43 protein-coding genes and 1 tRNA gene (1 of these 44 running past the window's edge) are annotated in these 57,671 nt (G+C 33.1%); 18 read left to right on the top strand and 26 right to left on the bottom strand.

What is annotated here, in order from left to right:
• The 3 genes from alr to PQF96_RS06860 all read left to right on the top strand — a co-directional run.
• Window positions 1-785, top strand: the 3' portion of a protein-coding gene (gene alr, locus PQF96_RS06870) for an alanine racemase (RefSeq protein ID WP_271765520.1). 328 nt of this gene lie to the left of the window's left edge; the window shows 785 of its 1,113 coding nt (coding positions 329-1,113); its start codon lies beyond the left edge, outside the window; its stop codon occupies window positions 783-785.
• A gap of 101 nt (window positions 786-886) precedes the next feature.
• A complete protein-coding gene (gene mscL / locus PQF96_RS06865; protein WP_271765519.1) occupies window positions 887-1,300 on the top strand; it encodes a large-conductance mechanosensitive channel protein MscL in 414 nt (137 codons plus the stop codon).
• A gap of 233 nt (window positions 1,301-1,533) precedes the next feature.
• The gene (locus PQF96_RS06860; RefSeq protein WP_109436393.1) at window positions 1,534-2,526 is read left to right on the top strand and encodes an aspartate-semialdehyde dehydrogenase; all 993 of its coding nucleotides are present in this window, start codon (window positions 1,534-1,536) and stop codon (window positions 2,524-2,526) included.
• An 83-nt stretch (window positions 2,527-2,609) separates the two neighbouring features.
• Here the strand turns inward: PQF96_RS06860 and PQF96_RS06855 are convergent, their stop codons facing one another.
• Complete coding sequence (locus tag PQF96_RS06855; RefSeq protein ID WP_271765518.1) at window positions 2,610-5,156, bottom strand: M14 family zinc carboxypeptidase; 2,547 nt, start codon at window positions 5,154-5,156, stop codon at window positions 2,610-2,612.
• A gap of 193 nt (window positions 5,157-5,349) precedes the next feature.
• On the opposite strand from PQF96_RS06855, the gene PQF96_RS06850 reads away from it, so the two are divergent.
• From PQF96_RS06850 to PQF96_RS06835, 4 genes are all read left to right on the top strand, one after another.
• Complete coding sequence (locus PQF96_RS06850; RefSeq protein ID WP_109436468.1) at window positions 5,350-5,718, top strand: DoxX family membrane protein; 369 nt, start codon at window positions 5,350-5,352, stop codon at window positions 5,716-5,718.
• A gap of 199 nt (window positions 5,719-5,917) precedes the next feature.
• On the top strand, window positions 5,918-8,086 hold the full coding sequence (locus tag PQF96_RS06845) for a prolyl oligopeptidase family serine peptidase (RefSeq protein ID WP_271765517.1): 2,169 nt from the start codon (window positions 5,918-5,920) through the stop codon (window positions 8,084-8,086).
• Between the two features lie 144 nt (window positions 8,087-8,230).
• Window positions 8,231-9,181, top strand: coding sequence for an ABC transporter ATP-binding protein (locus tag PQF96_RS06840; RefSeq protein ID WP_271765516.1), 951 nt, complete (start codon window positions 8,231-8,233; stop codon window positions 9,179-9,181).
• A 158-nt stretch (window positions 9,182-9,339) separates the two neighbouring features.
• A complete protein-coding gene (locus tag PQF96_RS06835) occupies window positions 9,340-10,512 on the top strand; it encodes a T9SS type A sorting domain-containing protein (RefSeq protein WP_271765515.1) in 1,173 nt (390 codons plus the stop codon).
• Between the two features lie 58 nt (window positions 10,513-10,570).
• Here PQF96_RS06835 and PQF96_RS06830 read toward each other — a convergent pair whose 3' ends face one another.
• The 5 genes from PQF96_RS06830 to PQF96_RS06810 all read right to left on the bottom strand — a co-directional run bounded on the left by PQF96_RS06830 (window position 10,571) and on the right by PQF96_RS06810 (window position 14,778).
• The gene (locus PQF96_RS06830; protein ID WP_109436389.1) at window positions 10,571-11,326 is read right to left on the bottom strand and encodes a UDP-2,3-diacylglucosamine diphosphatase; all 756 of its coding nucleotides are present in this window, start codon (window positions 11,324-11,326) and stop codon (window positions 10,571-10,573) included.
• A 49-nt stretch (window positions 11,327-11,375) separates the two neighbouring features.
• Window positions 11,376-11,828: a 6-pyruvoyl trahydropterin synthase family protein gene (locus PQF96_RS06825; RefSeq protein WP_143917652.1), complete on the bottom strand. Its 453-nt coding sequence runs from the start codon at window positions 11,826-11,828 to the stop codon at window positions 11,376-11,378.
• Between the two features lie 138 nt (window positions 11,829-11,966).
• Complete coding sequence (locus tag PQF96_RS06820) at window positions 11,967-12,731, bottom strand: enoyl-CoA hydratase/isomerase family protein (RefSeq protein ID WP_109436387.1); 765 nt, start codon at window positions 12,729-12,731, stop codon at window positions 11,967-11,969.
• Window positions 12,732-12,943: 212 nt separating this feature from the next.
• The gene (locus PQF96_RS06815) at window positions 12,944-14,284 is read right to left on the bottom strand and encodes an MATE family efflux transporter (RefSeq protein WP_109436386.1); all 1,341 of its coding nucleotides are present in this window, start codon (window positions 14,282-14,284) and stop codon (window positions 12,944-12,946) included.
• A complete protein-coding gene (locus tag PQF96_RS06810) occupies window positions 14,281-14,778 on the bottom strand; it encodes a GNAT family N-acetyltransferase (protein WP_271765514.1) in 498 nt (165 codons plus the stop codon). Before PQF96_RS06810 ends, PQF96_RS06815 begins: the two co-directional genes overlap by 4 nt.
• A gap of 214 nt (window positions 14,779-14,992) precedes the next feature.
• On the opposite strand from PQF96_RS06810, the gene PQF96_RS06805 reads away from it, so the two are divergent.
• Entirely contained in the window at window positions 14,993-15,793 is an 801-nt protein-coding gene (locus tag PQF96_RS06805; protein WP_271765513.1) for a universal stress protein, read from the top strand.
• A 7-nt stretch (window positions 15,794-15,800) separates the two neighbouring features.
• A tRNA-Ala gene (locus tag PQF96_RS06800) sits at window positions 15,801-15,874 on the top strand.
• A gap of 292 nt (window positions 15,875-16,166) precedes the next feature.
• Here the strand turns inward: PQF96_RS06800 and PQF96_RS06795 are convergent.
• From PQF96_RS06795 to PQF96_RS06730, 14 genes are all read right to left on the bottom strand, one after another.
• Entirely contained in the window at window positions 16,167-16,565 is a 399-nt protein-coding gene (locus PQF96_RS06795) for a DUF2452 domain-containing protein (protein ID WP_109436383.1), read from the bottom strand.
• Between the two features lie 83 nt (window positions 16,566-16,648).
• A complete protein-coding gene (locus tag PQF96_RS06790; RefSeq protein WP_109436382.1) occupies window positions 16,649-16,927 on the bottom strand; it encodes a TIGR03643 family protein in 279 nt (92 codons plus the stop codon).
• Window position 16,928: 1 nt separating this feature from the next.
• Window positions 16,929-18,419, bottom strand: a complete 1,491-nt coding sequence (locus PQF96_RS06785) for a cryptochrome/deoxyribodipyrimidine photo-lyase family protein (protein ID WP_271765512.1) — start codon at window positions 18,417-18,419, stop codon at window positions 16,929-16,931.
• On the bottom strand, window positions 18,409-19,941 hold the full coding sequence (locus PQF96_RS06780; RefSeq protein ID WP_109436380.1) for a cryptochrome/photolyase family protein: 1,533 nt from the start codon (window positions 19,939-19,941) through the stop codon (window positions 18,409-18,411). The genes PQF96_RS06785 and PQF96_RS06780 overlap by 11 nt, the downstream gene beginning before the upstream one ends.
• Window positions 19,942-19,944: 3 nt before the next feature.
• Entirely contained in the window at window positions 19,945-21,246 is a 1,302-nt protein-coding gene (locus tag PQF96_RS06775) for a DASH family cryptochrome (protein WP_271765511.1), read from the bottom strand.
• Complete coding sequence (locus PQF96_RS06770) at window positions 21,247-21,381, bottom strand: DUF2256 domain-containing protein (RefSeq protein WP_109436378.1); 135 nt, start codon at window positions 21,379-21,381, stop codon at window positions 21,247-21,249.
• 207 nt (window positions 21,382-21,588) lie between these two features.
• Window positions 21,589-22,383, bottom strand: a complete 795-nt coding sequence (locus PQF96_RS06765; RefSeq protein ID WP_109436377.1) for an SGNH/GDSL hydrolase family protein — start codon at window positions 22,381-22,383, stop codon at window positions 21,589-21,591.
• Between the two features lie 210 nt (window positions 22,384-22,593).
• Window positions 22,594-22,821, bottom strand: coding sequence for a hypothetical protein (locus PQF96_RS06760; RefSeq protein WP_109436376.1), 228 nt, complete (start codon window positions 22,819-22,821; stop codon window positions 22,594-22,596).
• A 385-nt stretch (window positions 22,822-23,206) separates the two neighbouring features.
• Window positions 23,207-23,644 carry an RDD family protein gene (locus PQF96_RS06755; protein ID WP_109436375.1) on the bottom strand — a complete coding sequence of 146 codons (438 nt, stop codon included), beginning with the start codon at window positions 23,642-23,644 and terminating at the stop codon, window positions 23,207-23,209.
• Between the two features lie 87 nt (window positions 23,645-23,731).
• Entirely contained in the window at window positions 23,732-24,256 is a 525-nt protein-coding gene (locus PQF96_RS06750; protein ID WP_109436374.1) for an outer membrane beta-barrel protein, read from the bottom strand.
• 121 nt (window positions 24,257-24,377) lie between these two features.
• A complete protein-coding gene (locus PQF96_RS06745; RefSeq protein WP_271765510.1) occupies window positions 24,378-25,424 on the bottom strand; it encodes a TolB family protein in 1,047 nt (348 codons plus the stop codon).
• A gap of 208 nt (window positions 25,425-25,632) precedes the next feature.
• Complete coding sequence (locus PQF96_RS06740; RefSeq protein ID WP_271765509.1) at window positions 25,633-26,469, bottom strand: hypothetical protein; 837 nt, start codon at window positions 26,467-26,469, stop codon at window positions 25,633-25,635.
• Window positions 26,470-26,535: 66 nt separating this feature from the next.
• Window positions 26,536-27,171, bottom strand: a complete 636-nt coding sequence (locus tag PQF96_RS06735; RefSeq protein WP_271765508.1) for a response regulator — start codon at window positions 27,169-27,171, stop codon at window positions 26,536-26,538.
• Between the two features lies 1 nt (window position 27,172).
• On the bottom strand, window positions 27,173-29,128 hold the full coding sequence (locus tag PQF96_RS06730) for a tetratricopeptide repeat-containing sensor histidine kinase (protein ID WP_271765507.1): 1,956 nt from the start codon (window positions 29,126-29,128) through the stop codon (window positions 27,173-27,175).
• A 313-nt stretch (window positions 29,129-29,441) separates the two neighbouring features.
• Between PQF96_RS06730 and PQF96_RS06725 the strand changes: the two genes are divergently transcribed.
• Entirely contained in the window at window positions 29,442-29,663 is a 222-nt protein-coding gene (locus PQF96_RS06725; RefSeq protein WP_271765506.1) for a hypothetical protein, read from the top strand.
• Window positions 29,664-29,772: 109 nt separating this feature from the next.
• On the opposite strand, the gene PQF96_RS06720 is transcribed toward PQF96_RS06725, so the two are convergent.
• Together PQF96_RS06720 and galK are read right to left on the bottom strand one after the other, a co-directional pair.
• Window positions 29,773-30,816 carry a UDP-glucose--hexose-1-phosphate uridylyltransferase gene (locus tag PQF96_RS06720; protein ID WP_143917861.1) on the bottom strand — a complete coding sequence of 348 codons (1,044 nt, stop codon included), beginning with the start codon at window positions 30,814-30,816 and terminating at the stop codon, window positions 29,773-29,775.
• A complete protein-coding gene (gene galK / locus PQF96_RS06715) occupies window positions 30,816-31,961 on the bottom strand; it encodes a galactokinase (RefSeq protein WP_271765505.1) in 1,146 nt (381 codons plus the stop codon). Before galK ends, PQF96_RS06720 begins: the two co-directional genes overlap by 1 nt.
• A 158-nt stretch (window positions 31,962-32,119) precedes the next feature.
• Here galK and PQF96_RS06710 point away from each other — a divergent pair, with 158 nt between their 5' ends.
• The 8 genes from PQF96_RS06710 to PQF96_RS06675 all read left to right on the top strand — a co-directional run bounded on the left by PQF96_RS06710 (window position 32,120) and on the right by PQF96_RS06675 (window position 46,748).
• Window positions 32,120-32,806 (top strand): NUDIX hydrolase, encoded by a 687-nt coding sequence (locus PQF96_RS06710; protein ID WP_143917859.1) that lies wholly within the window; start codon window positions 32,120-32,122, stop codon window positions 32,804-32,806.
• Window positions 32,807-32,843: 37 nt separating this feature from the next.
• Entirely contained in the window at window positions 32,844-33,860 is a 1,017-nt protein-coding gene (locus PQF96_RS06705; RefSeq protein ID WP_109436365.1) for a GntR family transcriptional regulator, read from the top strand.
• Between the two features lie 301 nt (window positions 33,861-34,161).
• Window positions 34,162-37,230, top strand: coding sequence for a SusC/RagA family TonB-linked outer membrane protein (locus PQF96_RS06700; protein ID WP_109436364.1), 3,069 nt, complete (start codon window positions 34,162-34,164; stop codon window positions 37,228-37,230).
• Between the two features lie 19 nt (window positions 37,231-37,249).
• Complete coding sequence (locus PQF96_RS06695; RefSeq protein WP_271765504.1) at window positions 37,250-38,839, top strand: RagB/SusD family nutrient uptake outer membrane protein; 1,590 nt, start codon at window positions 37,250-37,252, stop codon at window positions 38,837-38,839.
• A 114-nt stretch (window positions 38,840-38,953) separates the two neighbouring features.
• Window positions 38,954-42,316: a VCBS repeat-containing protein gene (locus PQF96_RS06690; RefSeq protein WP_271765503.1), complete on the top strand. Its 3,363-nt coding sequence runs from the start codon at window positions 38,954-38,956 to the stop codon at window positions 42,314-42,316.
• Between the two features lie 34 nt (window positions 42,317-42,350).
• A complete protein-coding gene (locus tag PQF96_RS06685) occupies window positions 42,351-44,117 on the top strand; it encodes a glycoside hydrolase family 36 protein (protein WP_271765502.1) in 1,767 nt (588 codons plus the stop codon).
• 105 nt (window positions 44,118-44,222) lie between these two features.
• Window positions 44,223-45,869, top strand: coding sequence for a solute:sodium symporter family transporter (locus PQF96_RS06680; RefSeq protein WP_109436361.1), 1,647 nt, complete (start codon window positions 44,223-44,225; stop codon window positions 45,867-45,869).
• Between the two features lie 93 nt (window positions 45,870-45,962).
• A complete protein-coding gene (locus PQF96_RS06675) occupies window positions 45,963-46,748 on the top strand; it encodes an HAD-IIA family hydrolase (protein ID WP_109436360.1) in 786 nt (261 codons plus the stop codon).
• Window positions 46,749-46,836: 88 nt separating this feature from the next.
• On the opposite strand, the gene PQF96_RS06670 is transcribed toward PQF96_RS06675, so the two are convergent.
• The 4 genes from PQF96_RS06670 to PQF96_RS06655 form a co-directional block, all read right to left on the bottom strand.
• Window positions 46,837-47,679, bottom strand: a complete 843-nt coding sequence (locus PQF96_RS06670; RefSeq protein ID WP_271765501.1) for a DUF4249 domain-containing protein — start codon at window positions 47,677-47,679, stop codon at window positions 46,837-46,839.
• An 85-nt stretch (window positions 47,680-47,764) separates the two neighbouring features.
• Window positions 47,765-50,131: a TonB-dependent receptor gene (locus PQF96_RS06665; protein WP_271765798.1), complete on the bottom strand. Its 2,367-nt coding sequence runs from the start codon at window positions 50,129-50,131 to the stop codon at window positions 47,765-47,767.
• A 372-nt stretch (window positions 50,132-50,503) separates the two neighbouring features.
• Window positions 50,504-55,363 carry a CBM96 family carbohydrate-binding protein gene (locus PQF96_RS06660; protein WP_271765500.1) on the bottom strand — a complete coding sequence of 1,620 codons (4,860 nt, stop codon included), beginning with the start codon at window positions 55,361-55,363 and terminating at the stop codon, window positions 50,504-50,506.
• A 471-nt stretch (window positions 55,364-55,834) separates the two neighbouring features.
• Window positions 55,835-57,671: PKD domain-containing protein (locus PQF96_RS06655; RefSeq protein ID WP_271765499.1), on the bottom strand; the 1,837-nt coding region annotated here is incomplete at its 5' end.

Raw genomic sequence — 57,671 nt, 5'->3', positions numbered from 1 at the left:
AGACTTTTACAGCAACAGCAAACTCATTAGGTAAAAAAGAATATCCTGTTCATATCAAATTTAATACTGGATTAAATAGAATTGGTTTCTCTGAAGATGATGTTGATCATATTCTTGAAACTATTAACAATACTACTGCGATTAAAGTAGTTGCTCTTCTTTCTCATCTGGCTGCCAGCGAAGATCTCTCAGAAAAGGAATTTACTTTAAAACAAATTAATTCTTTTAAAAAAATTACTACAGAAATGAATGATAGATTAGGGTATAAACCTATTCTTCATCAATCTAACACTTCTGGAATTCTTAACTACCCTGAAGCACATTTTGATATGGTCAGAGCCGGAATAGGGTTGTATGGTTATGGGAATGATGCAAAATATGACCCTGAATTAAAACCTGTGGCTAGTCTAAAATCTGTAATTTCGCAAATCCATAATTTAGAATCTGGAGAATCACTAGGGTATAATAGAGCATTTATAGCTACAAAACATACAAAAACTGCCACCATCCCCATTGGACATGCTGATGGCATCAGCAGACAATATGGTAATAAAAAAGGATTCGTTACCATTAACAATACCCAAGCCTATATTATTGGCAATGTCTGTATGGATATGATTATGGTAGATGTAACTGATATCGACTGCAGAGAAGGAGATGAAGTTATTATTTTTGATACTAAGTATAGCGCATCAAAAGTAGCTGAAAACTCGGGAACAATTTCCTATGAGTTACTTACCGCTATTTCCCCAAGAGTAAAACGTATTGTTATCGATGATAATTGATTTTCATCGAAAACCTCATAGGAATAACACTTGTAATCTTAATCGATCTCTTATTTTTTTGTTAAATTAGACATCTACTAACTATCTAAATCTAATTAAACATGGGGTTTTTAAAAGATTTTAAATCTTTCTTATTAAAAGGTGACATTATAAATCTAGCTACCGCAGTAATCGTAGGTGGAGCATTTGGGAAAATAGTAACTTCCTTTACTAATGATGTATTAATGCCTCCTATTGGTTTACTATTAGGCAAAGTGAACTTTACCGATCTTAAATTTCAACTTACAGAAGCTACTGTAAATGAAGCTGGAGAGGCAATTGCTCCTGTAACCATAAATTATGGTTCTTTTGTACAAACAGTAATCGATTTTATCATTATTGGATTTTGTATTTTTATGGTATTAAAAGCTTACGAAAGAAGTCAGAAAAAAGAAGAAGAGGCAGCTCCTGCACCACCAGCGGGTCCAACACAAGAAGAGCTACTTGCAGAAATTAGAGATTTACTTAAAAAATAATTTCTAAAAGAACATGATTTTTCTATAGCTACCGCTATACTACATATTCTAACTAAACCACCCGATCAAGGGTGGTTCTTTTTTACAAAATGTTATATATTTAACAAATAATACAAATTTTAGTATTTTTATATATAAACACTTGCCATATTAGAAATATTACGCACATTTGCCAGAGTTTAAAAGAGTTTATACGATTTTTGCATAAGCAAAAGCCAAAAATCAATCGAATTATGAAAGTAGCCGTTGTAGGTGCTACCGGACTGGTAGGAACCGTAATGTTAAAAGTATTAGAGGAACGTAATTTCCCAGTAACAGAATTAATTCCTGTAGCATCAGAACGATCTATCGGAAAACAAATTTCTTATAAAGACAAAACATTTTCTGTAGTAGGTCTTACTACTGCTATCGAAATGAAACCTGATGTAGCATTATTCTCTGCAGGAGGAGACACCTCTCTAGAATGGGCACCAAAATTTGCAGAAGCTGGAATAACGGTTATTGATAATTCATCTGCTTGGAGAATGGATCCTACAAAAAAATTGGTAGTTCCAGAAATTAATGCCAAAACACTTACAAAAGAAGATAAGATTATTGCTAACCCTAATTGTTCGACCATACAGTTAGTTATGGCTTTGGGACCATTACACAATAAATATAAAATAAAACGTGCCATTATTTCTACGTACCAATCTATCACAGGTACCGGAGTAAAAGCGGTACAGCAATTAGAAAACGAATATGCTGGTGAAAAAGGAGAAATGGCATATCCTTATCCTATTCACCGTAATGCGATTCCGCACTGTGATGTATTTCAGGAGAATGGATACACCAAAGAGGAAATGAAATTGGTTAATGAGACTCAGAAAATCCTTGATGATCGTACAATTGCAGTTACTGCAACTGCGATACGTATTCCTGTAGTAGGAGGACATAGTGAAAGTGTCAATCTAGAATTTGATAGTGACTTTAATGAAAACGATGTTAGAAAGGTTCTTAATGAAACCTCTGGGGTTACTGTACAAGATAATCCAGATACTAATACGTATCCGATGCCAATTTATGCAGAAGGTAAAAATGATGTTTTCGTAGGTAGAATTCGAAGAGATCACTCTAGAGAAAATGCGTTAAACATGTGGATTGTTGCAGATAATCTTCGCAAAGGTGCTGCTACCAACGCAGTTCAAATAGGAGAGCATCTTGTTGAACATAATCTTATAGGTTAATTAAGCATTATAATGATATAGTAAACCTCCTTGTTTCAATAAAGCAAGGAGGTTTTATTTTTAATTCATCCTAATAATTCTAATTACTCTTTTATTTTAGGAACAAATATATGATTCCCTAAAAACAACGCATTCAAAAACAATCTATTGGTTCCATACCATGACCCTCTAAAATTAGGGTTATCGGCAAACATAATTACACGTCCTCTTCCTAATTTGCTTACAATTAATGATGCAGAAGGTTTTAGATAGTTTTCATAGTTATCAGTAGAAATATATCCATCAATATGTGGATCATCGGTATATTTTGCTACCGTAGCATATGGGTTTTTACTAGGAGCAAGAAATACCTCATTATTTTTATATACAGGAACCGAAGAATCTCGATATCCAAAACCCAGAGGATGTGTAATATCCAAATCAACCTCAAAAATAGCACCTCCTAACTCTTCTCGCCCTATATTTTCTTGAGCATCAGCATATCGCAGCCTTTTTACTGCTTTAGTATTGGATGTGTCTTTCTCTTTTTTGGTAAATTTCTCTTTTACCAGTTTTTTATCAATTACCCATTTTGATGCTCCTGCTATAGTTATCAAAGTATTTCCCTGGGAGACCCAGTCCTTTATTTTTTTCCGTTTAAGAGAATCCAATTGACTATACCTACCCGACACCATAACCAAAGTATTGTATTTTTTTAAGGGAACAGCTCCAAATCTATTCATTCTTAATTTGGTAATAGGCATATGCATTCTTGTATCTAATAAGTGCCAAACTTCGCCAGCCTCATAAGAATTTACTCCTTCTCCTACCAGTAATAGAGCTTTGGGAGTATTCAACTTTCTAAAATTTTGACTTCCTAAATCAATCCCTGACGTACTAAAACCTGAATTAGCAAAATATATAGGTACATCAAACTTAGCTTGCGTCTTTTTAATAATAGCATATACCTCATCACTCGTTTTCTTTTGTTTACTTACAGGTATCATGACACTACCATAATTAAAACTTCTATTTCCTTCTGAAGTTATACTACTAAAAGGTTTAAAAGCCGATGCAACCTTTAATCCTTTTGATTGCATAAAATATAAAGCTGCAGGAGCATTATAATCATCCCAATCCATAACATATGCATAATTAGACCTCGGGACCGTAGAAACATTTACCAATCCATTTGTTGAAGTGATTTCCTCACCAAAGTCACTAGATTTTGTAGCTTGATATTTTATATTATAAAAATTCGCCAAACTCCAAGCCGAAGCATCATAAAATACACTATCCCGATACTTATTATACGTTTCGAAAACAGTTTGTACCATACGTTGTTGAGGCTGTTTTACAGGAACTACAAATCGATTTCCTTTTTTATACACCTTAATCTTATGAAGCAATAATTTATCAATAAACACTTTATTTCTATTTTGATCATAAGCATCTCCAAACTCATAGGCTTCACTTCCTTTTTTTAAAGTATTCTCAACAGCAGATTTGAAAAAATCCTGTTGATATTTACGTAATCGTCCTTTATTTTCTACAGCTGCTTTAACCGTAGCAATGCTAGAGATATACTGATTTCTAATCGTAAAAGGAAACGATATGGTTCCGTAATCAGTATCTTGTAAATGCCCTCGAGAACTTGCCTGTTCAAACAATAATGCCAATCCTCCTTGTAAGTCGGGATAAGAAGAACCATACCCCGGATATGTTCCATCAAAGGCTTCTTTAGTAAAATAAAATGAGCCTATATTATCTAATGCTTTAGAAAAGTATGGAGCGAATAAATCGTTTAAACCTTCATAATTTTCCTTAGGCATAATAGGATCCTGAGAACCAATCGGTTTCATAGGTTCAAAGAAATAGTTGCTATTTGTTCCCATCTCGTGAAAATCAGTTACCACGTTAGGATACCACTCGTGATACCATTTTAATTTTCCCCGACTTTCTGGATTAATTCCTAATAACCAATCTCGATTAAGATCAAACCAATAATGATTGGTGCGCCCACGAGGCCAAGCTTCGTTATGCTCAGCATCATATCCGTCACTCACCAAAGGGTTTCCTTTATACTGATTTGCCCATTGCGTATGTCGATCACGACCATCAGGATTAATGGTAGGGTCAATAAATAATACAGCATTCTCTATATAGTTTTTAATTTCAGCACTATTGGAGGCCATAAGGGTATATGCCATTAGCATAGAAGCTTCAGAACCAGATGGTTCATTACCATGAACATTATATCCAAGCTGAACAAAAATGGGCACTTCATCATAATTCGTAGGTGATTCAGATGGTTTTGTAAATGCCAAATGTTGTTGTTTAAGTTCTGAAAGTTTATTAAGGTTTTCCGGCGAAGAAACCGTAAGAATTACTAGTTTTCTATTTTCATGGGTTTTTCCATAACTGGTAATAGTAGCTCTATCAGAAACTTCAGAGAGTTTAGTTAAATACGCTACGATTTGATCATGACGTGTATGTTGTTCTCCAATAGCATATCCAAGAAATTCTTCTGGGGAAGGGATTTCTGGGTTAAAAGGTGCTTTGTCTTTAAAAAAATAGTCTTGTGCTTTGATAGAAGGAACACATAAAATACAAGCAAAAAAAGTAAGTCTTAAAAGATGTAATAGTTTCATTAGTTTTAAAATAATTAATAAGGTTAGCCCCATAAAAATTCTTGACATCGTTTCTCGATATAGAAACAAATCAACTTTATGTATTTACAGATACGAAAGGTATTTTTTTAACTCTGGTTTTCCTTGACATTTGTAAGGTTTTTAACATTTCTTCCTCTAATACAGCAATTTAATCCCAAAAAAAACAGAACAAATGAATACATTAATTTTAGTGTTAAGAATAGTATTAGGAGCGATGCTTGTCGTTTTTGGAAGTAATAAATTTATTGGATTTATTCCCGGTTTTGAATTTGCTAATCCTGATGCTGGTATTTTCTTTGGTGCTCTCGCTGATAGCTATGTACTTAAAACTGTAGGAATTATAGAAGTACTTGTCGGACTTTTGTTGCTTACAAAAAAGGCTGTACCTTTTGCTTTAATTCTACTTGCACCAATTTCAGTAAATATTATTTTATTTCATGCTACTTTGGATCCTGCAAACATAGGACCAGGAGCATTTGTCTTTGTCGCTAACGCCTTCTTAATTTTTAAATCCTGGAGCACTTATAAAACTCTTTTCTAAAAGCAAAATTTTTCGTTTCTTACAGAAAATTCTGACTGCTCTTGTATAGTTATCCTACGTGTCGCTAAACCCCAAAGCAATGCGGAAGAAAACCCTTAGTTTCTTCACAGGTTGTACAGAGCAGTCTTTTTTATATTTTATTTAGCATTTATAGCATCTTCTTTTGATAGATTTGTGAATTATTATAACACAACACATCATGAAAAAAACACTCTTTGCATTATCTATCGTAGTTCTAATGATAGCATGTAAAAATGAAACTAAAGAAGAAATCACAAAAACTACCATTGCATTGAATTATCCTGAAACTAAAAAAGTGGATACCGTTGATACTTATTTTGGTACCGAAGTACAAGATCCTTACCGTTGGCTGGAAGATGATCGAAGTGAAGAGACCGAGAATTGGGTCGCTAATCAAAATAAAACCACTTTTGGGTATTTAGAAAATATTCCTTTTAGATCAGATTTGAAAAAACGTCTATCTGACCTATGGAATTATGAAAAAGTAGGCTCACCATTTAAAGAAGGTGAGTATACCTATTTTTACAAAAACGACGGCCTTCAAAATCAATATGTGATCTATCGTTTTAAGAATGAAGGTGATGAACCAGAAGTATTTCTAGACCCAAATACGTTTAGCAAAGATGGGACCACTTCTCTCGGAGGTGTAAATTTTTCTAAAAATGGAAAATTAGTAGCCTATTCTATTTCTGAAGGAGGAAGCGACTGGCGTAAAATAATAGTTAAAAATACTGAGACCAAAGAAGTTGTTGAAGATACTATTATCGATGTTAAGTTTTCTGGAATGTCATGGAAAGGAAATGAAGGATTCTATTATTCTAGTTATGATAAGCCAGAAGGAAGTGAACTTTCTGCCAAAACAGATCAGCATAAAGTATACTATCATAAATTAGGAACTACTCAAAAAGAAGATGCTTTAATTTTTGGAGGTACTCCAGAAGAAAAACACAGATATGTTGGAGCCAGTGTAACAGAAGATGATGCCTATCTTATCATTTCTGCAAGTGTATCTACATCAGGAAATAAACTATTCATTAAGGACCTAACAAAACCAGATAGTAAGTTAATTACCATTTTAGATCACACTGATAGTGACACTTATGTTATAGAAAATGTTGGATCTAAGCTCTATCTTGTTACAAACCTAAACGCTCCTAATCAAAAAATAGTAGCAGTAGATGCTGCCAATCCTACTCCAGAAAACTGGGTGGATTTTATTCCTGAAACCGAAAATGTACTTAGCCCCAATACAGGAGGTGGATATTTCTTCGCAGAATATATGGTGGATGCAGTATCTAAAGTATTACAATATGATTATGAAGGTAAATTAATCAGAGAAGTAAAATTGCCAGGGGTAGGAAGTGCTAATGGATTTGGCACGAAGAAAAAAGAAAAGGAATTATACTATTCTTTTACTAATTATAAAACACCAAGTAGCATCTATAAATATAACATTGCAGAGGGTACTTCAACATTATATCGAAAACCAAAAATAGATTTTAATCCAGATCATTACGAAAGTAAGCAAGTGTTTTACACTTCCAAAGACGGTACAAAGGTACCTATGATTATTACCTATAAAAAAGGTATTGAACTCAACGGAAAAAATCCAACAATACTATATGGTTATGGAGGGTTTAATATAAGTCTAACACCTGCCTTTAGTATTGCAAATGCTGTATGGATGGAGCAAGGAGGAGTCTATGCTGTCCCGAATCTAAGAGGTGGTGGCGAATATGGCAAAAAATGGCATGTTGCAGGTACAAAACTGCAAAAGCAAAATGTTTTTAATGATTTTATTGCGGCAGCAGAATATTTAATAGAAAACAACTATACCTCGAGTGACTACCTTGCAATTCGCGGAGGATCTAATGGAGGGTTATTAGTTGGTGCAACAATGACACAACGCCCTGATTTGATGAGAGTAGCTTTACCTGCGGTTGGTGTATTAGACATGCTACGTTATCATACCTTTACAGCAGGAGCAGGATGGGCATACGATTATGGTACAGCTGAGGATAATAAAGAGATGTTCGAATATATAAAAGGGTACTCTCCTATACATAATGTAAAAGAAGGGACACACTATCCTGCCACATTGGTAACAACAGGAGATCATGATGATCGTGTTGTACCTGCTCATTCTTTTAAGTTCGCAGCAGAACTTCAGGAAAAACAATCTGGCGATAATCCAACACTAATTAGAATTGAGACGAATGCTGGTCATGGTGCAGGAACACCTGTAAGTAAAACCATCGAGCAATATGCTGATATTTTTGGCTTTACTTTATACAATATGGGATATGAAGTGTTACCTGAAAAAATTAATAAAAAAGTAAAAGGATAAATTTTATCAAAATACAATTGTTTTTAATATTAAATCCTCAGAAGTAATTGACTGAGTCTTATTACAACAAATATTTTTTTATCTACCCACTTTTATAAACTAAAAGTGGGTTTTTTATTTGGTCAAGAGTCAATATATTTGAATATGCTTAAAGTCCAGAATATTTCCTTTGCTTATGACGAATTACCTGTCTTAAAAAATGTTAGTTTTACTATCAAAAAAGGGCAGCATATTGCTTTGATTGGAGCAAGTGGCTGTGGTAAAAGTACCTTATTAAAAATCATTTATGGACTTTTGGACGTCCAAGAAGGAGAATTATCCTGGAATGACAAAAAAATATTAGGGCCTCTTTTCAATTTAGTTCCGGGAGAAGAAAATATGAAATATCTCTCTCAAGGTTTTGAATTATCACCCTATCGAAGCGTTGCAGAAAATATTGGTCAATATCTTTCTAATTTTGAACCAGAACTCAAACAAGGTCGGGTAAATGAATTACTTGAAATTGTAGAGATGACTCATTTTGCTGACATTAAAGTTGAAAATTTAAGCGGAGGGCAAAAACAAAGAGTTGCTTTGGCAAAAGCTCTGGCAAAAAGACCAGAATTATTATTGCTTGATGAACCTTTTGGTAATATCGATAACTTTAGACGAAGTTCTTTACGAAGAAACCTTTTTAGATATCTAAAACGTAACAAAATTACCAGTATTACTGCGACTCATGATAAAACAGATATTCTATCTTTTGCAGATGAAACTATCGTGATTCATCAAGGTGAAATCTTGACCAAAGAAAATACGATCTCTTTATATAAAAACCCTTCTAACTATTACATCGCCTCTCTTTTTGGAGAAGTAAACCAAATACAAACCTCTTGGTTTACAAATTCAGAGAATCAAGATATCATTCTCGTTTATCCACATCAACTATTAGTTGATACCAATGCTAAATTAAAAGCACGGGTAAAAAATTCGTATTTTAAAGGAAACCATTATCTGATTGAAGCAGTTTTGCGTGATACCATCATATTTTTTGAACATCATTCTGAACTTAAAGCAACAGAAATGATCGGTATTCGGCTTTCTGATGCACTATAACCCGAAGTAAATGGTTAAATTATCGTTTATCTTTTTTAAGGCAAAGTATGCTTTATGTATTCCCTTTTATTGTTTTGTACTCCTAATGTACCCCTTACAAACCTTAAAACCTGCTTTTATAATATGACCTTTAAAGTTACTAACTTAAAGATATTATTATGAAACGTAAACTATGTATTCTAACATTTCTAATTGCTTGTCTTACGACACATCTTGCAATATCCCAATCAACTCAGCAAGAAAATAATTCAAAAATGCAATGGAATCCCCGACATCCTAGTTGGACAGACAGTTATGCTGCAAATGGCTTTTGCTGGTGTGATACTACTTTTGATCACAATCTAGATGATATTAATGTTGCTTCTGTAACTATAAACGGGGTTAAGAGAAACCTTCGTGCTGTATGTGACGAGCTAAAGAAACATCCTCAATACAGAGCTTATAGAAATGGCGATGCCCCATATAATGACATCCAATGTGGAAATGGTCCGGCAAATGATGCTCCAGACGAAGCAGGATGTCCAGGACGTACTGATTTAGGACCTAATGGATGTAACCAAAAAGGACCAAGATTTGACCTCAATTGGTTATCATCCAGACCAAGGTTTGGCGGTGGTGGAAACCCTCCAAATCCGCCAACAGGAGGTAGTAATGTTACTTTTAATGGGCAGAGTATTAATAAATTTATAAGCTCTGAAGGAGGTTCTAGGTCAATGCGAGCAAATCGTAATTCTGCCGGTGCAGGTGAAAAATTTACTGTACAATCCTCTGGGAATGGTACCGTAAGTATAAAAGGTAACAATGGTAAATATGTAAGTTCTGAAAATGGAAACAAAGCTATGAACTGTAATCGTAATGCTGTAGGAGCTTGGGAAAAATTTACATTAGAATCGCTAGGAGGAGATCTATATGCAATAAAAGGTAATAACGGTAAATATGTAAGTCATGAGAATGGAAGAGATATGGGAATTTTCTGTAATCGAAATGCTATTGGTTCATGGGAAAAATTCATTATCAAAGGTCTTAATAACAAAACCAATAGCCTACAAATAGCTAGTGACACTAAGCAAAGTATCAGTCTATATCCCAACCCTGTAATTGCTGATAACTTAAGTCTACAAATAGATGTTCCAGCAGACGTTCATGGCTCCATAGAAATTATAAGTCTAAATGGGAAAAGCATCCAAAAAAAGGATTTAGGAATGCTAAAAAAAGGATCTACATCTATCTTAATCAACGAACTACGAAATTCTATTAATGTAAGAGGCTTGTATTTAGTTAATGTTAAATTAGGCGAAAACTCTATTGTAAAACAAATAATGATAGAATAAACGTATGTTATTATAATACAAAAAAGGGAAGTAATTTTTAAGATACTTCCCTTTTTTATTATTTAAACGTACTTAATTTCAATTCTTTTCCGTCAAAAACGGCATAAGTATAATGGATAATCCAATCTCCCAAATTGGTATATCTTGAGTTTTCTTCTAATTGTATTTCCATAGGAAGGTGTCTATGCCCAAATATAAAATGATCCCTATGTTTGTTCTCTAATTTTCTTTTACAATATTGCACTAGCCATTCATTATCCTCACCCAAAAAGGTAACATCTTCATCACCAGAAATCAATTTGTTTTTAACTGATAAATATTGTGCTAGTTTTACTCCCAAATCAGGATGCAACCATCTAAAGAACCATTTAGCCACAGGATTAGTAAATACTTTTTTCATGCGTTTATATCCCTTATCTCCAGGCCCTAAACCGTCACCATGCCCTATAAAAAAAGTTGTTTCATTAAATGTAAATTCCTGGGGTTTATGATACACCGGGATACTTAACTCCTCTTCAAAATATCCATTCATCCATAAGTCATGATTACCAACAAAATAATATACAGGTATTCCAGAATCTGTAATTTCTGCCAGTTTCCCTAATGTTCTGGTAAAACCTTTAGGAACCACTGTTTTATATTCGAACCAGAAATCGAATAGATCTCCTAATAAAAAAATAGCTGCAGCATCTTCTTTAACCTCGTCTAGCCATTTTACAAACTTTTGTTCTCTGGGAAAACTCTTTTCTGTTGTTGGAGCTCCCAAATGATTATCACTGGCAAAATATATTTTTTTCCCTTCTGGAAGGTTCATAATTTTAATTTAAAGGTAAAAATAAGAAAAGCATCACAAGACATATTATCTATTGATTGTCTGAGGCATACCATTCTGCATACGAAGTCTCTGTTTCCTGAAGCTTGAGAGAATGTAGTTTGATGTTTTCTGGTAATCGAGCCTTTATTTTTTTAGAAAAATCAATTACCATATTCTCACTGGTAGGCTGATAATCTACTAAAATAACATTGTGCCCTCTATCCTGAAGTTCTTTTGCTAATTCTACATGCGGAGTATTCTTATTAAACACTGTAGCATGATCAAAAACATCTTCTATATCCTCTTTTACGATTTTTTTTAGATCCCCAAAATCAATTACCATGCCTAGCTTAACATGTGATGTATCAGAGATAGGTGTTCCAATCACGGTAACACTTAACTTATAACTATGTCCGTGAACATTTCTACATTTGCCATCATATCCATATAAGGCATGACCTGTTTCAAAAGAAAATTGTTTGGTGATACGAATTTTACTCATCACTTACTTTGTAATTTTTGGCAAAGTTACGGAAGATTACCTTCTCTTTCTCTTATTTATAAAGTAAACCACTACTAATATGATTCCCAAAATAAGAAACAATCCATTTCCTCCTAAAAAATTTAATATCTCCATTATTTATTTTTTGAATTTTTCTAATGCTTTCTTTGTGAATTCAGATAGTACAAGTTCACCTGAGATTTCTGCACGCTTTATTAACAATTCACTCCAATGGTCTGTTCCCTTCCATAACGTTTCTTTCATTTGCTGTATTGCTTTGGGATTATACTTTGCAAGTCTCTCTGCAAATATCTGTACTTCTTTATCCAATTCTGCTACGGTTTCAAAAACTCTGGAATATAATCCTTTTTCTTTAGCCCAATATGCATTTTTCCATTGTGAAGCATCCCATGCAAGTGCTTCAAAAGCTGCAAGTCCAATTTTTCTTGATACTGCAGGCTCTATTACAAATGGACCAATCCCAATAGTTAGTTCACTTAATTTAATCGATGCAGATTCTGAGGCCAAGCAATAATCACAAGCAGCGGCTAATCCTACTCCTCCTCCAACGGTTTTTCCTTGTATTCTACCAATGATAGGTTTTTTGCATGTTCGCATAGCATTAATTACATTCGCAAAGCCAGAAAAGAATTTTTTTCCTTCCTTAAGATTATCAATAGTAATTAATTCATCAAACGAGGCCCCTGCACAAAAAGCTCGGTCTCCTTCTGATTTAAGAATAATCACATGAGCCGATTCATCATTAGATAATTCATCAAAAGCCTTTTCTAATCTTACTAATAATTCTGACGGAAAAGAGTTACTGGCAGGGTGACCAAATTCTATTGTTGCAACAGTATTTTCGATATGTGTATAGAGACTTCCTCTGGATTCTGGTATCATTTTTGTTACTACTTTTCTATAAAAGTAGATAATATTTTATTACAGATACATAATCAATCGCAACTATCTGTAATAGAATTCGTCTTTTATTTTAAAATGGGGATCGTACTAAAAACTGATGATGATGGAACAATTTTTTGAAAAAAACAGATTACGAATTGGAATTTTTTTAATTCTTATATATGCTCCTTTACTATTGTATATGCTTCTTTTTAATTTCTATTAGAAGCAATTAAAGGCAGGAACTTATTTCTGAATTTTATGACGAGTGCTACCCCTCTAAAAAGAGCCCATACAGTAAATGCAATCCAAATTCCGTACAATTTTAAATCAAAATAGTCACATAGATATAGGGTAGGAATAAACCCTAAAAATGTTGCTCCCAGTAACACATTTCTTAAATACCCCATCTCACCCAGGCCTTTAAAAACTCCATCAAAAACGAAAGCCAAACCATTAATCGGCTGTACGATTAAAACAATAAAAAAGACACTATAAAATGTATCCAGTACAATAACCTCGCTAGTAAATACTTCTCCTATTTTATAATAAAATATAAATCCAAATATTGCTAAAATTAGACTAACGCCAATCCCATAAGAACTTACACGTTTTCCTAATTTCCATAACGAATTATAATCTTTTGCTCCTAATAATTTTCCACTTAAAATATTACCTGCACCACCATATCCATCAATAAAAAAGGCTGTAAACATCCATATATTCATCGCTATCGTATATGCAGCTATATACTCATCTCCATAATCGGTAGCATGAGATGTTGCAAAATACAATGCTGTGTTTAAGGCTATTGAACGTACAAAAAGATTAAGACTCATGGTTACCAATCTACCTAATTCTTTATTTAGCGGAAAACGTAGCCTAAGACTAACATCTGTTTTAACTAGTAATAATACAAAAACTATAACGGCCATTATAAACTGAGAAACTAAACTTGCCCAAGCAGCACCACTAATTCCCATTGGAGTAATAAAATCATCAATTCCATATACCAAAATAAAGTCTAAAACAATATTTGCTACTGCGCCAATAACAGCTACAATCATTGGCCAAAATGTATTTTGCAGACCTCTAAAAATACCAAAAACGGCAAACGTAAATAATGTTAGTGGAAATCCCCAGACTCTAATATCATAGTATACCACGCAATACTCCAAAATCAATCCTGAGGCATTGTATAATTTAAAAATTTCTTCAACAAAAAACACAGTAGACACTAATACCAAAATACTTAAAGACACATTAAAGAAAATAGCTTGTGCCGGTAGTGTTTTTACCTCTTCTATTTTACCTGCTCCTAAATATTGTGAAATAATAGCAGATATAGCACTTCGGGTTTGTCCCAAGATCCATATTAGTGCTGACAAAAAAGACCCCACAATACCAACTGCCGCCAGAGATTCTGTTCCATATTCGGGAATATTTCCTACTATCGCTGTATCTGTTATGGATAAGAGAGGTTCTGCAATACCAGCGATAATAGCCGGGACAGCTAAGCGATTAATATTTTTAAAACCGATTACTTTACTCATATAATGAGCTCATAACAATGAAACGGATACGTACTTTGTTTTGGAAAGTATATATCTCCCAAACGCTTATAGCCTCTAGTTTCATAAAACTTCTGATTTCTTTTATTTTGGCTAAATGTATCTAACCGCAAAGATTGATAGTCATAGTCTCTTGCATATCCTTCTGCAAAATCCATCAATTGTTGTGCATATCCTTGTCCCCAAAATTGTGGATGGATTGCCAAGCGATGAACATATAGATTATTCTTGCTTTCGGTTAACCACTTAACAGGAACATACTCTTCATCAATCAACTCGGTAAGTACAATAATCCCTTTAATATCTTTTTCTTCTAAAACATATAACTCATGGAGCTCTATATCTTTTTTAAAACGCTCTAGAGTAGGGTACTCCTCGTTCCATTGATAGATACCATTTGCTATCATCTCTCTAGCACATGCTTGGGATAGTTGATAAATAATATCCAGATCAGAAAGAAATGCTTTACGAATCATCAGTCAAAAGTACTAACTTTATATTTCAGTTAGCACCTTTCGATTCTATTCAAATAAACATTTAAATAAACTTTAAGAAATAGATTTATTTTATCTTTTTAAAATGCTCTCTAAATCCTTAGAATATTTAGTTTTTATTTTTTATCAAAAAACCTACTTGGTAAAAGCACTAAAGTCGTAATTTTATAGGCTAAATCACAAATCAAAATAGTATATGAAGAATATATTAGTTCCTCTAGGCTTATCTGAACATTCTGTAAGTATCGCAAGGTTACAATATGCTATTGATTTTGCAAAGGAACTTAATGCGACAGTATATGTTGTAGAGGTTTTTAAGGAACTACCAAGATCAGGCAGTTTGCCTTCTGTAAATAAAGCATTAAAAGAAATTAAGGCATCTACGATTGAAGAAGAAATTGCAAAAATTGATAAAAAAGGTGTTGATATTATTGCATTGCCGTTAGAAGAAGAAATTCTAGAAGCTATCCCAAAGTTTAATTTACAACACGCTATTGATTTAATTATTCTGGGGGCTGAAATAAGTGATATTAAGGTTCCTTATTTTCTGGGTGAAATTACAGGAAGTTTAGTAAAAAAGACTGAAATACCTGTACTTATCATTCCTGAAATGTATACTTTTCAACCGATTAACAATGTCCTTATGGCCATTAAATCAGGTATCATAAACAAGAACAATGCCTTGATTCCTATAAAAGAAGTATTAGATACGTTCAATGCTAAAATGAAATTACTTCAAGTAAAAACTGCCGGATTTTTACCTGAAGATTCTGAGTTTCATAATGATTTAGGTGAAATTGTTTCATCGTATAAATCTTCAGAAAATGCAACATTGTTTCAAGGGGTTCTGGAGCATCTTAATGAAAATTATCCCGACCTCCTTTGTGTTTTCAGACGCAAAAGAGGCTTCTTTTCTAAGCTTTGGGAAGAAAATACGGTGCTAAAGAAAGATTTTGATAGTAGAATCCCTCTTCTGGTGTTGCGAGGTGCTGACTAAAACAATTGGGGATGTAGCTCAGCTGGCTAGAGCGCTTGACTGGCAGTCAAGAGGTCGTGGGTTCGAGTCCCATCTTCTCCACTTTAATAATCTTATTAGATAGTTATAAAAAATAACTCTTCTTTTTGGGCTCTATACGCCTATAGAGAGGTTTGAAAATGATGATTAAATCAACAAAAAAGAGTGATTTGTGCATAAGGACAAGACAACTTTATAGTGACACATATAGTAAAACTACTTTGTATATGTAAGCTGTATACACTAAACCGTTAATTCAAAGCAATTTGAAATTAGCCATAAAATGGTTGAAAACATCTTGAAAATGATATAATTTTTATAATATCCATCAATATTTATCCAGAGAATCTTATATCTATATACTTTCCCACATTTTATCAGCATTAAGCCGGAAACTTCCTAAATGTTCAAAACTACATTCCTCTGGGGCAATAATAGACAAAAAGGATTCTTCTTTATGGTTTTTATATAAATGATATACTTCTCCTACCACAGGTTCAAAATTAAACTTAGCTCCATAAACCAAATTATTGTATTCAAATTTGGCAATTAACTCATCATACTGTGCTTTTAGTTCATCATATTGTGCTTTAACCTGCTTATTAACTTTATAAATATTTGCATTTTTCCAGGCAACTGTATCTGTAGTTGTAATTACAGGAGCTCCTGTATCAGTAGCATAAGGTTTTAGGGCTGCGTCATAACGTTCTTCTTCTTCGTTATACACTACATGATCAGGTTTTTTCTTTTTCATATGTGTTTATGTAATATTTATTTTTAAAATAATCAATTTTTCTTTAGTAATAAAGATCATTTCAAATTGATTAATTCAATCTCTTAACGTTTCGAGATTTTATTATGTGTTATTTGCCGTTGTCTTGTACATTTAAATCTTCCTTCTTCAAAAATACGCTTCTTTACATGTTTTGTCTTTCTTCCTTGTACTCGTTTTCGCCACATTTTAAAACTCGAAAGCTTCATCTCTCTTCGCATCAAATCAATAACATCTTGTTCTTTTAAATTAAACTGCATCAAAATAGCTTCGAATGGGGTTCTGTCCTCCCATGCCATTTCAATAATTCGGTCAATATCTCTAACGGATAAATTTTTCTTCATATTAATCAAGATTATTTCTATCAGGTCGTGTATGTTTTTTTAGAATACGCTGACTTTCTTTTTTTACCAGAGCATCATCTTTCATACTCCAAAGTGTATCGCTTGCTTTTTTACGAGTGCTATGAATATCTACAATAGGCAGAGGGTAATCCTCTCCAATTGTAATATCGTTAAACTTTTGATCCAATACTGTCATTTTATAAGGTTCATGGATAAACTCTACAGGAACATTTTGTAGTTCTGATACCCATTTTTTGATAAATATACCCTCTGGGTCATGCTCTTTGCTATTTTTGATAGGGTTATAGATTCTAAGTATATTAATTCCTGTCTCCCCTGCTTGCATTTGTAATTGTGGAAAATGAATTCCGGGTTCAAAATCCAAAAACATACTCGATAAATGTGCACTTGCTGCCTGCCATGGCTGCCAAAGATTATGAGTAAAAAAAGATACTACCATAGCACGCATTCTAAAATTAATGTATCCTGTCTCCTTCAAGCAGCGCATACATGCATCTATAATTGGATATCCTGTTTTTCCTTCCTTCCATGCAATTTGATATGATTTTGAAAGGTTCTTTTTAAGTCTTCGGTATCCTTTATTAATACTTTCGAACTCCATAATGTCTTCCATTTCAAATTTTTGAACAAAATGAACTTGCCAATGTAATCTTGATGCAAAGGCATCAACTTGTTTTTTATGATCTGATATTTGCCTAAATTGCATTGCATATTGCCATACTTGCCGAATAGAAAGATTACCCCACGCCAGATAGGGGGATAATCGACTACAGCTTTTACGTGCAAGTTCTGGTTTGGAAATATCAAAACTGTAATTTTTATATCTTCCATTATAAAAGAAAGATTGTAAATATTTCATAGCATTTGAAGTCCCTCCTTTTTGAAAACTTTTATTTTTTGGAGTATCTAGATTTTCCAGAACAAAAACTTTTTCAATTTCATGAAGTGTTTCAAGCGGAATAAAATTTGTGTTATCTAAGTGTAACTCAAATTGTGATTGTTGCATATACTGTTCACAGTCCTCTTGCCATGTTTTTCTATTTTTTAATCCCCGAAAAATTCCATTATTTCCATTTTCTATCCAGGTAATTAGATTGTTTTTACAAAAAGTTCTAAAATTTTTATCCCTGTCGTATGTTATTTTAATTCCTGTCTCCTGATGTGAAAAAACAGTGTCAATCTTCCAGAACTGCTGTAATGTTCCAAAAGTTTTAAGTATTTCTGATGATACCGTTAACACTTTAGTCTTAAAAGGCAAAAGTTGTTTGTTGAGATCTTGTAAAGATTGTTTAATAAAGTTCCAATGCCGCTCACTATAATGATTATCTTCTTTAAGCGAATTTTCAAAAACATAAAGCAATAAAGTAGGTTTACCTGCCAAAATAGCATTATTAATAGCTTCATTATCCTGTAATCTAAGATCTCGTTTAAACCAAACGACATTGATATGTTCTTGTTTATTAATATTCATTGGGTGCGTTAATAATATGGTTAGCTCTTTTTTTAAGTGCCTCAAGCTTTTTTTTATCCATTTTATGCAATAAATTAAGCATCATACTCATCCTCTGATTATTCTTAAAATACTCTTGTTTATCATCTAAGAAATTCCAATATAAAGCATTAAACGGGCATGCATCATCTTCTGTTTTTTTGGCAACTTTATAATGACATCCTTTACAATAATTACTCATCTTATTAATATAACTACCACTAGATACATAAGGTTTGGTCGCGACAATTCCTCCGTCAGCAAACTGACTCATTCCTCTCGTATTGGTGATCTCTACCCATTCGATAGCATCGATATATATTCCCAGATACCATTGATCAACTTCATCTGGATGTGTTTGTGTAAGTAATGCATAATTACCTGTAATCATAAGTCTTTGAATATGATGCGCATATGCATGATCTAGACTCTGTTGTATCGCATGATGAAGGCAATTCATTTTGGTTTTTCCTGTCCAGTAAAAATCAGGGAGTGAGTTTTGATTTTCTAAAACATTTATATTTTGATATTCTGGCATTTTCATCCAGTATATTCCTCTCATATATTCTCTCCAACCCAAAATCTGACGAACAAAACCTTCTACTTGAGAAATCTGAATATCCTCTTGATGTGCTCTCCAATATTGAATTACGGTTTCTATTACTTCCAAAGGATGTAGCATTTTGCTATTCATCGCAAAAGATAATCTACTATGGAAAAGGTATTTCTCATCAGAATGCATTGCATCTTGATAATCTCCAAAATGAATCAATAAGTGTTCACAAAAATAGGTTAAGATCGATAAACTTTCTTGTCGCGATGTGGGCCAATTAAAGTGTCTTACATCAATATTCCCTATAGTTTTAACCTCACATTTTTTGATATAATCAACTATTCCGTTAATATCATTTTTTATGGTTTCTTCTATTGGAATAGGAGGATCACCTTTCCATTTTTTGCGATTACTTTGGTCAAAATTCCATTTACCTCCTTCTGGGTCTTTTTTTGTGATCATCATAATGTCATATTGCTTTCGCATATTGCGATAGAAATACTCCATGGTATATTGTTTTTTCCCCTTAAAAAATATGGCAAGATCTGTTCTAGTTGTCAAAAAGTGCTCAGTATCAAATGCCTCAAATTCTATGGATAATGTACTACAAAACTCTGCTAATTGTTTATCTAATCGATATTCATCTGGTAACTGATATTCAAATTTGGTAATGTTTTTTTCTTTGATGATCTTTTTTAGATTTAGTATTAAGTCTTGTTGATTTTCAGGATCATCTAATTTATAATATGTGATTTGATACTTTTGATTTTGCAACCAATCCGCAAAATTCTGCATACTTTTAAAAAAAGCTACTATTTTTTGTATATGATGCTTTGTATAATCAGTTTCTTGACGCATTTCTGCCATAAAATAACAAACATCCTCAGTTCCATCAGTATACCACGAGTGTTTTTGATTAAGTTGATCACCAAGTAATAGTCTTAATATCATATATTAAAATAAAGTAGTTTGAAGCCATTGGTTTTGATAATTTTGTTGACCATCGTATCGTTCTGCCTGTGTTTTTATATTAAATTTTCTGTCTCTCGGATCATTTCCAACACCTGAGACATATAACCAATTTCCATAATTACTATGTACATCGTAGTCTATCAAAAGAGACTCAAAATATGATGCTCCAATTCTCCAATCCAATTCTTGTTCTTTTGAAAAAAAAGATGCCACATTTTGTCTACCTCGGTTACTCATCCATCCTGTATTCTTAAGTTCTATCATATTAGCATTTACAAAAGGTTCCAAAGTTTTTCCATGGATCCAGTTATCGATAGATTCTTTATTATTTTTCCATTGATAATCTTTGCAAAGAATGCCTCCCATCTTAAATATGTTGTTACCATGTTTTAGAGAGAGATATTTAAAAAAGTCTCGCCAAATTAATTCGAAAATCAACCAATAGGTAGAATCATTTTTGGTAATTTGTTTTTCATATTTTTTAACTTCGTGATATATTATTCTAGGAGAAATACTTCCATTTGCTAACCAGGCTGAAAGTTTGGAGCTATACTCTTTTCCTAATAGTCCATTACGGGTCTTCTTGTAACGAGAGAGTTGTTGGGTCTTCCAAAAATACTCATCAACACGATCTAACGCCTGATCTTCTCCTCCCTTAAAAGGAAATGCCGTTCTGGAATCTATTTCAAAATTCTCAAATCCTAAATCTGAAAGAGAAGGAATATTAGTCTCATTTTTGACTTTATTGTTCATAGATAACGGAGACACCGTAGTTGTGGATCTAACCGAAGTGTATCTCTCACATTTCTTCCTAAAATCTGTGAATACCTGGGGAACGCTATTTGTAGTAAAAGGTATATCTTCTGGATGAAAAAGAAACTGATCATAAGTTTCTACCCATTCTAAGTCATAACGTTGTGTGCTTTTTTTTACCGTATTGAGGATCTTAGATTCTTCGTAGGTCCATTCTTTCTGAAGATAAATTTTCTTTATATTCTGTCCTTCTAAAAATTGAGGAATAACATCTTCTGGATACTGACGATATACAAACAAAGAAATATTAAGTTTTTTTAAATTTTCTTTTAAAACGGCTATCGTTTCTAATAAGAAAAGAGCTCTATACTTTTCTGTTTTTTTAAATCCGTAAGTTCCTAATTCGAAATGCCTGGGATCAAAAAAAAATATTGCAATTACATTTTCGTTATCAGTCACAGCTTTAAGTAAAGAACTATTATCATTAATTCTTAAATCATTTCTAAACCAAACTAAACCTGTACTGCTCATCTACTTATTTTTATTTCTTCGACATCGTTCACTACAATATTGAACATCATCCCAAACACGTTCCCATTTTTTCCTCCAACTAAATGACAACTTACATACTTTACAAATTTTTGTTGGAAGTTGTGTTTTTTTCATTTTCTAAAATTGTTTAACAAATTTACAAAATACTTAAACAAAAATATGTTAATTCATTATAGTTTAACAATAAGTGTTTTTTAAAAATACATGAACCCCTCTAAATACGAGGTATCTAATTGATGTACAGAAGATTATTAAAACTTAGGATTTATCTCAACTAATTATAGCGATTCAATAGATATAAAAAGAAATATTAAAATATTGTTAGCTCAGCTTATGTTTTATACTACTTTTAATTTCTTTTTCTCCTAATATGAAGTTTACCATATCCTTGGCCCAGGTTTGATAAGTAAGCTTGGAGGGATGAACTCCATCACTAAAAAATTCTGAAGGTTTTGCTTTTATATTTAGCCTTTTGGTCCAATTATTCAAAGTTATTTTTCGGGAATAATAGTATACATTTTCCTGATCATTGACTATGTCGTCTAACTCATCACCCAATATTTCAACTAAGTTTCCAATTGTTGCTTTTATGAGAGGTGTAAATGCAGGAAATTCCTTTATAGGAGGCATATTTGCAAAAATAATTATTGCATTTTTAAATTTTAATCGTAATTGATAAATTAATTCTTGTATTTGACTCCTCCATTTTTTTGGACTATTTAGGGTAAATGCATCATTTCCTCCAAGTCCAATGACTATAATATCTGTGTCAATTTCATTAATTTTGGGAATAATTCGTTCTGTTACTTTTTCTGCAGTATACCCACTTTTTGCATATACTTTCCAGTGGATATTGGATTCTAATTTTAATGCGAGTTCATTTGCAAACGAACCCGTAAAACCTTCTTGATGGGTTTTAACACCAACTCCAGCGATTGTACTTTCTCCAATGGCAAGTACCCGAAGTCTTTTTTCAGAGGTCCCAAAACTTATACCTTGATTTCCTTTAGCCTCTGGTAGGGTGGGTACTTTTGATCTTATTGATTTACCTTGAATATACATCAATGGTAAAAGGGGAATGATTAGTATTGATCCAAGAAAATACCTTATGTTCATTCCCTATATTATATATTTTCCTTTAGAAACTATTTTCTCTGAAGTTCTTCTATTTTCTTGAGAATTTCTTCGGTCATTGTATATTTTTTATCACTTTCTGCATAATTTAATGCTAGATAATTCATATCATTGACTCATTAACTTCTCATATTTCTTTTGCAAAACTTCTACTTCAGATTATTTTTAAATAATCTAAACATATATCAATATTTAAATTGTCTCAGGAGGAAGTCCTTTTAATCTTTTTTCTATTTTTTGTTTTTTAGCGGTAAGTCGCTTCATAATATCCATAAGTTCAGGATCTTTAGTTTCTTTATAGACCTGATTAATACTTAAAATAAGAGCTTTAGCCTCTCTAGAAGCTTCAACTCTATCACTTGTAGTCATATTACTCATCGTTCTACTTTCAAACTCCAAAGCTTTTTCGATTAGTTCCATTCTTTTATCTTATATTTTTAAAATCGGTAATATACAATTCGCCATCGAATATTTCAATTGATATCACTTTAATTCTATAGCTCTTATCAGAATTACTTTTTATTAAAGTTACATAATGCTTATCTATTTTGTCAAAACTTCAACAAAAATTAACTGATATTCAGAATTACTTATTGAATAGTATTTAAAACTTTGTCCTTATTTTACTAGACATATATAATGTAAAGTAATTCTACAGGTGAGTAATAGCATCTATTGTGGTATCAATATAGGCTACAAATATAGTAACGGTTATAAAATAATCCAAATCGATAAATAATCCTTATAAATTAAAGGAAGTTTTTTTCTCTAATGATTTATAAAACAAAAAAACAGGTAGTCTCTTTTACCTTTTCACCACATAAGTTTTTGATATAATGTCATGAAGTGTCTGTTGTTCTTTGGTAAAAAATACCATCAAATATCCAATCATGAAGAAAGAAGATAATACCCTGGAAGCGTTACGTAGTATACAAAACCAAAATGAGGCTTTATCGCCATTGTAATTCACAACTTTGATATTAGAAATCACTTTACCTGGAGTTCCCTGAAACTTAGAAGACTCAAACAAGGATTGATACAATATTGTTAGTACTGGTATTCCAATACAATAGAACAATACCCCCATTAATAGTTCATCCCCATTAAGTTTGCTTAACAAGGTTTCTACATTACCCAAAAAAAGTTTAAGCACTGCAGAACCTATAAAGATTATGATGATACTTATCAAAAATGCATCTAATAATATTGCGATCAATCGTGGACCAAAACCTGCCATTTTCATTTGTCTCAAATTTTATTTATTGAAAAAATCCAGAGCAGGATTTTAAAAAGCCACTCTGGATAAAAAAATTACTTAATATCTAAAAACTTAATAAAATTTATATCCTACTCCTAGTTGAAAACTAGACATATTAGTATCTACGTCATTTTCTCCAAGATTTGCAATACCAACATTGTATCTAAGATTAAACAAGAGACCTATATCGCTTAATTCATATCCAACTCCAAAAGTCAATCCAAAATCGAATGATTTGGCATTATCTTCTACTGCTTCATCACCAGAGATCAAGAAGCCAAATTGAGGCCCTGCTTCTAGACTTAACTCATCCATAGGGTAATATTTCCCAACTCCTAATACTCTTATAAAATTGGCTTCAAGATCTTCTGATCCTTCTGAAGAATATAGTATTTCAGGTTGAATATGAAATTGTTCATTGTCTAATGTAATATCAGCCAATCCCCCAATAAAAAGACTAGTACGTCCATCAGCATCTACATCTTTGCCAAATTTTGAAAAGTTAAGCCCTGCTTTTATACCAAATACTACATCTTTCTGTGCGTGAACAGAAAAAGCACTTAATAAAATGATGGCAGAAATAAAAAAAGTTTTCATAATTAATCGTTTGTTTTTAGTATTTAATTTAAAATGATTTATGTGAATTTTTAAAGCGAGATAAATTATTTCAAGCTATAATTTTGTTCAAATCCTAATGAAGTGTAAAATGCATTTTAGCTTATGGCAACCAATAAATCTCTCCATAATTCACTCCAAATTGACTACTTAAAGAGATAGGATCATTATCCTGAAATTCAAAAGTTTCTCGAAAATATGATAGCACAGGAACTGCTAGTGTATTTCTTTTTTGAGTTAACTCAACTTTTTGGGCATCTGCGGGAACAACATAAGCATTTCCTTCAATCGATGTACCATCGACCACAAACACCCATTGCCCATCTGGAGACCATATCGCTGATTTGTGAGATGGAGTTACAGGAAGATCCATTTCTTTTGTGGTCAATTGTCGAAGCCCAGTACCATCAATATTAATTAACCAGATAGTTCCTTCTACTCCTTGACTAGTATCTTCTCCCAAAGTAAAAACAACTTGGGTTCCATCAGGACTAATAGAAGGTTCTCCCGGAATTATACCTTCATCTCTAAAAGTGATTATTGGCACATCTGAATTTGAAACATAAATTGACTGTCCTGATATATAAACAATTTGATTGCTTGTTGTCCATGAAAAATCATCACTGTTAATTTTTCTTTTATCGAATACTCTCATTAACTCTCCAGAGCGATTATATACATGTAATATTTTAAAGGGATTACCTTCATTTTCTACTGTTATAGCCACAGAAGTACCATCTAGCGAAAGTCTAGCTGTACCTAAAGCAATGTCTGAAATTTGAAAACTTCCGTTTATGTTTCCATCATTATTGTGAAAAACAATACAATCTTTATCATTACCAAATTCTACCACACAATTCTCAATCGTTTCTACGAACTCCCCGTTTCCATAGTATAATGCTGCTGCACTAAAACTTGCAAGCCCTGGGTAATTAGGATTCTCATCCCAATCTGTATTTGGAATCTTACTATAGTGCCCTGTATCTAAATCTAATATCCATCCGCCGTTCACCTTGTTTCCTATAAAAATTTTACCTTCAACTTTTGGATTTAATGCCTGTTCTATTTCTTTATCAGGTGAATTGTCATTATCAGTACATGAAAATAGTACAAGACTTAAAAACAAGGGAATCCACTGTATTGTTTCCAAAATCAAAATTTTAAGCTATCAACAAATGTCACCTCACTTAGTAACTATTTATTAATCAGTTAATTTAGAATCAAAATTAGGGGATCATTTTACATAAAAAAATACCCTAAACATTGTATTTTTTTCTACTGGTTTTCGGGTATAACTATGATCTAAAAAGGTTTTAAACAAGGTTCAAAAGAAAAGTATTCCAGGAAATAAAGAATAATCATTCTTTTATTAAACGATAAGTCAAAACAAATTTCATGTTTTCTCTTCTGTTACGTTCTTCAGCTTCCATTATCGCATTGTAAGAAATCCATCTTCCGTTATGTATAGAAAATTCTGCAGTTGCATAATATCCAAACTTCATTATTTTTTCTTCTTTGGTACTAGAATTGTATGTATTTGATCCTTTAAAGTATTCTTCTATCTCATATTTTATAATCGCTATAGTATCCTTATTTGTTTTTTTTAAATCAACTAGCCGTACTTTATTCGTTTTATATGCAGAATCACATTTAAATCTTCGGTGTATATTCATTGTATTAACATCTATCTTCCAAGTATCTCCAACACCCACGGACTTGGTTGGTAGTTCAAAAAAGAGTGCTATTTTATTTTTTAAAAAATTATCTAACCAAAAACTATGAATACTTCCATCTTCGTATACCGATCCTCTGACCAAAATTTGTTGATTTACATTCTCTTTATTTTCTTGCATAGATATTGATCTTGTCTTTTTTTTCTGACTTATTACTATGTCAATTACATTTGGACTAACATGAGTGAGTTCTGTTCTCTTAATAATCTTTTGCATAGAATCGCTTACTTCTTGTAATAAGAGTTGTGTTTTTTTGACCTGAGTTACTTCATCATTTTTCAGCACGTTAATCAAATCATCAACTTTAGAACCAGTAGTAGAAGTGTCAATTTTACTTTCTATAATTTTATAAATTAAAGTTTCGTTTTCATCCAACTTCCACTTTAAATCGACTTTATCATTTTTCTGACCATAGGTAATAATAGTAATTAAGGTTATCGCAGTACTAATTAATTGTTTCATTTTTTTCATAAAAACTGGAATAATAGCTTGTGTTGGGATAATTAATTTTGATATGTATTGAGTTGCTTAAATCAGGTTCTTGTCAATTGCAATTTTAACCAAAGCAGCCGCATTGGTAACTTCCATTTTTCTAATTAGATTCCTTCTATGAGTTTCTACAGTCAATGGACTAATAAATAATTCCTCAGCGATTTGATTCGTAGTTTTACCATTCGCTATTAGAGTTAAGACATGCTTTTCGCGTCGGGTTAGTTTTGGTGGCGCATCCTTATCATCAGTAATAGAAGAAGCCAAAATATTCTGAATTTCACTTCCAAAATAAAAGTTTCCATTATGGATCTGAGTAATAGCATGAACCAATTCATCTGCAGTTGCATTTTTTAACAGATATCCTTTAACTCCATTTTTTATCATTTGATTGATAATACTAGGCTCATTATAAGTACTTAACCCTAGAGTTTTTGTCTCTGGATACTTTTCATGAATAATTTTACAAATCTCAACACCATTTATATCTGGTAAGTTTACGTCTAATAAAACAATATCTACGGGTTGATTTTTTAGAAACTCCAAAACGGCTTTCCCTGTAGTAAAAAAAGAAGTAATCTCAATACTCTCATATCCGTTTAATAATGTTTTAAGACCTTCAATAACCATCTGATGGTCATCAACTATTACTGTTCTTATTGATTCTTTTTTCATACTACGCATTGATTTGCACTGTAACTGTGGTCCCTTCATCTATTTTTGATTGTATTTCAAAAAAACCTTCTAAATAATCAACTCTTGTTTTTAGGTTATCTAATCCCATACCTTTTTTATCTTTAATAGAAGATGCATTAAAACCAACTCCATTATCCTCTACAATGATATCTATTTTCTCATTTTCGTGGATGTATTGAACCAAAACCTCTGAAGCCTTAGCATGTTTGATAGCATTATTAATCAATTCCTGGACTATCCTGTACATGGTAACTTGATTATGAATTGCAATTTTCTTATCATCTCCATAAAACTGAAGTGTGACTTGACTTTCATTACTATTCATATTAGTGCAATAGTCTCTTAGTGCAGCTTCTAAACCATATTTAATAAGTGTCTCTGGCATCAAGTTTCTGGCAATACCTCGTAACTCTGATAACGATTCCCGAATATCATTTTGTACATTACTTAATTCTTGTTTCGGATACGTTTTGAGATTGTCTTTATCCAATTTAGACAACTTCAAACTAATTGCAGATAATCTTCCTCCCAAACCATCATGAAGATCAATCGCCAATCGTTTTCGTTCTCTTTCCTGACCCTCTATCATAGCAGAAAAAATCTTCGCCTGCTGCTCATGTTTTAGTGCTACCATTTCTTCTGCATGTTTTCTATCAGCCAAACGGCTTTCTCTTGATTTATCCCTATATATTTGATATCCTACCAACAACACAAAAACCAAAGTAATAATTGCTATAATCATTAAATATCCTTCTGATCGCTTTTTTTCTAAATTAAAAGCGACTATGTTTTTTTCATTAGTTAATGCCAGAATCTCTTTTTCTTTTTTTTCTGATTGATATTGAAACTCTAATTGTTGAATCCTGTTTGATGTTTCCTGAATATCTAAGCTATCTAAAAGATGGATATATTGATTGAGATAATGATGAGCTTTTTTATAGTTTTTGATTTTTGATTCGTACCTAGCTAATCTATAATATGCTTTGGCACGACTTACATCATTGCCTGATTTTAATGACTCTTGCAAAAAATCCATCATATACTTTTTGCTCATTTTAAGATTTCCCAGTTGTTCGTATGTTTCAGCATATTTTATAAATAGTGAAGCATACTCAGATCTTATTTTATTGTTTTGTAATAATTCATATGATTTATCATACATTTCTATTGCTTCTTCATACCTTTTTACTCCACTTAAATAAAGCCCTAAATGTGAATAATATTTATAGTTATAAATTGACTTAGGAACTTTATCTAAGTAAAACTTCACCTTATCTAATGTTGTTTTCATAGTCGAAAGAGAATCCATCTCATATAAGCATAGAGAAAAACTAAGGCGATCAAATATAATATCGTCGGGATTATTAAGTGCCTCATATTGAGGTCCGCTTTTTTCAAAATATGTATATGCTTTATTAAATTGTGCAAAATTCATATACTTTATCCCTAAATTAGTATTTGCAATGGCTAAAAATAAAGTGTCTTTTATTTGTCTGGCAATAGGAATAGTCTTTTCTACATACGCAATCTCTTGTTCATTATCTCCTTGATATCCATATAAAACCCCAAGATTAAAATTGATCTTTGCCCATAATTGAAGGTACACTTTTGTAGAATCTTTTTTCAAAAGATGTTCTACTTCTTCTTGAGCATTAAAATAGTAATTCTTCGAATTTTCTATATCAAAATAACTTAAATAGCCATCGGCAATAGTCTTATAGGAAAGAGCCGTACCATATGAATAGCGTAGCTTTTTACTTAATCTCAATGCTTCATAGCCATATTGAAAAACACTCAAAGAATCTACACCTTCATTTGCTCTGGCCAGATTGCACATTAGTTTTATTCTAATCGTATCTGCTTTAGCGTCTTCTAATTTTTGCTTGAGCTCATTAACATCTAATATTTGCCCTGATCCTATATAAAAAAAAGACAAAAACAAAAGTAAAATGGAAAAGTGTAGTATCGGTTTCATGTGCTGATGCAACAAATTTGTATTTTGCTTCTACCAAGATATTAATTAAGACCTATATTACATCGAAAATTGTAAAATATACCTGAAAACCAGTAGATAAAAAATCGCTTTACTTTTATTGTAAAAAATTTCAATGATGACACAGTATTCTCCTTTTTTGAAGTATCAATGATTTTTAATTCTTTTCATATAAATATTTATCCCCATTACGGAAAACCATAAATAGTATTCCTATTTATTTCTGATTTTAGCCGAAGTATTTAAAATGTCAATGATGAACGACAATGAAACACTTGACGAGTATGAAAAACTTATACTCGACAAGCTAAAAATAGGGTTAACACAAGTCGATGTTTCTAATTATCTTAAAAAGAATCATATTGAGCCTTATAGCTTAAGATCCATAGAACATAGAATAAATGCTCTTAAAAAAAGATTTGAAGCCAAAACATTAATTTCTCTTATTTATATTTTGGCGAAAAAAAATTACATCTAGGTTTTTCAAAAATAAGATCCCTATAAAAGTTTTGAATAGTAGTGCTTAGAACTTTAGCTTTCTTGTTATCTAATTCAAACCACGAAATTTCAAAAATCTTACTACCTATTTATATCGAATTAGTATAATGTTCATTACTTTGTGATCTGATCGTCAATGCTGCTTGTTCTGCAGTAATATCTCGCTGTGGATTTGCAAACAATTCATATCCAACCATAAATTTCTTTACCGTAGATGAGCGCAATAAAGGTGGGTAGAAGGACATATGCATATGCCATTCTTCATGATTTAATCCATCTGTAGGTGCCTGGTGAATTCCTGCCGAATAAGGAAATGATGTTTTAAAAATATTATCATATTTAATGGTCAATATTTTAATTATATCTGCAAAATCACGCACTTCTTCATCTGTTAACTGATCAATGGTTTCTACTTTTCTACGCGGAATAATCATCGTCTCATATGGCCAAATCGCCCAATACGGAACCAAAGCTACAAAATGTTCATTTTCTACCAGAATTCTTTCTTTTAACTCAAGTTCTTGTTCTAGATACGCTCCTAAAAGAGATTTTTTATGATCTTTCCAATAGTGTTCTTGTTGTTGAGTTTTTTTGATAATCTCTTCAGGAATTGATCTTTGTGCCCATATTTGGCCATGTGGATGTGGATTACTGCAACCCATTACTGCTCCTTTATTCTCAAATATTTGAACATAGTTAATATCACTACGTTTTCCAAGCCCAATAAACTCCTCCTGCCAAAGTGCAATTACTTGCGCAATCTCTTCAACTTTCATAATTGGTAAGGTAAGTGCATGGTTTGGTGAAAAACAAACCACTTTACAAATACCACTTTCAGATTCTGCTTTTAATAATCCATCATCAAATTGTTCTTCAGGGACGTCTTGTAATAACGCTGCAAAATCATTAGTAAAAGAAAAAGGCGCAGTATATTCAGGATTTACATCTCCGCTTGCTCTTGTATTTCCCGGACATAAATAACAGTTCTCATCATAAGAGACTTGAGAAAACTTTGCTGGTTCTTCATTTTTTCCTTGCCAAGGTCTTTTGGTTCTATGCGGAGAAACCAAAATCCATTCTCCTGTCAGTATATTAAATCGTCTGTGTGGGTTATCGTTAAAATCTTGCATCATTATTCTTGTATTGAAGTTCCTTGACTTGGAACAGTTATAAAAGAGGTTAGTTCGATATCAAACTGCTCTTTATAGGCTTTTGTTACTAAATCAACATATTCATTTATATAATCCTTATGAATTAGGTTTATTGTACATCCTCCAAAACCACCACCCATCATTCTGGATCCGACAATTTCTGTCTTGTCTTTAGAAAAATCAACTAGAAAATCCAGTTCTTTACAACTTACTTCATACTGATGTTGCAACCCATTATGAGAGGCATACATAAGTTTTCCAAATCGTTGTAAATCTCCTTTTTCCAATGATTCTGAAGCTTGAAGTACCCTATCATTTTCTTCAATCACATAAGACGCTCTTTCATAATGCAGCGGAGATAGTTTCTCTTTAAATTCATCCAACATACTTTTTGTAACATCTCTAAGAGATTTTACCTTATCATATGACTCTGAAATCATTGCCACAGCTTCTTCACATTCTGCTCTTCTGGTATTATATTCACTTTCTGCAAGATTGTGAGAAACATTGGTATTCAGTAATAAAATTTTATATGGATCAAAATTACCATCAATTAACCTATATTCCTGAGTTTTACAATCCAAGAGGATTACTTTATGATCTTCACTCATGACAGAAGCAAACTGATCCATAATCCCGCATTTTGTTCCTACATAATTATGTTCTGCTCTTTGAGATAACTCTACTAATGTTATTTTAGGCAATTCTAGATCAAAAAGTTCATTAAGTCCATAAGCCAGTCCACATTCTAGTGCTGCAGAAGAGCTAATTCCTGCACCTATAGGTAACTCACTTTTAACAATACAATCAAAGCCTCTTATCTTATCCGTAAGTTTACTGAGTTCATTCATTACTCCTAGAATATAATTCTCCCATTCCTCATTACTAGGTTTCAATGTATTTAGGTCAAACTGGATTTTCTTCTTATACGTTTGACTATATACATTACACTGAGAATCTGTATTATTTTTTCTAAATGAAAAAATAATTTTTTTATCAATTGCTGTAGGTAAAACGAATCCATTGTTATAATCAGTGTGTTCACCAATGAAATTAATCCTACCAGGTGATAAAATTACCAGCTCTGCTTTAAAATTGGATATAAATCCTTCATGATCATTTTCCATTTCTTATATACTTTAGTCTTTTGGTAATATATGCCAATATTTACTTTTAAGGAAGCAAATATAATAAATGTACTTTTTACATTTATTATTATAGAACTATATTTTTTTGCTTACTTTGTGTTAAAAGTAAAATCTTTTTAAAAACTCAAGGCTTTGATATGGATATATATAACGAAAAAGACAAGTTCTATGTAGCAGTTGATTGCATTATTTTCGGATTTGATAATCAAAAATTAAAACTTCTCGTTTTTGATCGTCGTATTGACCCATTTAAAGATTCATTATCTCTAATCGGAAGTTTTGTAAAAATTGGAGAAAGTGTTTCTGATGCCGCCATTAGAATTCTCAAAGACTTTACCGGCTTGGAAAATGTCTACATGAAAGAATTAAAAACTTATGGGTCTGTAGACCGAGATCCTGGGTACAGATGTATTTCTGTCGCTCAATATGCTTTAATTCGTATCGACAATGCCATTAAAAAGATTGTAGAGGAGAAAGGAGCAAGATGGTATGAGATCGATAATATCCCAAATTTAATTCTGGATCACAATCAAATGAGTATTGATGCGTTAAAAAGAATTGAGGAAGTTGCCAGATATAAGCCCATTGGTTTTGAGCTATTGCCAAAGAAATTTACAATCCCTAAATTACAAACCCTTTATGAAGCTATTTATAGAAGAAAGTTTGATACCCGTAATTTTAGAAAAAAAATCCTTTCTTTTGACGTAATTATCAAATTAGATGAAAAAGATAGAACTACTTCTAAAAAAGGGGCTTATCTATACAAGTTTGATTATAAAAGATATAGGGAATTACAAGAATCAGGGTATAATTTTGAAATTTAATTTAAAATTATACCTATTTTAAAACATATAAAATAATATGCTGCCGTTATTAGAGAAGATTTACGACTTACAGGATATACATACTGTTTCTAAACATGAACAGATTGTTCTCGGAATAATCGAAGCCATAGATTCTGGAGTTCTTAAAGTAGGCGACAAACTCCCTTCTATAAACGAAATGGTAGCTGAAATAGGTTATGCTCGAAAAACATTTGTAAAAGCATATACCGAATTAAAGGAAAGAGGGTTAGTAGAATCCAAAAATCTCAAAGGATATTATATTATAAGTCAAGAGACCAAAGTTACTTTAAAGGTAGCACTGATTCTATTTGCATTTCACAGTTTTCAAGAAGAGTTTTATAATACTTTTAGAAAAGAACTTGGGAAAAAATACCATATCGATATCTTTTTCCACCATACTAATCTTACTCTTTTTAAAACCATAATGGATAACATTTCGCGTAAATATGGAATGTATGTTATAGCTCCAATACAAAATAAAGAAGTAATTCCTCTTCTAAAAAAAATTCCTTCAGATAGATTAGTGCTTATTGACCGTTACCTAAAAATGCCAAAAGAGTATTCATATATTGCACAGGAATTTGAAGAGGTTACATATAATAAACTAGTAGAACTTGCTCCCGTAATTAAAAAGTATGACAAGTTTGTACTTTTCTTTAAAGAAAATACCGATTTACCACCCGATATTCTATATGCGTTTAAACGTTTTATTAAGGAATATAATATTAAGGGTAAAGTAGTAGAAAGTTATGAATCCAATATCGTAAAAAAAGGTACCGTATTCTTTTCTATTAGTGATACATACCTCTGGCAAGTACTAAAAGATGCTCGAAAAATGGAATATAGAATAGGCTCTGATATCGGGATCCTGGCACATGATGATAATATTGTAAAAGAAATTGCCTTTGGAGGAATAACAACAATCTCAACAGATTTTGAAATCATGGCCAAAAAAGCTGCTATTTTTGTCAAAGAAAGAAACCCTATACAAGAAATTATACCTACTTACCTAAGACAACGTAACTCATTATAAAGAATATTTATACTTTTTCCTCATTTTCTTCAAAACATTACTTTTTCGCTTCTGAATTCGAGAAAAACAAAGGGATTCTTGCAAAATCCCTAATAGTTTTCAAAACCAATTGTTTAAAAATCATATAATTTTAACATTTTAAATGTAGTATTCTTGGTTTTATTAACATCAAATTATAATTATGTGAAAAAAAATTTTATATTTGCATAGTAGCATAGTGTATCATAGCATATTAAACAATTACACTTTCTTGGCTTTTAATAAAAAAGAAATCAAAACTTTATCAATAAACACAAATCATATGAATCAAAAAACATTCACTAGTATTATGATGTTTTTATTTGGGCTTGTTATTTCAGTCTCTGCACAACAAACAGTTTCTGGTACAGTAACAGAGGCTCAGGGGCCTCTCCCTGGAGTAAACATCATAGTAAAGGGAACACAAAATGGAACTACGACAGATTTTGATGGTAAATACACCTTGTCCAATGTAGCTGACGATGCTACATTAACCTTTAGCTATCTAGGTTTTATCACTCAAGAAGTTCCTGTAAACGGACAATCTGTTATTGACTTAACATTACAAGAAGATGCTGCTGCTCTTGATGAAATCGTTGTTGTAGGATATGGTACACAATCTAAGAGAGATCTTACTGGTGCTATATCTCAAATTAAATCAGAAGATATCAATCAAGTTGTTACAGCAAATCCAACCTCGGCCTTACAAGGAAAACTTGCAGGAGTTCAGGTAGAAACTGCCGGGGGTGCTCCTGGTAGTCCTGCAAACGTTTTTGTACGTGGAGTAAGCTCTTTGACAAATTCCTTTCCTCTATATGTTGTTGACGGTGCCATTTCTGATAATATCAATTATTTAAATCCAAAAGATATTGTAAATCTGCAAGTATTAAAAGATGCGACATCTGCAGCCATATATGGTTCTCGTGCTGCAAATGGAGTTATTATTGTTACTACCAATCGAGGTAAACAAGATTCTTCCCCTACAGTAAATATTGATATACGAAGTGGAATTAATACGCAAGCCAAAACACTTGATTTACTTAACGGCTCCGAATATATCGCATTTCTTAATCAACGTAGAGTTAATGATGGGCTTGAAGGAAATATTCCTAATCCAGGAATCGACACAGATTTTCAAGATTTAAGCATAAACTCGGGTACAATTCAAGATTTTGGATTTAATATATCTGGTGGTGGCGAAAACTCAAAGTATTTTTTTAGTGCTAACTATTATGATGAAGAAGGATTATTAATAAGTGAAGAATTTAATCGTAAAAATGTACGTTTAAATAGTGAATTTAAAATTGGAAAGTTTAAAATTCAAGAATCTTTTGGATTTTCTGAAAACAGATTTACTCGTAATAATGCTTTTGGTAACCAAGGAGGTACCGTACCTATTATTCGTCCTTTTGCTCCTGAAAATGAAGGTGGATTTGAGGCTATTAATGATCCAATTTTTGGAATTGGAGGGACAAATAAATTTGCTAACGCACAATTAGTAAATGATCAAAATACAGAACGTAATTTTCTAGGTAATTTAAATTTTTCATATGAAATTATCGAAGGACTTACTGCAAAGCTTAATGTAGGAACCGAATATACCAGTTTTTATAGAAATACCTTTCAACCCACATTTTTTCAAAGTAATATAGATAGTGAGACTAATGCTAACCCACTCAACGATCTTACAGAGGTAAGGGGAGAACGTTATGCTACAAATGTCGAACCTACTCTTAACTATAAAAAAGGTATTGGAGAACATAATTTTGATCTTCTTATAGGTGGTGCCCGTCAAGATATTACCACAAACACACTTGCTATTTATGCAGAAGGACTCCCTAGTAATAATATTACCAATATAGCTCAGTTTGCCGATAATATTATAAATTCTGGCGGAGGACGTTTTGATAATAAACTTTTCTCATTTTTTGGACGTGTAAACTACAATTACAAACAAAAATATTTATTCACTGCCATAGTACGACGTGATAAGACCTCTCTTTTTGCAGATGGATTTAATACAGGTACATTCCCTTCTTTCTCTGCCGGATGGGTTATTAGTGATGAAAATTTCTTTAATAAAGATGGACTCTTTAATTCACTCAAACTAAGAGCTGGATATGGAGAATTAGGATCTCAAAACGTAGATCCTTTTTCAAACCAATCTGTGGTAGAACCTAATTCTCCTACCACATTTGGTGGTTCTTCAGGACAAATCCCAGGATTTGCAATTACAAGCTTAGTCGATCCTACATTAAGTTTTGAGACATCAAAAACTATCAATTTTGGATTAGATACTTCATTATTAAACAATGACTTAAAATTAAGTTTTGACTATTTTAATAGAGATAATGAGGACGTGATTCAGGCCGTTGCTATTCCAGATTCTAATGGATCTGTAAATCCAGTATTTCAAAACGCTTCATCTATTAATAATAAAGGTTTTGAATTTGAAGCCTCCTATAGGTATGACAAAGGTGGTGATTTCACATTCAATGTAGGTGTTAATCTTTCTGCCATCCAAAACGAGTTAACAGACTCTCCAAATCCAATTGTAGGCCCCTCGTATAATGAAGAAGGATTAAGAGCAAATCGTTTTGAAGTTGGGCAACCTTTAGGATTTTTCTTTGGTTTCGAGACCGATGGCATTTATAATAGCCAGGCAGAAATAGATAATGATCCTTTCTTAGCTAATGACCCTGATAGAAGAGCTTTACTGCAACCAGGTGATTTCAGAAGGGTTGATATTAATAACGATGGCATCATAAATGATGAAGACCAGACCTCTTTAGGTGATCCAACACCAGATTTCACATATGGCATTAACTTTTCTGCAAATTATAAAAACTGGGATCTTGGAGCCTTCTTTAATGGAGTTCAAGGAAACGAAATTTATAATGTTACCAAATTCTTTGGATATTTCTTCTTAGACGATAACAAACTTGGAATTGTAAGAGATGCCTATACTCCTGCAAACCCAAATACAAATCTTCCTCGTGTAACTACTCAAGATACAGCTGGGAACCAACTCCCATCAGATTTCTTTGTAGAAGACGGTTCTTTTTTCCGTCTTAAGACACTCGAAATAGGATATAGTTTTAATGATTTCATAGGAAAAGAATGGATCTCTAATGCTAGAGTATTTGCAAATATTCAGAATGTATTTACTATTACAAATTATTCTGGATATGACCCCGAAATAGGATCTAACAATAGTGGATTAGGAACTAATCGCGGTTTCTTTGGTTTTACGCCATTAACTAATGCTGATTCTGTTTTTGACAGGGGGCTAGATGTAAGAGCACAACCAAGACCTCGTACCTTTGTAATTGGGATACAAATGTCATTTTAAAAACAAAAAAGAATACAATATGAAAACTATTAAAAAATTATTCCCTTTTATAATGTTATTACTTTTTGTAGTAATTTATTATAGCTGTAATGAAGAAGACCTTAACATTTCAAATCCAAATAACGTAGCAGAACCAGCATTTTTTCAAACAGAAAATGACTTTAAACTTGCAGTAAATGGAATGTACCATTCAATAACTGCAGTATTATTTTGGGGGCGAGTTATCCATACAGGCGCAATGCTACGTTCAGACGCATATAATGTAATCCCATTTCAACAAAATACGACCATGTCTACATTAGAAGGACAGCCAGGTATTTCAAGGTGGGCAGTAGACTTATATCCTCAATTATACCAATCTATATCCAGGGCCAATAGAATTATAGAAGAAGATGCAGAAAATGGTGTGCTATCTGGAGAAGTTCAAAATCAAATTTTAGGACAAGCACATTTTCAACGTGCATTTTGCAATTGGTATTTGTTAAATCTTTTTGGAACGGCACCACTTGTTATGCAAACACCTGACCCTCAAAACCCAGAAGAATTCTTTCCTTCTAATGCAACGGCAGAAATGTATCATGAAGCAATTATTGCAGACCTTACTGAAGCGATAAATAGACTTCCACAATCCTGGGGAGCAGAAGATATAGGACGTCCCACCAGAGGATCAGCTCTTGCATTACGAGGAAAAACCTATTTATACATGGAAGATTGGGTAAATGCAATTACAGACTTTACAGAAGTAACTACATTAGGCTATTCTTTACTACCTTCTGAAAATTATGGAGATAACTTTTCATCTGATCCTTCTATGGAAAATAATTCAGAATCTGTGTATGAACTTCAATATGTAGGACAAGATAATTTTGTTTGGGGAGCAGATTCACCACTTACAGGATCTCAATCCAACTGGCATATTGATTATTCTCCTCCACATGTAAGTTTAGATCAAGGACATGTAATAAATCCACATATTCTTCAAGTTTTTGAAGATAATGGAGATGTTATAAGAAGAAATAGAACTATTGCTTTTGATTACCCAGGAGCAACCGGATATGGAGGAGCTCCATTTACAGAAGATTTTGCTCCAAGCATTGAAATCGCAGAAAATCTTGGCGTTCCAGCACTATTTTCTAGAAAATATGCAGGTTTAGATGAAAACTTGTCTAGCGCAGAAATTCCTGGTTTTGGGCATACCTTAGGAACCAATTGGAGAATTATACGGTATTCTGATGTATTATTAATGTTAGCCGAAGCTCTTAATGAAAATATGGCTACCGCAGAAGCTATTCCTTATATCAACCAGGTTAGAGAAAGGGCTCAAATTGCTCCTTTGGCACTTACCCTAAATAAGGCAGAAGTTGAACAAGCTATAATCGATGAACGTATTATGGAATTAACAGGTGAAGGGCATCGTTTCTTTGATCTGGTACGTTGGGAGCTCGCTGATGATGTATTGGGACCAGGTTCTACTATTGCAGGAGGACGTCATCCAAAATCTCTGGCAGGACCCGCAGCTGTATTCACCACAGGGCAAGATGAATATTTATGGATTCCGTTAACAGAATTGCAAGCAAATCCAAATTTAAAACCAAATCCTGGATACTAAAATATAAACATATAGCATTATTTTGATTGTTTGTTTGTAATTGTATTTTGTTTTAGTCACCAAGCAAATCTCAACGATTTGCTTGGTTATTAAAACATGTTAACCTCAATATTTTTGAAAAAAATATTCTATCATATCATAGTCATCATACTATTATCTAATTGTAAAAATCAGAGCAAAGAAAAGCATCTATTTACTTTTGTTCCAGCCTCTATTTCTAATATACATTTTGAAAATACGATAATAGAAAATGATGAAATCAATGTTATCGATTTTCAGTATTGCTACAACGGTGGCGGAGTTGGAATTGGAGATTTCAATAATGATGGATTGCCAGATATTGTTTTCACAGGAAATCAAGTTTCAAGTAAAATTTATCTTAATCTAGGTAAAATGAAATTTAAAGACATCTCGATTATATCAAATTTCAAAACTAATACCTGGATCACTGGTGTAAGTATTGTCGATATAAATGTAGACGGGTTTGACGATATATACCTAAATGTAGGTGGACCTGATTGTCAGAATGACTGCAAAAATCAATTATTTATAAATAATGGAATCAATGAATCCGGTGTTCCAACCTTTACAGAAAAAGCGGCAATTTACGGATTAGACGACGGAAACTATAGTCAACAAACTGTATTCTTTGACTACGATTTGGATGGAGATCTTGACGCTTACATTGTTCATAATGGAAATACTACAAGAGATAGAAATATTCCTTTACCAAAAAAATACTTCCCAAATCATTTAGCAGATTATTTATTAGAAAACAAAACCAGAAAAAGTGACCAACAAATATATTTCACCAATGTATCTGACAGCTTAGGAATTACCCATAAAGGTTTTGGTTTGGGCATCGCCATAAACGATCTCAATAATGATAATCTACCTGATATTTATGTAAGTAATGATTTTATTACAAATGATCTGATGTATATAAATAGAGGCTTGGATTCAAACGGAGTTCACTTAGGTTTTGACGAAATGAATGATCAAATTGTATCCAAACAGACCTATAATGCCATGGGAGTAGATGTAACAGATATAAATAATGATCAGTTACCCGACATTATGGTTGTAGATATGTTGCCCAATGATTATGAAAGGCAAAAAAAAATGCTGGGGCTTAGCAATTATGATAAATATTTACTCTCACAACGAAATAAATATACTCCTCAATATATACATAATACATTGCAGATTCACAATGGTCTTATTGATGGAGAAGTCTTACCTGCATCAGAAATTGGATATGCCGCTGGCATTGCAAGTACCGATTGGAGTTGGACTCCACTTGCTGCGGATTATAACAATGATGGAGAAAAAGACCTTTACATTACCAATGGATATGTAAAAGATATTACAGATCTTGATTTTGTAAATTACTCTGGTCAAAATAATATTTTTGGAACACCAGAAACCCGAAAAGAAAAATTCAAAAGTTTTGTCGATCAACTCCCAGGGATACACCTCCCTAATGTGATGTATCAAAATAAAGGGAATACTCAGTTTCAGGATGTATCTTCACAATGGTTTAAAGAAAAAAACTCTTTTTCAAATGGAGCATCCTATGCTGATCTGGATAAAGATGGTGATCTGGATTTAATTATCAATAATATCAATAGCCCTGCATTTATTCTGGAAAATCATACTTCAGAAAAAGAACAAAACTACCTGCGTGTGCAACTAGAGGGAACTCCAAAAAACAAAAAAGCAATTGGAGCAAAAGTCATTGTTTGGGAAAAAGAAAAAAGTCAAATTCAGTACCAATCTGTTGTAAAAGGATACTTGTCTTCTGTAGAACCTATTATACATTTTGGTTTTACATCGGATCATATCGACTCCCTAAAGGTCATTTGGCCTAACGGAACCGTTTCCTTAAAAAGAAATATCAAAACTAACCAGGTGATAACAATGACCCAACATTCAGCTGAAAAAGAAACTAAAACAAAAGAACCTAAAAAATTATTTGAAAAAGAAAAACAAATACTCACCTATACACATCAGGAAAACATTTTAAACGACTATGTGTATCAATCTTTACTACCTCATCAGTTTAATGCAAATGGCCCTTGTATAATTACCGCAGATATTGACAATAAAACTGGAGATGAAATTTTTATTGGCGGCAGCAAAAGTAAGCCTGGACAACTTTTTGCCGAAAATAATGAGGGGATATATCTCCCTGTTCAGGAATTCGAATCTAAATATGAAGATACTGCAGCTTTATTTTTAGATATCGATAATGATGGTGATAACGATATATACATTGGTAGTGGAGGTACCGATGCTGGTGTTGATACAAATTTATTACAAGATCGCATATATTATAATAATGGAGAAGGAAACTATACTGTCTCAGAAGATCAAATTCTTCCACAAATTAATACGAACACATCTTGTGTAGTAGCCAATGATTTTGACAACGATGGATATCCTGATATTTTTGTAGGAGGAGGTGTACTTCCCGGGAGATATCCAGAATCTACACCTAGTTATATCTTAAAGAATAATAGTGGTACACTATCAATTGATAAAAACATCTCCTTTTCTCATCAGGGAATTGTAACCGATGCTATATGGTCAGATATTACAGATAACACCGCAAAAGAACTCATTGTAGTCGGTCATTGGATGCCTATAACAGTGTATAACATAAAAAAAGATAAAGCAGAAAAAATTCCCATACAATGGCAAACTCCCGATGGCAAAATTATTAAAATGTCAGGTTGGTGGAATACCATAACATCTGCCGATTTTGATAATGACGGAGATATGGATATTCTAGCAGGTAACCAAGGGCTTAATGGATTTATTAAACCGGTTTTTGATCAACCTGTTTACGTCTATAAAGACGATTTTGATGGTAATGGAAGTATTGATCCCATCCTTGCTCAGTATTTCAAAACTACGTCAGGAATTTCTTTAAAACCCATCCATACTCGAGATGATATTATGAAGCAACTCGTACTTCTCAAAAAGAAATATGGTACTTATGATGAGTTTGCACAGGCTTCTTTTCAGGAATTATTAGACATCACGAATCTTGAAGAACAGACACTAAGCGCCGATATTTTTGAATCAATCTATGCAGAAAATATTGGAAATAACACTTTTGTTGTTCATCATTTACCTCCTATTTGCCAAAGGTCTCCAATCAATGATTTTCTTGTTGATGATTTTAACACCGATGGGTTTAAAGATGTATTGATTGTAGGAAATAATTATTCTGCAGAAGCCAATTATGGAAGGCATGATGCCATGATCGGGATGTACCTTCAAGGGTCAAAAAATGGTTTTATCCATATCAAAAATCAGGAAAGTGGATTCCTGGTTCCCAAACAGTCTAATCATATCATTTCTATTAAGAATAAGAATAAAATTCCACTTGTGATTGCTACACAAAATAATGATAGCATTAGAGTTTTTAAAATTAAAAATGAAGAAAATGGTGTTTTAGCAAATCGATAATGTTGCTAAAATATAATGAACAAAATTTTACTTAATGAATGACGTAATTACTCACAATATAGAGGTAACTGGAGAAACTGAAGCTTTTAAAGTATCAATTGCTTTAAATTCTGAAAAGGATGGAGTTTCTATATATACTATTAATTTTTCTGCAGATTCAGATTTTGAGCCCCATCCTATTACTTTACGATGGAAAATCCCTGCCATTAATATTAAAGGAGTCTGGAAACCCACCACAGATTTTGCAAAAAGAATTATGGATGACTGGGAACTGGATCATATGGAATCTAGAATCTCTGTTGATTCTCCTATTATTTCTCTTTTTAGCCATAAGGATACCAATGTACATACTTTTGCTTGTTCTGATGCCATACATACAACAGAACTCAATGCTTTGTATCGAGAAGAAGATAATTTTATCTATTGTCACATTTCATTTTTCACAGAAAGGCATCATAAAATAAAAAACTATCAGGCTCAATTACGAATTGACACACAAGAACAACATTTTTCTGAATCATTGATAAATGTTGGGCATTGGTGGAGTACTTTTGAAAATTTAAAACCTATCAAAACCCCTAACCTTGCAAAAGTACCAGTATATTCAACATGGTATCAATTTCATCAAAAATTAGACACTCAAATATTAATAGAAGAATGTAAAATTGCATCTGAATTAGGGTATGAATTAATAATTCTGGATGATGGCTGGCAAACCATTGATGAAAACAGGGGTTATGATTTTACTGGAGACTGGCAGCCTGAAAGAATTCCTGAGATCTCAGATTTTGTTGCCAACATTCATAAAACAGGAATGAAAATCGCGCTATGGTATTCTGTCCCTTTTTGTGGTAAAAAATCCAAAGCGTATCAAAAATTTAAAGGTAAATTTCTTACCGAAGAACACCGATGGGCTCCTGTATTTGATCCTAGATATCCAGAAGTAAGAGAGCATCTTATTCATTTATATACCAGTGCACTTAATGATTGGAATATTGATGGCTTTAAACTCGATTTTATAGATGAATTTAAAGTATATCCCACCACCGTTTTAACCAAAGAAAATGGGAGAGATTATTCATCGGTTAACCTGGCAGTAGACCGTTTAATGACAGATATTATGGCGTCATTACATGCTATAAAACCAGAAGTAGTTATAGAGTTTAGACAAAAATATACTGGACCAGCTATGCGTAAATACGGTAATATGTTTAGAGCATTTGACTGCCCGGGAGACTCTGCAATGAACCGAGTTCGTATTACAGATATCAAAATGTTATGTGGAAAAACTGCAGTGCATAGCGATATGTTTACGTATCATCATGATGAACCCACAGAGATTAAAGCCTTACAAGTAGTGAATACACTTTTTGGTGTCCCTCAACTTTCTGTGCTTTTAAAAGAGGCGACAGAAGATGAATTATCAATGATTCGTTTTTATACTCAGTATTGGAAAGCAAATGCAGATACACTTTTAAACGGAGTTTTTACGCCTCAAAAACCATTGGCTAATTATCCAATACTTACATCTAGTACTGAAGAACTAACGATTATCGGGTTGTTTGATAATTATGTTATAGATTTTGAAGAAAAATCGAATCGAATTGATATTATCAATGGACAAACTACTCCTAACATTGTTTTAAGTAGTACTAAAAATTTTGGATCCTATCATTGTATTATATATGACTGTTTAGGGCAAAAAATAAAAGAATATAATTTAATGATTCTTATAGGAGTTGTACAAATAAAAGTTCCTGTTTGTGGATTAGTAAGATTAGAAAAAAACAATGAAATTTAGTTTAACCATACTAATATCTCCAGGATACATTTGACAAATAATTGTATCTTTTAAAAAATATAGTAAGCATCTTTCTTTAGTTTAACTTTTAACATATACTATTTCATGGGAATACTTTCATTTATCGCATTTACTCTGGCTGTAGCAGTATACGCCTGGTGGAAAACTAAAGGAACTGATGAAAAATCTGCTGATGGTTACTATTTAGGTGGTCGAAGCTTAGGTGCTATTACCATAGCTGGTTCCTTACTTCTGACTAATCTTTCTGCAGAGCAAATAGTAGGACTTAATGGCCAAGCTTTTTCAGAAGGTATTCTTGTAATGGCCTGGGAAACTTTGGCTGCTATTGCCATGATCATCACTGCAGTATGGTTACTACCAAGTTATATGAAAGGAGGAATTACCACTATCCCAGAATATGTAGAAAAACGATTTGACCATCAGACCAAAGCTATTCTTACTGCACTATTTTTAAGTGGGTATGCTTTAGTATTGTTACCTTCTGTATTATACTCTGGTTCTTTAGCGTTTAGTACAATGTTCGACTTGCCAAGTTTAATGGGAATTTCGCAACGTGCTACCATATGGATTTGTGTGTGGACTATAGGTTTAATAGGAATGGTATATGCCATCTTTGGAGGATTAAAAGCCGTTGCCGTATCAGATTTGGTTAACGCAATAGGATTACTCACAGGAGGGTTATTAATTCCTTTTTTTGGATTAATGATGGTTGGAGATGGCTCTGTAATCGATGGTATTAATGCGCTCTGGGAAAATAATCCTGATAAATTTGAAGTACAAGGAGGCCCCACTGCATCAATTCCTTTTGGAACAATTTTTACGGGAATGATGCTTGTACAAATGTTTTATTGGGGAACCAATCAAGCTATTTTACAACGTGTTTTTGGCGCAAGAACTCTTAAAGAAGGACAAAAAGGGATGATTTTGGCCGCATTGATTAAGTTTTTAATCCCAATCATTGTAGTTCTTCCAGGTATTATTGCCTGGCATCTGTTTGATGGTAATTTAGCAAACCCTGATGAAGCATATCCTTCATTAGTGCGTAAAGTATTGCCTCCAGCTTTTGTAGGGTTCTTTGCTGCTGTACTTTTTGGAGCTGTTTTAAGTTCATTTAACAGTGTATTAAATAGTAGCGCTACTCTTTTTGGTTTTGATCTTTACAAACAATATTTTAAGAAGAATGCCAATGAGCTTCAGGCTGTAAAAGCCGGGAAGATTTTTGGAGTTATCGTAGGTGTTTTTGGAATGCTACTCGCCCCATTTATCCTTGACGCTCCAGATGGATTATTTGCAAGAATCCAAGAATTTAGCGGCTTTTATAGTATTCCTATTTTAACTGTTATCGTAATAGGTTTCTTTACAAAACGTGTTCCTCCGATTGCGGCAAAAATAGGAGTATTGTCAGGTTCTGCATTATATCTAATTAGTCAATTCGCAATTAAACCTATACTGGTCAAAAATGCATTAGCAAATGCAGCTGTCAATGGCATTACAGACGAGTCGGCTTTAAGCCTCATAGAAGCAGAAGCATACCCTCACTTTTTACATGTGATGGCTATCTTATTTGTCTTAAATATTGGTATCATGCTCATCATTGGAAAACTATACCCTAGAGAAACAGATTATGTACAGAAAATAACAGAAGACGTGGATGTTACTCCATGGAAATATGCTTTTATAACCGGTGCTGCGATTACCGTGCTTGTAATAAGCACCTATCTTATCTTTTAATTCAAAAACTTACTATACTATTGATTTTTAAGTTCTATTGCTTATCCCTAACTTTACGTCCGAATTGTAATACAACTTAACCTCAGAAAAAGAATGAAGAAGGGATTTTTAATTGACATGGATGGTGTCATTTATAATGGAAACGAACTTATAAAAGGAGCAGATGTCTTTATCAAAACATTACAGGATAGAGAAATACCGTTTCTATTTATGACAAACAATAGTCAACGATCACCGATAGACGCAGTAAATAAACTACTGGGTATGGGAATATCGATTAAAGAAGAAAATGTGTATACCAGTGCTATGGCCACTGCTTGGTTTTTGAGTTTTATGAAACCTAATGGTACTGCTTATATTTTGGGTGAAGGCGGGTTAATTACAAGTCTGCATGAAAACGGATATTCTCTGGTAACTTCAGATCCGGATTATGTAGTTGTTGGAGAAGGTCGTAATTTCACTTTGGAAATGGCAAATAATGCTGTAGACATGATTTTATCTGGTGCCAGGCTCATTGCTACAAATCTAGATCCATCTCCAAAGAAAAAAGGATGGTCCAACCTGGGAATTAAGTCTATCGTATCTATGATAGAAGAAGCTACTGGTAAACAAGCATTTAGTGTTGGAAAACCAAGCCCTGTAATGATGAGAGCTGCAAGAAAAAAATTAGGGTTAACTACCGATGAAACTATTGTGATTGGGGATACTATGGATACTGATATCTTAGGATCAATACAAATGGGGTATAATACTATTTTAACACTATCCGGAGTTTCTAAAAAGAAGGATCTTGTAAATTATGCTTTTACGCCTGATATGATTATAGAATCTTTGGCAGAACTTGATGTAGATGAAGCGATACAAAAGTTTACTAAATAATTAAATACAGTAGAATTTGTTAATAGATATAAAAATGCCCCAAGTTTTTGGGGCATTTTCCATCTTATAAAACTATTATTAGCCTTAACTACTCAAAAGTATATCTGGTTCTTACTACTTCGGTTACTCTAAAATACCCATTTGCATAGTTATCTGGATTATCCAGATTAATACAATTTCCTTTTAAAGCAACAGGAGTTGCACTAAAAAGACCTACTCCTTCTGATTGCTCTATGAGTATAGTTATGTAGTTATAGTATGCTTCAGAAATACCATATAAATCAATATCTACAACATCTCCTGAAGTAAATTCTTCGGTATTGGTATCCTCATCTTCTTCCTTTTCATAATACCAACTAATTTCTCTTCCATTTGTAAATTCATCATCAAAATCTTCGAACTCTGCTAAAAGATCTCCTTCTTCTTTGAATCTAAAAAGATAAAAATTATCCTCATCAGCGGGGTCATCAAAAAATATATTCACTTCCAGAATCTCATCATCAAAACCATTTTCTGTGGACTGAGTAACCTCTTTGATATCTACTACTGGCATCAGTGTTTCTGTAGCGGTGTAGTTTTCACCATTATACACGACTTCTAAAGTATAAGATTGATTAAGTATAGGCACAAAATCTGTAGTGGTATACTCTCCATTATTTTGATCTGCAAAAATAAACTCGGTCCCATTCGTATCATTAGTGACTTTTACAGAAGCACCGGTAACATCAGTATTCGAGTTTGTATCAAAAAATGGAGTGGAGGTACTTAATTTTATAGTTTGATTATTTCCTGCAGTTCCCTTTTCCCAATCCAATGAAGCTTCGATAGTGAGTCTGGTGGGTGCTGTCTGTACGTCTACATCTATTACATCTTCACAGGATGTAAAGACGATAGCAAACAATGCTATTATGATTGTTAAATATGCTTTCATCTGTTTATCTTTTATCGTTTTTTTAGTCTTAAATACAATCTGCAAATACTTATTTTGGTTTGTATAATACCTGTATTTCATCACATTAAAATTTAAAGTTATACGTTATCGAAGGTACTATCCCAAAAATCGCTGTTCTTGTTGCTTCATTTGCTCCTGTTTCAACATTTTGACCAAAAGAGATTGAAGCTGCATTTTTCTGATTGTATACATTATAAATCCCAAAGACCCATTCTCCTTTCCATCTTTTATTGGGTTTTCTGTTCGGTCTATACGTTGCAGAAATATCTAGTCTATGATATGCTGGTAAGCGATCAGAGTTTCGATCAGCATAAGTAGCTATAGATAATCCTTCATATTCGAATTGACCATTAGGGTAGGTAACTGGTCTTCCGGTTTGAAAAACCAGATTGGTTCCAAAAGTCCACTTATCATTTAACTTATATGATCCGGTAAGTGAAACATCATGTGTTCTATCAAATGCAGTATTATACCAATCTCCATTATTGATACCAGGTCCACCAGCATTATCTCCAAGCGTTCGTTGCTCTGATTTTGATACTGTATATGCAAGCCATCCTGTGAAGTTACCTTCGTTTTTACGAAATAGTAACTCTAATCCGTAAGCTCTGGATTCTCCATTCAAAATTTCGGTTTCAATAGTATTATTTCCTATCAAATCAGAGCCATCTATATAATCGATTCTATTATCTGTAGTTTTATAATATGCTTCTACCTCCAAAGAATACATTTTATCTTTAAAATTTCTAAAATACCCTAATGCATATTGATCTGATAATTGAGGTTTTATATATTTTCCACTAGGAGTCCATACATCCAAAGGAGTAATCGCAGTTGTATTCGATAGCAAATGAATATATTGAGCAACCCTAGAGTAGCCCATTTTTACAGAGGAGTACTCATTTAATTGATATGCCAAAGAGGCTCTAGGTTCAAAATTACCAAAGCTTTTGATGCTTTCGCTTTTCTTAAAATCAGTTTCTCCTATTTCGGTCCCTCTTTCATATATTCCTAAAGCTGTATTATATACAACAGGTTGATTGTTTGCATAGTCTACCAGTGCTTGCCCTCCTAATCTACTAAAAGCACTATATCTAACACCATATTGTACAGAGAGTTTATCACTGATTTTGTGTTCTGCATTTACATATACTCCACTCTCAACAGCTCTTTTCTGATCTAATGTTAACGGATTCACTGATGAACTTTCTGATGTTGGTTCTACTTGTCCCGGATCAAAGTCGTAATAGATACCACTTACTCCAAAATCTAATTTAAATTTATCACTTGCGTAGTACTTAAGGTCATACTTTGCATTATAATTATTAATCGAAGAAATCCATTCGAATTGTTCTATAGCAATATCTAAATCATAATCATACTTACTATAAATAAGGGATAAGTTTGAAAATAATTTATCATTAAAAATATGATTCCATCTTAAGTTTCCCGAAACGTTTCCGTAGCTGGTTTTGAAATTATTTCCAAATTTGAAGGTATCTCTACCATAATATCCAGACAGGTATAGTTTATTGTTTTCGCTTATACTATAATTGGTTTTAAGATTTACATCATAAAACCCTACTGTATTTTTCTCTCCAGCTGCTTTTAAGATTAAATCTAAATACGAACCTCTACCTGCTACAAGAAAAGAACCTTTGTCATTAAACATCGGGCCTTCGGCAGCAATTCGACTAGAAATTACTCCTATTCCGCCAGTAAGAGCAAAGTTCTTGTTGTTTCCATCTTTTTGACGAACATCCAAAACAGAAGAGGTTCTCCCTCCAAAACGAGCAGGAATCCCTCCTTTATATAATTTAATATCTTTAATTGCATCTGCATTAAAAATCGAAAAGAACCCTAATAAATGAGAAGTATTATAAATTATAGCCTCATCAAGTAATACCAAATTTTGATCTGCCGCACCACCTCTTACATGAAATCCACTAGATCCTTCCCCATTATTAGTCACTCCGGGAAGCATCTGAATAGATTTTACAATATCAACTTCTCCTAATACCACAGGCATTTGTTTTACCGTCTTAATATTAAGTTTGGACACACTCATTTCTGGTTTTCTGAGGCTTACACGCTCTGACTCTTCACTTTTAATAATAACCTCATCTAATTGTGTTGAGGATTCTGTTACCTCAAAATTTACTTTTTGATTTTTATCAAGTACAATTGCTTTACTCATATCTGTATATCCAACATAAGAAACCACCAATGTATAGTTTCCTTTTGGAGCTGTAATAGAGTAAAAACCATATTCATTGGTAATTACACCGATTGAGGTTCCTTTAAAAAAAACAGAGGCACCAAAAAGTGTTTCTCCATTATTAATATCCTTAATTGTACCACTTAAACTGTAACTCTCTTGAGCATTCACAACTGTTGTATTTGCCAAAAGCATGGTAAGGCAACACATCATGAGGATGTAGGTCCTTGTTCTTTGATTTTTAAATTTCGAATTTCGAAGCATGTTCATTTGTTTTTACACTGTTTTAATTGATGAGATTCAATTTTTTTTCTACAAATTGATAATTGAACCTTTTGGTAGTTTTTATACATCCATGGACAATTGAAAAAACAAAGGGTTGCTTCTTTAACGAATATTTATTCTAATCTTTTCTATTTTATTGGCACCGCCAAAGGGTATAATACCCCGAGGATTGCCTCGAAATTAAAATTCAGTTCCATACGAATGCTTCGTGGGCTTATCCCGAGGATTATTTACTCAAAAAAAAACCATAAAAAAAGGGGAGCTAAATAGCTCCCCTTTTTAGTAACTAACTCTTTTTTATTATTGTTTAAGAACTTTGGTTCTCGAAATAACTTTGTTAGCATTCATTACATTTAAAATATAATATCCAGAAGGTAAATCATTAATATTTATTGAGTTTTGACCCTCTTTTAGTTGTATCTCTTTCTGTAATAGTCCGATTGAATTAAAGATTGTAATCTTAGATCCATTAGATACTCCAGAAATATTAACTATATCTACTACAGGGTTTGGAAAAACACTAATTCCATTTTTCTTTTTGCTAGCTAAACTTTGCAGTTTTGCTCCTTCATAGGTAATTACCAATTGTGGAGGAGTATTAGATGCATTCTCTTTTGATGCAAATGCAAAATCATTTCCTGAAGTTACATTAAGCACTAATGATAATGCATCTCCAGATATTGACCCTTCATTAAGAGGTATTGTTTTTACATTACCTAATCCATAAGTAGAGTTTAGATTCCCTAATACAACTCCTGTAGATGGCTTATTAGTATTAGATAAATTCGCCTCTGTCCAGGTATTAGAACTTCCTTTATGTATATTAAGATTACCATTACCCGAATCAGAATTTACTTTAAATTTTAATTCTGCCTTAGTTATAGCACCGTTAATAGACGAAAGGTCAAACATCAAATATCCCGTTCTCTTATTTTGTTCTATTCTAACCAATCCATTGTTATATCTTGTTGTTCCTTGCAAATACGCATCATGAATTGGTGATAACGTAATCGTTTGCTCTACAGGTGCTGCTATTTTGGTGGTCATGACTTTATCTATATTAAATAAATACCCAGATCCTCCTTTAAATGTCAATCTTATGGTTTTTTCTCCTGTAGAAAGTAAAACATTTACAGAATACTTTTTGTAATCATGCCATTGACTATTAACCGGTATATCTACAGAACCAACCACTGTCCCTGCTTCTACAATATCTATTGTTCCACCAACACCAGCACTTGATGCAAAAATATCTACAGTATATTCTCCACTAGATTGCACATTTGCATTATACTCTACATAATCGTTATTTTTAATAAACCCTAAATTTTTACCTGTCGTTCCAGGAGTGTTTTCTATTTTTACACCTCCTGACTTCGCGCTAAAACTTTCTGCTTCAAAATTTCCTGGAATATCAACAGTACTTGCCGGAGGCATCGTATTATCTTCTATTTCGATAATAACACTCGCCGAAGTAGTTGAAGCTCCTTTATCATCTGTTGCTTTTGCGGTGACGTTGTAAGATCCTATATTAGGAATTGTTGTTGTAATCTCATAAGGAGCTGTTGTATCTTCACCTACCTTGTTCGTTCCTATATAAAACTCAACCTTAGCTACTGTACCATCACTATCAGATGCATTTGCACGAAGTGTAATGGTTTCTCCTTTACCAAAAGTTGTTCCGCTCGCTGGAGATGTCATCTCTACTTGTGGCTTAGCATTTTCTGATCCGGTGTTACAATCTACCAAAACTTCTGCTGGGCCATTACCTGTAGGTTTTGTATAAGTTTTAGACAATACAAACTTATCCATTTCAAATCCGTCTTCTCTTAAAGAAAATGAGATTGTATGCACTCCGGCAGATGGAATATCCAAATAGATTTTACGTTCTTCGCCACAGTGATTTGCTGCTGTACGTTGTTTACTTTCCCAAGTCCATTGATTTTTACCATTACACCACTGCATTCTATTTCCTGATGCAGGCCATGTACCATTAAGACCAACGTGTACTCCGTTATCTTCTGTACCAGTAGAATGAGCACGAACCCAAACAAAATATCTACCAGCACTTGTAAACTTCACTTTGTAATTTACAATGGTAAGTTGACCAGCCACATTGCTAAAGTTTTCACCAGCAATTAATGGATCACCATGTGTAACTCTTGTATCAGGTAAAATTTCTAAGTATCCACCACTACTAGCTCCACTAGCATGATTTGGATCAGGATCCGGGGTTGGAGTCCCTGTTGTACTACCTTCAAGAACATACCATTTTCTTTTACCTGTTTTTTCCTGGCTTGCAAAATGTTCTGCTTCTACAGCTACTACTCCGTTTTTCTCTAAAGCAACACAACCCTCTCCTCCGTCGGTATCTCCACCTCCGTCAGTACCTCCGCCTCCCTGGCAAATGAAATCGAGTGCTGTCCATCTACCACGAGAAAACGCTGTACCGTTTCCTTCAGGAATATTACCATTAGTATGCGAATTAAATTCTACTCTAATTTTCGCTCCTTTTTTAACTTCAATATCTTTAAAAGTAGTTCCGGATTCAGCATAATCTGTTGTCGAGGTTGGATTTTTAAATTCTCCTACTCTTACACCATCTACAGAAATTCTATAGGTAGATTCTCCATCAATCTCTGTAAGCGTTGTTAATTTGATATCATATTTACCTGTTTCACCATCAAAAGTTGATTCTGCAGCAGCGAACTTATCTTTATATTGTGAAGCATCTATTGCTACTGCATTTCTTACATTGTCTTTATATGCAGGAGAAAAACCAGTTACTGATAGTGTTGGAAAATCTGAAGTTGACTTCATAGCAACCGTTCCACAATTTCCGCTTCCACCTGCATCTTCGCAATCAAGTTCGAAAATAAGTTTTGGCGCTGTTGCTCCTTCTTTAGAATAAAAAGATACATCGTTACCACCAGTTTGTTTTACAATCAAAGAAACAGTTTCACCAGGAGCGATTCCTGATAAATCCCATTGGTAAGATTGACCTACACTATATGTAGTATTAAGAGATCCTATTTTAGTTCCTTCAGCTGGTTTATTACTGTTAGAAAGGTTACCTTCTGTCCAGTTATTAGAACTTCCTTTAAAAATTTCTATTAGTCCATTACCATTATCTGTAGATACGGTAAGTTCTAATTTTACTCCGGTAACTTTTTCTGTAGTTGAAGGTGCCGTAAATTTAATATAAGAAACTCTATTTCCACTTTCTACTCTAAGATCTGCAGTATTAAATCTAGTGCTTCCTTGTAAATAAGCATCCTGAGACGATGTAGTTGTTTTTATGTTATCACAAGTGCCTCCACCACCGTTTCCATTTCCATCTTTACTAGTAATTAGTGCTACCCAGTCATTATTATCAGGAGCAACCAAATTACTTCCTAAGGTTGTTTTAGCAGTTAGGTTACCTCCACTACGTGGGTTATACCACTGTACATCATATTTATTATTTCCTGCGGGTAAGCTTAATCCTGTAGACCCACCATTTGGTCTGTAAACAGCATATATTTTTCCTGCGTTTGCAAGAACATAATCGTTTCCATCTCCTGTTACACCATCTGAAGAGGTCATTTTTACCATATCCTCCTGCAGGTACTTATTAAAAAAGTTAAGAGCGTATCCTCCTTCTTTATATTTATTTCCTCTTTTACGATGATCGTTTCCGTTTATATCACCATCATTATTTGTATAACCACTATAGTATTCTACACCAGTTCCTCCAGCCATAAGTGTACCCCACAAGACTTTGTGTCTTACCTCTTTATCAGAAACTCTAATTCCAGTTGAAGCCGGACCTTGTTCATCGTTAGCTACAACCCATTTTCTACCTGCATTACGAGATTTTTCTAACCATCGTTTAACATCGTTGTGTACTTTATTCTTATCTGTTTGAATAGAAGCACCGGTTAAGACAGAGCTATTACCTAGTAAAGGGTTATATCTTTGATCTTGTTGGTTAGGATACGTATGAATTACAATATTATGATCATATGGATCTACATCCTTAATGTATGATGCTGTAGCCTTTGCTACATTATCCTTAAGAGTAGTCTCTTCTGTAAGATTCCAATTAAGTGCTAAATGATGACTAAACCTAGCAATTAACTCTCGGTAGTATAATTTTCTTTCTCTACCAAAATTATCGCCATCCATTTTATTATCATTTTCTGTTTCCATGGTTTTAAAATGAAGATATATACCTTTTTTATCTGCATACTCCATCATTTTTTCCCATTGAGCCAATTTGGACACATCAAAACGATCATGATGTACTTTATTCCACTGTTGTGCTCTTCCTGTATTACCATATTCTTGCTCAGAAACTTTTAAAACATGAGGAAAAACAGCTCCTCCATCTCCACTTGTATTCCAAGTTAAGAAAGAGACTACATTTGCTCCTTGAGAAGAAAGGTAATTAATCATACCCAAAATCTCTGTTCCTTTATCATTACTCCATGTATACGAACTTGCATCTGCAGCTACATAATCTTTTTGATGAGGCTGCCATGTTTTACTACCAATTTTATTAAGGTTATTGTTATAACTTGGTGTAGCATCAAAATCTACATAGTTAAGTGCATTTTCTGGAGAATCCGCTCCTGCTTTCACAAACCAAGGTCCGTTGGGACTTGCAGGGTTTGTACCCGAGTATCTAAGGTAATGTTCTCCTACATATTGTAATCTTCCTTTATCTTTTGCTCTGTGATCTATTCCTGATTTATCAGACTCTGTTACATTAAAAGAACCACTAGCTCCATCCATAAATCCAGCACCTGATCCACCACCATTTATGGCGACGTTGGCTCCAGATTTAAATGATGCTGACCAATTCCAAGTTCCTGTTTGTTCAGGAGCAAAATGTACTCTCCATTTATTACCTGAAGAACAGCTATTGTTTTCTGCATTACCACAAGCTGCAAAATACCCAGGTACCGTATAACTTCTATTACTGGTTTGATGTGTAAATGTTACTTCTAACCTAAAATCTGAAAAAGGATTTGGGTTTGCGGTCTCAGAGGTATTGGGGCCGTTAAAAGTCAGACTGACCTTATGCCATCTTTTTAATTCTCCTTCGGGGGTTTGAGCCTTTGTTACTAGCCCAAAAAGGAAAAATACAATTAAAAAATTGAGTTTTGTAAGTTTCATGATTAAAATGGTTTTGTGTTTGGTTTTTGAGTTAATATTTATAAACGTTATTCTTAATTATTTAGTCCTTTGCGTAGTATGTGATGAAATCGGTATTAACATAATTTAACAAGTAAAAAACAACAAAACTGTAGGAATTAAACATACTAATAATACTTGATTATGTATTGTATAAATTACCATCTGACTTTTAAAAAATAGAATTCGTTATATCTGGATTATTATTTGATTGTCGGATTAAATAATAAATTCTATTATCACTCCATCAGGGGATCAGGAGTTCTCTTTTATTGCTTTATTTTAACATTTATTTAACTCGTCATATAAGCTTAATCATCTGATAATCCTGCTTTTTATCATGTTGTCTAATTTGGGTAAAATATAAGAGAGAGGTTTTTCACCTCTCTCTTTATTATAAAATAGATTAAACACTTCTTTAAGATAATCCTTAAAAAGTCGACTTCAAAAAAACTATCTATTAATCAATATCTTACTTTGATATTTTCTTTTTGATACTCTATCAAAAGTTTCTAATATATATAGTCCGGAAGTTAATTCTTCAACAGATATCTTTGCTTCTAATTGCTGTTGTCTATTTTGTATGTTTTTAACTTTAACCACATTACCAACCAAATCAAATATTGCGATTCTAACATCTATTACATTATTTCTGCTTTTAGCTTCGATGTTATTATCGATAGATACGGTAATATGACTTGATGCTGGGTTAGGGCTTACTACAATATTAGATTTATCCTGCAAAGAAGTAGTGCTAACACCTCCACAATCAGGAGCTATAGCAGTTGTACTGAAATAAATAGTAAATCCTCCTGTTTTGGAAACTAACACAAAATTACCCGAATCTTCTGTCGCCCAGTACTCTCCATCTAATCCTGTAAAGCCAGAACCTGTAATTGTAAGTGATGGTTGTGCAGCATTAAACGTTTGCGTCACTTTGGGTAAGAAATCATTATACCAGCTTGGAGTACCATTATTAGTATTCATAGAGAATTGGTACAATCCATTATTGGCAAGATCCCAATTGATCGTTAAATTAGTAACATTATCAAGGCTTGGACCTCCATTACCTAAAACAAATATATGTTCGTATTTACTATTAAGAGCGGGTAATGCATTGGCTAATGGTGCTCCAAAAGAACAATCTCCTCCTGTAGGAACAGGGTTTCTTACAACCTCTATACTATTAGAAAGATCAAATGTTCCTACTAAACCTGAAATATTTTCATTAGCTGTAAGGCCAGTAATTGTTCCATTATAACTTACGCTATAAATAAAACAACTTCCTACGCCTGCACCATCAAAATCTACCGCTTCTGGCGAAGCTGGTAATCCAAGGATTTTCCCTGCCGCATCAGTGACAATCCATTGGCTGGTTTCTCCAACATTACCTGTGATAGTAACTCCAGAAACATTATCTGCAATACCATCTCCTACTGTAAATGTAAAAGGTCCTCCTGCAATTACTCCACCATCTACTACTACTGGAGTTGGTATAGTACCACAATCTGGTGCTGTTGCAGATCCACTAAAATATAGTGTAAATCCACCTGTTTTAGAAACTAACACAAAATTACCTGCATCTACAGTTGCCCAATACTCACCGTCTAATCCTGTAAACCCAGAACCTGTAATTGTAATTGATGGTTCTGCAGCGTTAAAGTTGTGTGTCACTTTTGGCAATAAATTAGTATACCAAGTCGGAGTACCATTATTTGTACTTATAGAAAACTCGTATAATCCATTATTAACAAGATCCCAATTGACAATAAATTTGCTAACATTATTAAGATTTGGTCCATTTTCTCCTAAAACAAATACATTCTCAAATGAATTGCTAACAGAAGGCAATGCATACGTTATTGGTGTTCCAAAAGCACAACTTACACTACCATCGGTAACATTTATTGTTTTTGTAGCAGAAGCTGTATCCCCTGCAGCATTTGTCACCGTAAGTGTTACTGTTACTTGTCCTAATGTGGTGTATGTAGTAGAAGCGGTTGCTGTAGTAGCTACTTCTCCATTACCTAGATCCCAACTATATGTTAGTACACCTCCTGCAGGATCTGATGATCCCGAAGCATCAAAACTAACAGCTAATGGAGCAACACCTGTCTCTGCACTTGCTGTAAATGAAGCAACAGGACTTCCGTCAGTCACAGTTATTGTCGTGGTCTTGGTTCCCGTCTTACTTCCGTCACTAACCGTTAATATAGCTGTATATTCTCCAATGGCAGCATATAAATGATCTACTGTTATTCCTGTACCTGTTGTACCATCTCCAAAATCC

It is taken from the genome of Aquimarina algiphila, assembly GCF_947494415.1.
GTDB lineage: Bacteria > Bacteroidota > Bacteroidia > Flavobacteriales > Flavobacteriaceae > Aquimarina > Aquimarina algiphila.
Note: the sequence above shows the minus strand (reverse complement) of the source record. Positions and strands in the feature narration are given on the sequence as shown.

Bases quoted from the DNA above. Each gene is read 5' to 3' on its own strand.
- mscL (WP_271765519.1), top strand. From the start codon at position 887: ATGGGGTTTTTAAAAGATTTTAAATCTTTCTTATTAAAAGGTGACATT.
- PQF96_RS06860 (WP_109436393.1), top strand. From the start codon at position 1,534: ATGAAAGTAGCCGTTGTAGGTGCTACCGGACTGGTAGGAACCGTAATG.
- PQF96_RS06855 (WP_271765518.1), bottom strand. From the start codon at position 5,156: ATGAAACTATTACATCTTTTAAGACTTACTTTTTTTGCTTGTATTTTA.
- PQF96_RS06850 (WP_109436468.1), top strand. From the start codon at position 5,350: ATGAATACATTAATTTTAGTGTTAAGAATAGTATTAGGAGCGATGCTT.
- PQF96_RS06845 (WP_271765517.1), top strand. From the start codon at position 5,918: ATGAAAAAAACACTCTTTGCATTATCTATCGTAGTTCTAATGATAGCA.
- PQF96_RS06840 (WP_271765516.1), top strand. From the start codon at position 8,231: ATGCTTAAAGTCCAGAATATTTCCTTTGCTTATGACGAATTACCTGTC.
- PQF96_RS06835 (WP_271765515.1), top strand. From the start codon at position 9,340: ATGAAACGTAAACTATGTATTCTAACATTTCTAATTGCTTGTCTTACG.
- PQF96_RS06830 (WP_109436389.1), bottom strand. From the start codon at position 11,326: ATGAACCTTCCAGAAGGGAAAAAAATATATTTTGCCAGTGATAATCAT.
- PQF96_RS06825 (WP_143917652.1), bottom strand. From the start codon at position 11,828: ATGAGTAAAATTCGTATCACCAAACAATTTTCTTTTGAAACAGGTCAT.
- PQF96_RS06820 (WP_109436387.1), bottom strand. From the start codon at position 12,731: ATGATACCAGAATCCAGAGGAAGTCTCTATACACATATCGAAAATACT.
- PQF96_RS06815 (WP_109436386.1), bottom strand. From the start codon at position 14,284: ATGAGTAAAGTAATCGGTTTTAAAAATATTAATCGCTTAGCTGTCCCG.
- PQF96_RS06810 (WP_271765514.1), bottom strand. From the start codon at position 14,778: ATGATTCGTAAAGCATTTCTTTCTGATCTGGATATTATTTATCAACTA.
- PQF96_RS06805 (WP_271765513.1), top strand. From the start codon at position 14,993: ATGAAGAATATATTAGTTCCTCTAGGCTTATCTGAACATTCTGTAAGT.
- PQF96_RS06795 (WP_109436383.1), bottom strand. From the start codon at position 16,565: ATGAAAAAGAAAAAACCTGATCATGTAGTGTATAACGAAGAAGAAGAA.
- PQF96_RS06790 (WP_109436382.1), bottom strand. From the start codon at position 16,927: ATGAAGAAAAATTTATCCGTTAGAGATATTGACCGAATTATTGAAATG.
- PQF96_RS06785 (WP_271765512.1), bottom strand. From the start codon at position 18,419: ATGAATATTAATAAACAAGAACATATCAATGTCGTTTGGTTTAAACGA.
- PQF96_RS06780 (WP_109436380.1), bottom strand. From the start codon at position 19,941: ATGATATTAAGACTATTACTTGGTGATCAACTTAATCAAAAACACTCG.
- PQF96_RS06775 (WP_271765511.1), bottom strand. From the start codon at position 21,246: ATGAGCAGTACAGGTTTAGTTTGGTTTAGAAATGATTTAAGAATTAAT.
- PQF96_RS06770 (WP_109436378.1), bottom strand. From the start codon at position 21,381: ATGAAAAAAACACAACTTCCAACAAAAATTTGTAAAGTATGTAAGTTG.
- PQF96_RS06765 (WP_109436377.1), bottom strand. From the start codon at position 22,383: ATGAACATAAGGTATTTTCTTGGATCAATACTAATCATTCCCCTTTTA.
- PQF96_RS06760 (WP_109436376.1), bottom strand. From the start codon at position 22,821: ATGGAACTAATCGAAAAAGCTTTGGAGTTTGAAAGTAGAACGATGAGT.
- PQF96_RS06755 (WP_109436375.1), bottom strand. From the start codon at position 23,644: ATGAAAATGGCAGGTTTTGGTCCACGATTGATCGCAATATTATTAGAT.
- PQF96_RS06750 (WP_109436374.1), bottom strand. From the start codon at position 24,256: ATGAAAACTTTTTTTATTTCTGCCATCATTTTATTAAGTGCTTTTTCT.
- PQF96_RS06740 (WP_271765509.1), bottom strand. From the start codon at position 26,469: ATGAAACAATTAATTAGTACTGCGATAACCTTAATTACTATTATTACC.
- PQF96_RS06735 (WP_271765508.1), bottom strand. From the start codon at position 27,171: ATGAAAAAAGAATCAATAAGAACAGTAATAGTTGATGACCATCAGATG.
- PQF96_RS06725 (WP_271765506.1), top strand. From the start codon at position 29,442: ATGAACGACAATGAAACACTTGACGAGTATGAAAAACTTATACTCGAC.
- PQF96_RS06720 (WP_143917861.1), bottom strand. From the start codon at position 30,816: ATGATGCAAGATTTTAACGATAACCCACACAGACGATTTAATATACTG.
- galK (WP_271765505.1), bottom strand. From the start codon at position 31,961: ATGGAAAATGATCATGAAGGATTTATATCCAATTTTAAAGCAGAGCTG.
- PQF96_RS06710 (WP_143917859.1), top strand. From the start codon at position 32,120: ATGGATATATATAACGAAAAAGACAAGTTCTATGTAGCAGTTGATTGC.
- PQF96_RS06705 (WP_109436365.1), top strand. From the start codon at position 32,844: ATGCTGCCGTTATTAGAGAAGATTTACGACTTACAGGATATACATACT.
- PQF96_RS06700 (WP_109436364.1), top strand. From the start codon at position 34,162: ATGAATCAAAAAACATTCACTAGTATTATGATGTTTTTATTTGGGCTT.
- PQF96_RS06695 (WP_271765504.1), top strand. From the start codon at position 37,250: ATGAAAACTATTAAAAAATTATTCCCTTTTATAATGTTATTACTTTTT.
- PQF96_RS06685 (WP_271765502.1), top strand. From the start codon at position 42,351: ATGAATGACGTAATTACTCACAATATAGAGGTAACTGGAGAAACTGAA.
- PQF96_RS06680 (WP_109436361.1), top strand. From the start codon at position 44,223: ATGGGAATACTTTCATTTATCGCATTTACTCTGGCTGTAGCAGTATAC.
- PQF96_RS06675 (WP_109436360.1), top strand. From the start codon at position 45,963: ATGAAGAAGGGATTTTTAATTGACATGGATGGTGTCATTTATAATGGA.
- PQF96_RS06670 (WP_271765501.1), bottom strand. From the start codon at position 47,679: ATGAAAGCATATTTAACAATCATAATAGCATTGTTTGCTATCGTCTTT.
- PQF96_RS06665 (WP_271765798.1), bottom strand. From the start codon at position 50,131: ATGATGTGTTGCCTTACCATGCTTTTGGCAAATACAACAGTTGTGAAT.
- PQF96_RS06660 (WP_271765500.1), bottom strand. From the start codon at position 55,363: ATGAAACTTACAAAACTCAATTTTTTAATTGTATTTTTCCTTTTTGGG.